At 72.5% G+C, this 55,503-nt stretch carries 51 protein-coding genes, 3 tRNA genes and 2 pseudogenes (1 of these 56 only partly in view); 28 read left to right on the top strand and 28 right to left on the bottom strand.

Going from position 1 to position 55,503, the window contains the following annotated elements; translation table 11 throughout:
- Positions 1–719 carry the 3' portion of a potassium channel family protein gene (locus AC061S_RS27150; RefSeq protein ID WP_478688503.1) on the top strand. The gene continues 112 nt to the left of window position 1, outside the view, so the window shows 719 of its 831 coding nt (coding positions 113–831); its start codon lies off the left edge, out of view; it ends in the stop codon at positions 717–719.
- Here the strand turns inward: AC061S_RS27150 and AC061S_RS27145 are convergent.
- Positions 700–1,206, bottom strand: a complete 507-nt coding sequence (locus AC061S_RS27145) for a peptidase inhibitor family I36 protein (RefSeq protein ID WP_478688502.1) — start codon at positions 1,204–1,206, stop codon at positions 700–702. The two genes, AC061S_RS27150 and AC061S_RS27145, sit on opposite strands and share 20 nt — an antisense overlap.
- A 263-nt stretch (positions 1,207–1,469) precedes the next feature.
- Positions 1,470–1,637, bottom strand: a pseudogene (locus tag AC061S_RS27140) (MFS transporter); the annotation flags it as partial.
- 164 nt (positions 1,638–1,801) lie between these two features.
- Here AC061S_RS27140 and AC061S_RS27135 point away from each other — a divergent pair.
- From AC061S_RS27135 to AC061S_RS27120, 4 genes and pseudogenes are all read left to right on the top strand, one after another.
- Positions 1,802–3,035, top strand: a pseudogene (locus AC061S_RS27135) (RNA-guided endonuclease InsQ/TnpB family protein).
- An 83-nt stretch (positions 3,036–3,118) separates the two neighbouring features.
- Entirely contained in the window at positions 3,119–3,778 is a 660-nt protein-coding gene (locus tag AC061S_RS27130) for a TetR/AcrR family transcriptional regulator (protein ID WP_478688521.1), read from the top strand.
- Between the two features lie 248 nt (positions 3,779–4,026).
- Positions 4,027–5,178 carry an alpha/beta hydrolase gene (locus AC061S_RS27125; protein ID WP_478688520.1) on the top strand — a complete coding sequence of 384 codons (1,152 nt, stop codon included), beginning with the start codon at positions 4,027–4,029 and terminating at the stop codon, positions 5,176–5,178.
- A 74-nt stretch (positions 5,179–5,252) separates the two neighbouring features.
- Positions 5,253–6,107, top strand: coding sequence for a DUF4429 domain-containing protein (locus AC061S_RS27120; protein ID WP_478688501.1), 855 nt, complete (start codon positions 5,253–5,255; stop codon positions 6,105–6,107).
- Between the two features lie 84 nt (positions 6,108–6,191).
- On the opposite strand, the gene AC061S_RS27115 is transcribed toward AC061S_RS27120, so the two are convergent.
- Together AC061S_RS27115 and AC061S_RS27110 are read right to left on the bottom strand one after the other, a co-directional pair.
- Complete coding sequence (locus tag AC061S_RS27115; RefSeq protein ID WP_478688500.1) at positions 6,192–7,244, bottom strand: aldo/keto reductase; 1,053 nt, start codon at positions 7,242–7,244, stop codon at positions 6,192–6,194.
- Entirely contained in the window at positions 7,241–7,657 is a 417-nt protein-coding gene (locus AC061S_RS27110) for a MerR family transcriptional regulator (protein WP_478688499.1), read from the bottom strand. Before AC061S_RS27110 ends, AC061S_RS27115 begins: the two co-directional genes overlap by 4 nt.
- Positions 7,658–7,717: 60 nt before the next feature.
- Here AC061S_RS27110 and AC061S_RS27105 point away from each other — a divergent pair, with 60 nt between their 5' ends.
- A complete protein-coding gene (locus AC061S_RS27105; protein ID WP_478688519.1) occupies positions 7,718–8,536 on the top strand; it encodes a serine hydrolase domain-containing protein in 819 nt (272 codons plus the stop codon).
- A 32-nt stretch (positions 8,537–8,568) separates the two neighbouring features.
- On the opposite strand, the gene AC061S_RS27100 is transcribed toward AC061S_RS27105, so the two are convergent.
- On the bottom strand, positions 8,569–9,231 hold the full coding sequence (locus AC061S_RS27100) for a pirin family protein (protein WP_478688498.1): 663 nt from the start codon (positions 9,229–9,231) through the stop codon (positions 8,569–8,571).
- A gap of 81 nt (positions 9,232–9,312) precedes the next feature.
- Here AC061S_RS27100 and AC061S_RS27095 point away from each other — a divergent pair, with 81 nt between their 5' ends.
- From AC061S_RS27095 to fabF, 5 genes are all read left to right on the top strand, one after another.
- Complete coding sequence (locus AC061S_RS27095) at positions 9,313–10,530, top strand: PucR family transcriptional regulator (RefSeq protein WP_250745570.1); 1,218 nt, start codon at positions 9,313–9,315, stop codon at positions 10,528–10,530.
- 89 nt (positions 10,531–10,619) lie between these two features.
- Positions 10,620–11,552 carry an ACP S-malonyltransferase gene (locus AC061S_RS27090; RefSeq protein WP_478688497.1) on the top strand — a complete coding sequence of 311 codons (933 nt, stop codon included), beginning with the start codon at positions 10,620–10,622 and terminating at the stop codon, positions 11,550–11,552.
- 20 nt (positions 11,553–11,572) lie between these two features.
- Positions 11,573–12,577 carry a beta-ketoacyl-ACP synthase 3 gene (locus AC061S_RS27085; RefSeq protein WP_478688496.1) on the top strand — a complete coding sequence of 335 codons (1,005 nt, stop codon included), beginning with the start codon at positions 11,573–11,575 and terminating at the stop codon, positions 12,575–12,577.
- 62 nt (positions 12,578–12,639) lie between these two features.
- Positions 12,640–12,888, top strand: coding sequence for an acyl carrier protein (locus AC061S_RS27080; protein WP_243329395.1), 249 nt, complete (start codon positions 12,640–12,642; stop codon positions 12,886–12,888).
- A gap of 76 nt (positions 12,889–12,964) precedes the next feature.
- Complete coding sequence (gene fabF / locus AC061S_RS27075) at positions 12,965–14,230, top strand: beta-ketoacyl-ACP synthase II (RefSeq protein ID WP_478688495.1); 1,266 nt, start codon at positions 12,965–12,967, stop codon at positions 14,228–14,230.
- 58 nt (positions 14,231–14,288) lie between these two features.
- Here the strand turns inward: fabF and AC061S_RS27070 are convergent, their stop codons facing one another.
- The gene (locus AC061S_RS27070) at positions 14,289–14,783 is read right to left on the bottom strand and encodes a DUF3145 domain-containing protein (RefSeq protein WP_243329390.1); all 495 of its coding nucleotides are present in this window, start codon (positions 14,781–14,783) and stop codon (positions 14,289–14,291) included.
- Positions 14,784–15,032: 249 nt separating this feature from the next.
- Between AC061S_RS27070 and AC061S_RS27065 the strand changes: the two genes are divergently transcribed.
- Positions 15,033–15,938 carry an SGNH/GDSL hydrolase family protein gene (locus tag AC061S_RS27065; protein ID WP_478688494.1) on the top strand — a complete coding sequence of 302 codons (906 nt, stop codon included), beginning with the start codon at positions 15,033–15,035 and terminating at the stop codon, positions 15,936–15,938.
- Positions 15,939–16,040: 102 nt separating this feature from the next.
- On the opposite strand, the gene AC061S_RS27060 is transcribed toward AC061S_RS27065, so the two are convergent.
- On the bottom strand, positions 16,041–18,515 hold the full coding sequence (locus AC061S_RS27060) for a beta-glucosidase (RefSeq protein ID WP_478688493.1): 2,475 nt from the start codon (positions 18,513–18,515) through the stop codon (positions 16,041–16,043).
- Between the two features lie 170 nt (positions 18,516–18,685).
- Here AC061S_RS27060 and AC061S_RS27055 point away from each other — a divergent pair, with 170 nt between their 5' ends.
- Together AC061S_RS27055 and AC061S_RS27050 are read left to right on the top strand one after the other, a co-directional pair.
- The gene (locus AC061S_RS27055; protein ID WP_478688492.1) at positions 18,686–19,261 is read left to right on the top strand and encodes a TetR/AcrR family transcriptional regulator; all 576 of its coding nucleotides are present in this window, start codon (positions 18,686–18,688) and stop codon (positions 19,259–19,261) included.
- Between the two features lie 37 nt (positions 19,262–19,298).
- Positions 19,299–20,108, top strand: coding sequence for a carbon-nitrogen hydrolase family protein (locus AC061S_RS27050; protein WP_478688491.1), 810 nt, complete (start codon positions 19,299–19,301; stop codon positions 20,106–20,108).
- 47 nt (positions 20,109–20,155) lie between these two features.
- Here AC061S_RS27050 and AC061S_RS27045 read toward each other — a convergent pair whose 3' ends face one another.
- The 3 genes from AC061S_RS27045 to AC061S_RS27035 form a co-directional block, all read right to left on the bottom strand.
- The gene (locus tag AC061S_RS27045) at positions 20,156–21,808 is read right to left on the bottom strand and encodes a DUF2142 domain-containing protein (protein WP_478688490.1); all 1,653 of its coding nucleotides are present in this window, start codon (positions 21,806–21,808) and stop codon (positions 20,156–20,158) included.
- A gap of 13 nt (positions 21,809–21,821) precedes the next feature.
- Positions 21,822–23,399, bottom strand: a complete 1,578-nt coding sequence (locus tag AC061S_RS27040) for a hypothetical protein (protein WP_478688489.1) — start codon at positions 23,397–23,399, stop codon at positions 21,822–21,824.
- A gap of 269 nt (positions 23,400–23,668) precedes the next feature.
- Positions 23,669–24,058 carry a winged helix-turn-helix transcriptional regulator gene (locus AC061S_RS27035; RefSeq protein WP_478688488.1) on the bottom strand — a complete coding sequence of 130 codons (390 nt, stop codon included), beginning with the start codon at positions 24,056–24,058 and terminating at the stop codon, positions 23,669–23,671.
- A gap of 97 nt (positions 24,059–24,155) precedes the next feature.
- On the opposite strand from AC061S_RS27035, the gene AC061S_RS27030 reads away from it, so the two are divergent.
- Positions 24,156–25,043, top strand: coding sequence for an NAD(P)-dependent oxidoreductase (locus AC061S_RS27030; protein WP_478688487.1), 888 nt, complete (start codon positions 24,156–24,158; stop codon positions 25,041–25,043).
- Here AC061S_RS27030 and AC061S_RS27025 read toward each other — a convergent pair.
- The 3 genes from AC061S_RS27025 to AC061S_RS27015 all read right to left on the bottom strand — a co-directional run bounded on the left by AC061S_RS27025 (position 25,033) and on the right by AC061S_RS27015 (position 27,535).
- Positions 25,033–25,914, bottom strand: coding sequence for an EI24 domain-containing protein (locus AC061S_RS27025; protein ID WP_478688486.1), 882 nt, complete (start codon positions 25,912–25,914; stop codon positions 25,033–25,035). The genes AC061S_RS27030 and AC061S_RS27025 overlap by 11 nt on opposite strands.
- A 109-nt stretch (positions 25,915–26,023) precedes the next feature.
- On the bottom strand, positions 26,024–26,446 hold the full coding sequence (locus AC061S_RS27020) for an organic hydroperoxide resistance protein (RefSeq protein WP_266909067.1): 423 nt from the start codon (positions 26,444–26,446) through the stop codon (positions 26,024–26,026).
- A 66-nt stretch (positions 26,447–26,512) separates the two neighbouring features.
- Positions 26,513–27,535 (bottom strand): NADP-dependent oxidoreductase, encoded by a 1,023-nt coding sequence (locus tag AC061S_RS27015; protein ID WP_478688485.1) that lies wholly within the window; start codon positions 27,533–27,535, stop codon positions 26,513–26,515.
- A 103-nt stretch (positions 27,536–27,638) separates the two neighbouring features.
- Between AC061S_RS27015 and AC061S_RS27010 the strand changes: the two genes are divergently transcribed.
- Positions 27,639–28,061, top strand: coding sequence for a MarR family winged helix-turn-helix transcriptional regulator (locus AC061S_RS27010; RefSeq protein ID WP_478688484.1), 423 nt, complete (start codon positions 27,639–27,641; stop codon positions 28,059–28,061).
- 57 nt (positions 28,062–28,118) lie between these two features.
- On the opposite strand, the gene AC061S_RS27005 is transcribed toward AC061S_RS27010, so the two are convergent.
- On the bottom strand, positions 28,119–28,871 hold the full coding sequence (locus AC061S_RS27005) for an SCO2400 family protein (RefSeq protein WP_478688483.1): 753 nt from the start codon (positions 28,869–28,871) through the stop codon (positions 28,119–28,121).
- A gap of 79 nt (positions 28,872–28,950) precedes the next feature.
- Here AC061S_RS27005 and AC061S_RS27000 point away from each other — a divergent pair, with 79 nt between their 5' ends.
- Positions 28,951–29,547 carry an RNA-binding protein gene (locus tag AC061S_RS27000; RefSeq protein WP_478688482.1) on the top strand — a complete coding sequence of 199 codons (597 nt, stop codon included), beginning with the start codon at positions 28,951–28,953 and terminating at the stop codon, positions 29,545–29,547.
- Here AC061S_RS27000 and AC061S_RS26995 read toward each other — a convergent pair.
- The 3 genes from AC061S_RS26995 to AC061S_RS26985 all read right to left on the bottom strand — a co-directional run bounded on the left by AC061S_RS26995 (position 29,544) and on the right by AC061S_RS26985 (position 31,445).
- Positions 29,544–29,750: a hypothetical protein gene (locus tag AC061S_RS26995; protein ID WP_478688481.1), complete on the bottom strand. Its 207-nt coding sequence runs from the start codon at positions 29,748–29,750 to the stop codon at positions 29,544–29,546. The two genes, AC061S_RS27000 and AC061S_RS26995, sit on opposite strands and share 4 nt — an antisense overlap.
- Before the next feature lie 66 nt (positions 29,751–29,816).
- Positions 29,817–30,989: an RNA-guided endonuclease InsQ/TnpB family protein gene (locus tag AC061S_RS26990; protein ID WP_478688480.1), complete on the bottom strand. Its 1,173-nt coding sequence runs from the start codon at positions 30,987–30,989 to the stop codon at positions 29,817–29,819.
- A gap of 156 nt (positions 30,990–31,145) precedes the next feature.
- Positions 31,146–31,445 (bottom strand): esterase/lipase family protein, encoded by a 300-nt coding sequence (locus AC061S_RS26985; protein WP_478688479.1) that lies wholly within the window; start codon positions 31,443–31,445, stop codon positions 31,146–31,148.
- A gap of 242 nt (positions 31,446–31,687) precedes the next feature.
- Here AC061S_RS26985 and AC061S_RS26980 point away from each other — a divergent pair, with 242 nt between their 5' ends.
- The 4 genes from AC061S_RS26980 to AC061S_RS26965 all read left to right on the top strand — a co-directional run bounded on the left by AC061S_RS26980 (position 31,688) and on the right by AC061S_RS26965 (position 36,674).
- Positions 31,688–32,725, top strand: a complete 1,038-nt coding sequence (locus tag AC061S_RS26980) for a rod shape-determining protein (protein ID WP_478688478.1) — start codon at positions 31,688–31,690, stop codon at positions 32,723–32,725.
- On the top strand, positions 32,722–34,317 hold the full coding sequence (locus tag AC061S_RS26975; RefSeq protein ID WP_478688477.1) for a sensor histidine kinase: 1,596 nt from the start codon (positions 32,722–32,724) through the stop codon (positions 34,315–34,317). The genes AC061S_RS26980 and AC061S_RS26975 overlap by 4 nt, the downstream gene beginning before the upstream one ends.
- A gap of 265 nt (positions 34,318–34,582) precedes the next feature.
- Positions 34,583–35,935, top strand: coding sequence for a carboxyl transferase domain-containing protein (locus AC061S_RS26970; protein WP_478688476.1), 1,353 nt, complete (start codon positions 34,583–34,585; stop codon positions 35,933–35,935).
- A gap of 142 nt (positions 35,936–36,077) precedes the next feature.
- A complete protein-coding gene (locus tag AC061S_RS26965; RefSeq protein ID WP_478688475.1) occupies positions 36,078–36,674 on the top strand; it encodes a TIGR04222 domain-containing membrane protein in 597 nt (198 codons plus the stop codon).
- Positions 36,675–36,765: 91 nt separating this feature from the next.
- Here AC061S_RS26965 and AC061S_RS26960 read toward each other — a convergent pair whose 3' ends face one another.
- Complete coding sequence (locus AC061S_RS26960) at positions 36,766–37,878, bottom strand: esterase-like activity of phytase family protein (protein ID WP_478688474.1); 1,113 nt, start codon at positions 37,876–37,878, stop codon at positions 36,766–36,768.
- 133 nt (positions 37,879–38,011) lie between these two features.
- Positions 38,012–38,848, bottom strand: a complete 837-nt coding sequence (locus AC061S_RS26955; protein WP_478688473.1) for a helix-turn-helix domain-containing protein — start codon at positions 38,846–38,848, stop codon at positions 38,012–38,014.
- Between the two features lie 49 nt (positions 38,849–38,897).
- Here AC061S_RS26955 and AC061S_RS26950 point away from each other — a divergent pair, with 49 nt between their 5' ends.
- Positions 38,898–39,296 carry a cupin domain-containing protein gene (locus AC061S_RS26950; protein WP_478688472.1) on the top strand — a complete coding sequence of 133 codons (399 nt, stop codon included), beginning with the start codon at positions 38,898–38,900 and terminating at the stop codon, positions 39,294–39,296.
- A gap of 55 nt (positions 39,297–39,351) precedes the next feature.
- Here AC061S_RS26950 and AC061S_RS26945 read toward each other — a convergent pair whose 3' ends face one another.
- A complete protein-coding gene (locus AC061S_RS26945; protein ID WP_478688471.1) occupies positions 39,352–40,623 on the bottom strand; it encodes an MFS transporter in 1,272 nt (423 codons plus the stop codon).
- A 268-nt stretch (positions 40,624–40,891) separates the two neighbouring features.
- Between AC061S_RS26945 and AC061S_RS26940 the strand changes: the two genes are divergently transcribed.
- The gene (locus AC061S_RS26940; RefSeq protein ID WP_478688470.1) at positions 40,892–42,061 is read left to right on the top strand and encodes a carboxylate-amine ligase; all 1,170 of its coding nucleotides are present in this window, start codon (positions 40,892–40,894) and stop codon (positions 42,059–42,061) included.
- A 107-nt stretch (positions 42,062–42,168) separates the two neighbouring features.
- On the opposite strand, the gene AC061S_RS26935 is transcribed toward AC061S_RS26940, so the two are convergent.
- The 3 genes from AC061S_RS26935 to AC061S_RS26925 form a co-directional block, all read right to left on the bottom strand.
- Positions 42,169–42,242, bottom strand: a tRNA-Ile gene (locus AC061S_RS26935).
- Positions 42,243–42,431: 189 nt separating this feature from the next.
- Positions 42,432–42,504: transfer RNA gene (locus AC061S_RS26930), tRNA-Asn, on the bottom strand.
- 5 nt (positions 42,505–42,509) lie between these two features.
- Positions 42,510–42,582 (bottom strand) — tRNA-Asn (locus tag AC061S_RS26925).
- A gap of 146 nt (positions 42,583–42,728) precedes the next feature.
- Between AC061S_RS26925 and AC061S_RS26920 the strand changes: the two genes are divergently transcribed.
- Together AC061S_RS26920 and AC061S_RS26915 are read left to right on the top strand one after the other, a co-directional pair.
- The gene (locus tag AC061S_RS26920) at positions 42,729–43,037 is read left to right on the top strand and encodes a YtxH domain-containing protein (protein WP_478688469.1); all 309 of its coding nucleotides are present in this window, start codon (positions 42,729–42,731) and stop codon (positions 43,035–43,037) included.
- Positions 43,038–43,187: 150 nt separating this feature from the next.
- Positions 43,188–44,627: an FGGY family carbohydrate kinase gene (locus tag AC061S_RS26915; protein WP_478688468.1), complete on the top strand. Its 1,440-nt coding sequence runs from the start codon at positions 43,188–43,190 to the stop codon at positions 44,625–44,627.
- A gap of 39 nt (positions 44,628–44,666) precedes the next feature.
- On the opposite strand, the gene AC061S_RS26910 is transcribed toward AC061S_RS26915, so the two are convergent.
- Positions 44,667–45,032 carry a cupin domain-containing protein gene (locus AC061S_RS26910; RefSeq protein ID WP_478688467.1) on the bottom strand — a complete coding sequence of 122 codons (366 nt, stop codon included), beginning with the start codon at positions 45,030–45,032 and terminating at the stop codon, positions 44,667–44,669.
- A 216-nt stretch (positions 45,033–45,248) separates the two neighbouring features.
- Between AC061S_RS26910 and AC061S_RS26905 the strand changes: the two genes are divergently transcribed.
- Together AC061S_RS26905 and AC061S_RS26900 are read left to right on the top strand one after the other, a co-directional pair.
- Positions 45,249–46,982, top strand: coding sequence for an ABC transporter ATP-binding protein (locus AC061S_RS26905; RefSeq protein WP_478688466.1), 1,734 nt, complete (start codon positions 45,249–45,251; stop codon positions 46,980–46,982).
- On the top strand, positions 46,979–48,904 hold the full coding sequence (locus AC061S_RS26900; RefSeq protein ID WP_478688465.1) for an ABC transporter ATP-binding protein: 1,926 nt from the start codon (positions 46,979–46,981) through the stop codon (positions 48,902–48,904). The genes AC061S_RS26905 and AC061S_RS26900 overlap by 4 nt, the downstream gene beginning before the upstream one ends.
- 114 nt (positions 48,905–49,018) lie before the next feature.
- Here AC061S_RS26900 and AC061S_RS26895 read toward each other — a convergent pair whose 3' ends face one another.
- On the bottom strand, positions 49,019–50,158 hold the full coding sequence (locus AC061S_RS26895; protein WP_478688464.1) for an RNA polymerase sigma factor: 1,140 nt from the start codon (positions 50,156–50,158) through the stop codon (positions 49,019–49,021).
- A gap of 97 nt (positions 50,159–50,255) precedes the next feature.
- Between AC061S_RS26895 and AC061S_RS26890 the strand changes: the two genes are divergently transcribed.
- Entirely contained in the window at positions 50,256–51,005 is a 750-nt protein-coding gene (locus tag AC061S_RS26890; RefSeq protein ID WP_478688463.1) for a hypothetical protein, read from the top strand.
- A 174-nt stretch (positions 51,006–51,179) separates the two neighbouring features.
- Here AC061S_RS26890 and AC061S_RS26885 read toward each other — a convergent pair whose 3' ends face one another.
- The 3 genes from AC061S_RS26885 to AC061S_RS26875 form a co-directional block, all read right to left on the bottom strand.
- Positions 51,180–53,300, bottom strand: a complete 2,121-nt coding sequence (locus tag AC061S_RS26885; RefSeq protein WP_478688462.1) for a molybdopterin oxidoreductase family protein — start codon at positions 53,298–53,300, stop codon at positions 51,180–51,182.
- A gap of 197 nt (positions 53,301–53,497) precedes the next feature.
- Positions 53,498–54,319 carry a glucose 1-dehydrogenase gene (locus tag AC061S_RS26880; RefSeq protein WP_478688461.1) on the bottom strand — a complete coding sequence of 274 codons (822 nt, stop codon included), beginning with the start codon at positions 54,317–54,319 and terminating at the stop codon, positions 53,498–53,500.
- A gap of 15 nt (positions 54,320–54,334) precedes the next feature.
- Complete coding sequence (locus tag AC061S_RS26875) at positions 54,335–54,949, bottom strand: SanA/YdcF family protein (RefSeq protein WP_478688518.1); 615 nt, start codon at positions 54,947–54,949, stop codon at positions 54,335–54,337.
- Positions 54,950–55,503 lie beyond the last annotated feature (554 nt).

The following is a 55,503-nucleotide window of genomic DNA, read 5'->3' as shown; positions in this document are numbered from 1 at the left end:
CGAGCCCGGCGGTGCACCGTGCCTGCAGGCACGCCGAGTGGGTGGTGTGGGCCGCCTTCGCCGCCGACTACCTGGTGCGGCTGGGCCTGGCGCATTCGAAGAGGGCCTTCGTACGGACCCACTGGCTGGACCTGGCGGCGGTACTGCTGCCGCTGGTCCAGCCGCTGCGGCTGCTGCGGGTGGTCTCCACCCTGTTGCTGATGGGCCGGCGGGCGCGGATGGCCCCGCAGATCCGGCTCACCACGTACGTGGCGGGCTCGGTGGTCGGGCTGCTGATGTTCGGCTCGCTCGCGGTGCTGAGCGTGGAGCGGGAGGCCCCCGACGGCAACATCAAGAACCTCGGGGACGCCCTGTGGTGGTCGGTGACCACGATGACGACGGTCGGGTACGGGGACCACTCCCCCACCACCGGACTCGGACGGCTGCTGGCGGTGGGGCTGATGCTGTCCGGGATCGCGCTGCTGGGTGTGGTGACCGCCAACATCGCGGCCTGGTTCATCTCCCGCTTCGAGCGCGACGACCAGGTGGAGCGCGCCCAGACGGCGGCGATCTCCGAACTGACGGCGGAGGTACGGGCGCTGCGCGGCGAGGTCGCCCGGCTCGGCGGGATCCCGCAGCCCGCCGGGCCCGCCCGGGAGCCCGGCCCGGGCGCGGGCATCGGCGCCCAGGGCGGGCCGGTCCAGGCGGGCGGCGGGGCCGTCAGCGCTCCCACACCTTGAACGCCCTGACCTGGTAGGGCGACTGGGGCAGCCACACGCCGTCGCCCGGGTAGGTCTGGAACTCGCCGGTCTCGGCGCACTCGGCCGACTGGTAGGTGGTGACCGGGCGGCCGGTCCGGTTCGTGAGGGACTGCGCGGTGGTCCCGGCGGGCAGGGCGGTACAGCTGTTGATGTCGAGGGTGCTGAGCTCGTGCGTGGTGCGGGCGCCCTTGAACTCGGGCTTCGCCCACAGGCACAGCTGCCCGGTGGCGCACGCCCCGAGCGCCGGCGGCCCGGCGGCCCGCCCCCGAGCCCGCCCGGAACCCCGGGCCGCAGCGGGAGCATCAGCCGGGGTCGGGGCCTGCGCCTGGGCCTGCGCCGGTGTGCGGCCCGGGGCGCGGCCGGCCGCGTGGGCGGATTCCGCGGTGCCCGGGATCAGCAGGGTGGCGGCGAGCACCGTGGCCGTGGCGGCGGTGCGCCCGGAGAAAGTGGTGTTCCACGTACGCATGACGGGTCAACTCCTGGTGGACGTACGGGCCCCGGACCGTTTCCGAAGGCTCCGTCGACACCACGCTGACCTGCGCGGACGTCCCGGCGGAAGGGGCCGCGAGCGGGTCCACCCGGATAGGCGACAGCCCCGCCGGAACCGTCCGACGGGGCTGTCGCGGCCCTGGAGTTGACGCCTCCGCGGGCTCCACGACCGCCGCGGCCGCCCGGCCGGCGGCACAGAACCAGCGGGGCACTGTGTCCGGTCGGGCGGCCGGGGCGGGGCTAGATGTGGGCCGCGCCCGCCCCCGCCGCCGCGTTCGCGCCGCGCTTCGTGAAGCCGGCCACGACCGCGGCGAGTACTGCGACCACGCCCGCGACGGTGAAGGCCGTGCTCATCCCTGACACGAACGTGTCGTGCGCGACCCCCGTGATGGGCTGCGCAAGCTGTTCCGAGGCGCTGGGCGGGACCCGGGGCGACCGCCTCAGCCGCGCCCCCAACGACCGGGGTGTTCCCTGGGCAGTTCCGCGACGATCCTCGGATCGACTGGTCACTCATTCGGGTAGGGCGTAGACGTTCGGAGGACCGGTGAGAGCCGCGGTTCTACGTTGGTGTGGTGACGGCATCGGGGGCAGCGACAGCGGGGGAAGCCGGGTGTGCCCGGTTCACCTACCGGCTTCGCGTGTCGTCCACTGCGCTTGCCGCGCTGGTGGCGGAGTGGGACCGGTGCCGGTGGATCTGGAACGAGTGCGTGGCCAAGTCGAAGCAGGTCCACGCCGCAAACCAGGTCCACCTTGAGGGCGTGGAGAAGCGGACGTGTGGTCCGGCGGAGCTCGACCGGATGCTGACCGAGGCCCGTGCCCACACTTTGTGGTTGCGGGAGGGAGCGAGTGTTCCACAGCAGCAGTTGGTACGGGATTTCGGGAAGTCCCGGGCGAAGGCGCAGAAGGACATCAAGGGCCGGGTGCCGGTGCGGCAGCGGGCCGGTATGCCTCGCTGGAAGAGGAAACGCGATACGGATCCGAGCCTGAACTACACGAAGCGCGGCTTCCGGCTCAAGGGCGGCCGTCTGCATGTAGCAGGCGGGATCGCTGACGGTGGTGTGGTCACGAGATCTTCCTGCCGATCCGTCGTCGGTACGGGTCTACCGGGACCGTCTCGGCCATTGGTACTGCTCGTTCGTCGTCCCCGTCCCTACCGAGCACCTGCCCGCGACTGGCACGGTGATCGGGATCGACTGGGGCGTCACGGAGACCGCTACGACCACCAGTGACGCCCATGATCTCCAGCACCCGGAACACGGCCGGCAGGCCGCCGCGAGGCTGGCCCGGTACCAGCGGATGATGGCCCGCCGCCGCGCGCCCAAGGGCAAGAAGCAGTCCAAGGGCTACCGGGAGGCCCGGCGGCAGGCCGCGAAGCTCCACAAGAAGATCAGCAGGCAGCGGCAGGACACCGCCCGCAAGTGGGCCAAAAGTGTGGTCCGCGATCACGACGCCCTAGCCGTCGAGGATTTCAGCTCGAAGTTCCTCGCCAAGTCCAGCATGGCGAGGAAGGCTGCTGACGCCGCCATCGGGGCCACCAAAGCGGCTCTGGTCGAGATGGGCCGTAAGCACGGCCGTGCCGTGCACCTGGTACATCCCGCGTACACGACTATGGACTGCGCGCAGTGCGGAGCGAGAGCCAAGCACGCACTGCCGCTGGGAGTACGCACCTACACCTGCACCGCCTGCGGAGCCGTGTCCCCACGGGACAAGAACTCCGCACGCGTGATGCTCGTCCGGGCAGGTCTGAACCCGGCCGGCGCTGAGAGCAGAAGACCCGACGAACCGCTGGTTCGTAAGGCAGCTTGAGCCGGAAATCCCCACCCAGCCCCCAGGGGAGAGAATCCACGTCCCTGGGGAGGGGAGCATTCAAAGGTACCCTGACCGCCGTGATGACCGATCAGCGGCCCGCGCCCGCACCGGCCGCCGGACTGCGCGAGCGCAAGAAACAGCGCACGCGCGACGCACTGCTGCGCGCGGCCCTCCTCCTCTTCATCGCCCAGGGGTACGAGGAGACGACCGTCGACGAGATCACCGACGCCGTCGACGTCTCCCAGCGCACCTTCTTCCGGTACTTCGCCAACAAGGAAGAAGTCGCCTTCGCCGTCCAGGACCTGGTCGAATCGCACTTCGTCGCGGCGCTGCGCTCCCGGCCGCCCGCCGAGGGCCCCTTCGAGGCGATGCGCTCGGCCGTGCTCGCCGCCTGGGACACCGTCGACGAGGCCATTTCGGACCTGGTTCCGCTCGACCTGTACATGCGCAGCTACCGGCTGATCGAGTCCACCCCGGCCCTGCTCGCCGTGCACCTGCGCCGCTCCACCGAGCTGGAGGAGCAGATCGCCCGGCTGATAGCCGAGCGCGAGGGCCTGGACGTGGACACCGACCCGCGCCCGCGGGTGGCCGTCGCCGCGTTCACGGGCGTGATGCGCGTCACCGGCCGGCTCTGGGGGCAGGGCGAGGACACCAGCGTGGCCACCATCCGGCGGATGACCGAGGTCTACCTCGACCAGATCGGCCCGGCACTGGCCGCCGACTGGCGCCGACCCGCCTGACCGGCGCGGTCGCCTCCCGGCCGGGCGCAGGTCCCGTACGGGCACGGGCGCCCGCGCCCGCGGGTCCCGTACGGGCGTACCCGCCGGCGGGGCGTCCCACGGTCGGCGGTGACTCCCGTCACCCGGCGCGCAGGCAGCCGCCGAGGTCTCCTAGGCTGGGCGCAGTGAACCTGCCCGGCCCCGCCCACGCCCACTCCGCCGACGCCCCCGCGCGCCCGGCCGCCCTGCGCGCCCTGCTCGCGCTGGCGGTGGTCTTCCTGATGCTGACGACCACGGGCTGGACGGCCGTCTACCGGCCCGCGAGCGGCCCGTCCCCGCGCGAGGCCGCGCTCGCCTCCTGGTCCGGGGCCCGCTTCGAAGGCCGGGCCCTGCCCGCCGCCGATGCCCCGGCGTCGGTGGTGGCACGTTTCTTCGCGAGCCTCGACGGCGCCCAGCGCGCCCGGCTCGCCGAGGGGCACCCGCTGGTGGTCGGCAATCTCGACGGCGCGCCGCCGACCGTCCGCTACCGGGCCAACCGGATGGCCCTGCAGCAGGCCGCGCGGGTCGAGGAGACCCGTGCGCACGACATCGCGCTGGCCCCCGCCGACCGCGCCACCGCCGCCCGGCGCGCCCACCGCTTCGCGTCCCTCGCCGAGCCCGGCCGGCAGATCCTCGTCTTCGACCCCACCGGCGGCGCCCTCGCCGCCGAGGTCTTCGGCGACCTCGGCGAGGCCCGCCGGATCTCGGTGATCGTCCCCGGGGTCGACACCGACGCGCTCACCTTCGAGCGCACCGAGCGCCGGCTGACCGCCCCCGTCGGCATGGCGGAGTCCCTGTACGAGGCCGAGCGGGCGGCCGCCCCGGGCGGCCGGACCGCGGTCATCGCCTGGGCCGGCTACACGGCCCCGACCGGTGTCGGCATGGACGCGGTGACCGGCCGGCTGGCCGTGGACGGCGCGGCCCGGCTGCGCTCGCTGACCTCCGCGCTGCCCGGGCAGGCGAGCGTGGCGCTGTTCTGCCACAGCTACGGATCGGTGGTGTGCGGGGTTGCCGCGCACGAACTGCCGCGCCGGGTCACGGACATCGTGGTGGCGGGCAGCCCCGGGATGCGCGCGGAGAACGCCGCCGAGCTGGGCACCTCGGCGCGGGTGTGGGCGATGCGGGACGCCGGTGACTGGATCGCCGACGTGCCCCACCTGGAGTTCGGGGGTCTGGGCCACGGCGCGGATCCGGTCTCCGAGGAGTTCGGCGCACGGGTCCTGTCGGCGGCCGGAGCCAAGAGCCACACCGGCTACTTCGAGCCAGGGACCGAATCCCTGGACAACTTCGCCCGTATCGGAACCGGTGCGTTCGGTTCCACGGTGTGCGCCGCCGGGGACGACACCTGCCGGCGCGGAACATCCGGGCCGGACGGTTCCTGACCCGCCCGGCCGACCCGAAATCGGACCTCACAGCAGGGGGACGCACGGGGGTGCGTCCCTTTACGATGTGCCGCATGGGTGACGTACTGGCCGGAAACCATGCCGTCTGGGAGTTCGACCGCACCACGAACTCGCTCATCATCCGCTTCGCACGGGGGTTGCGAACGCCCAGACTCTGGCACGCCCTGGGGGAACGCCGGATTCCCCTCGAAGCGTTGTCCGGGGTGGGCCTGACCGTGGGACGGCGGGACGCCCTGGTGCTGCACGCCCGCGTACGGGCCGGAGCGGATCCGCTGATGGAGGCCGCGGCCGGGCAGTTGCGGGAAGCCTGCGATCCGTACCGGCTGGTGCTGCCGGGTGGCGGCGCCGGCGCCGGGCGGGTGGCGGCCTTCGCCGAGACCCTGCGCGAGCGGCTGGGGCCGGCCGGGCCGGCCGAGCGGTTCCTGGTCTCCGCCCCGGAGCCGCCGGCCACGCTGAAGGCGTACGACGCCCGGCTCGCCTTCGACGGCGGGTCCGTCACCTTCCACTGGTCGCGGACCGGGGCCACCAGCGCCAAGTGGAAGGCGGGCGACCAGCGGTATCCGCTGGCCGCCCTGGCCGGGCTGGTCTGGCACTCCCCGGAACGGTCCGGCGGGCACCTGCGGCTGTTGCCCCGCGAGGGCCCCGGTGATCCCCGGCCGGACCACGATCTCGCCTCCGCGGTCTTCGGCGTGGGGTACGGAGCCGTGCACGAGTCGCTGCCGTTCGCGGCGGCGGTGCTCACCGCTCTGCGGGCGCGGGCGCCGGTCGCCTCCGGCGCGGTGGGGGCTCGTGTGCCCGGGCCCCGGGAGTGGGAGCGGATCCAGCACCTCGCCGAGCTGCACAGTGCGGGGCTGCTCACGGATGCGGAGTACCGGGCCCTGCGGGACCGCTTCACGGCCGGAGCCTGACCCTGCGGGGCGTCGGCCGGCCCTGCGGGGCTGTCCCCTACCCTCCCTTCCACCGTTCGAGGCTGGATTTGGCTGACGCCCGTCCTACCCCTCGCGGGCCGCCGAGGTGGCGCTCATGTCGGCGTAGCGGTCGCCCGCCACCCGGGCTGCGATCGGGTCCAGGAGGGACAGTTCGGCGGTCGTCAGCGTGATGCGGGTCGCCGCCGTGTTCTCCGTGAGGCGGGAGGGCTTGCGGGTGCCCGGGATCGGGACGACCGTCAGGCCGTGCACCGCCGCCCGCTGGTGCACCCACGCCAGGGCGATCTGGGCCGGCGTGGCCCCGCGGGCCGCCGCGATCTCCCGTACCGGCGCCAGCAGCGCCCCGTTGGCCTTCGCGTTGTCCCCCGTGAAACGGGGCTGGTACTGCCGGAAGTCACCGGCCGTCAGCTCCGCCGACGCGTCCGCGAACGCGCCGGTCAGGAAGCCGCGCCCGAGCGGGGAGTACGGCACGACGGCCACGCCCAGCTCCGCCGCCGCGCCCACCGCGCTGCGCTCCACGTCCCGGCTGAACAGCGACCACTCCGACTGGAGCGCCGCGATCGGGTGCACCGCGTGCGCCTCGCGCAGCTCGGCGCCGGTCACCTCGCTGAGCCCGAGGTGGCGCACCTTGCCCTCCCGCACCAACTCCGCCATCGCGCCCACCGATTCGGCGAGCGGCACGGCCGGATCGCGCCGGTGCATGTAGTAGAGGTCGATCACCTCGGTGCCCAGCCTGCGCAGACTGTCCTCCACCGCGCCGCGGACGTACGCGCGGTCGTTGCGGACCCCCCGGTACACCGGGTCGTCCGTCCGCTCGATGGCGAACTTCGTGGCGAGGGTGATCCGGTCGCGGTGCGCGGCCACGAACGGCGAGAGGAACTCCTCGTTGGCGCCCCGCCCGTAGACGTCGGCGGTGTCGAAGAGGGTGACCCCGGCGGCCAGCGCCGCGTCCAGGGTCCGCCGGGCGGCCGCCTCGTCCGTGTCCCCGTAGAACTCGCTCATGCCCATGCAGCCGAGCCCCTGGACGCCCACCAGCGGGCCGCCCCGGCCCAGTTCGACCTGCTCGATCCCCACCGTCTCGATCCCCACCGTCTCGATCCTCACCGTGTTCCCGGTCATGTCCGGTCTGCCTCTCCCGCGACGGTCGCGCACATCGCATACGTATCGATCTTGTAGTCCAGCACTGCGAGCGCGTCCGTCAGCTCCGTGATCCGCGTCCGCACCTCGTCGCGCGTCCGCTCCAGCAGTGCGCGCCGGTCGGCGGCGGTGTGCGGGCCCTCACGGACGAGTTCGGCGTACCGGACCATGTCCGCCACCGACATTCCCGTGGTGCGCAACTTGCCGACGAAGGCCAGCCAGTCGAGGTCCTTGTCGGTGAAGCGCCGCTGACCCGAGTGGGAGCGGTCCACGTGCGGCATGAGGCCGATCCGCTCGTACCAGCGCAAGGTGTGCTGGGTCAGACCGGTCCGGGCCTCGACCTCGCTGATCGTGTACCGCGTCCGTGTCTGCAGTGGGCTCTCGGTCGGGCTCATGGCTCCACGCTAAATCCTTGGAGTGCACTCCAAGCAAGTACCCTCGGCCGCATGGAGAGCTTGCAGAGTCTGCGCATCATCGAGAGCTGGCCGGTCCCGACCGCCGCCGCGGCCGTCGTCGACGCCGACGGGACGGTGCTCGCCGCCCACGGACCGGTGGACCACCGCTTCCCGCTGGCCTCCGTCACCAAGCCGCTCGCCGCGTACGCCGCCCTCGTCGCCTACGAGGAGGGCGCGATCGAGCTGGACGAGCCGGCCGGGCCCGAGGGCTCCACCGTGCGCCACCTGCTCGCCCACACCAGTGGCCTGGCCTTCGACGAGCACCGGGTGACGGCCCCTCCCGGGCAGCGCCGGCTGTACTCGAACGCCGGTTTCGAGGAGCTCGGCGACCACATCGCGAAGGCCACCGGCATCCCCTTCGCCGCGTACCTGGCGGAGGCCGTCTTCGAGCCGCTGGGCATGGCGTCGAGCAGCCTGGAGGGCTCGCCCGCCAAGGACGGCGTCTCCACCGTCTCCGACCTCGTGCGCTTCGCCGCCGAACTCCAGCAGCCCCGGTTGCTGGACGTCCGTACCGTCGCCGAGGCCACCTCCGTGGTCCACCCCGGCCTCAAGGGCGTCCTGCCCGGCTACGGCCACCAGTCCCCCAACGACTGGGGGCTCGGCATGGAGATCCGCGACGGGAAGGCCCCGCACTGGACGGGCGCCGGTTCCTCGCCGCGCACCTTCGGGCACTTCGGGCAGTCCGGGACCTTCCTGTGGGTGGACCCGGACGCCCGCGCCGCCTGCGTGGCGCTGACGGACCGCGCCTTCGGGCCGTGGGCCGTGGAGGCCTGGCCCCCGTTCACCGACGCGGTGCTCGCGGAGCTCAGGACCCGCTGAGGCCCCTGCGGCCACCCCCTACGGGGCCCCTCCTACGAGAACTCCCAGATCAGCACCTCGGCCGGGGATCCGGCGACCAGCTCCAGCTCCGGCTCGCCGGTGATCCGCGCCGAGTCCCCGGGGCTGAGCTCGTCGCCATCCACGCCGTCCAGCCGCAGGTCTCCCCGTACGACGTGCAGGTACACCCGCCCTGCGGCCGGTACGGCGACCCGCTCGCCCGCGCCCGGACGCCGTACGTGCAGGACGGCCCCGGCCGCGGGCACGGCGTAGGGCGTGCTGTCGGCGATCCCCCTGACCAGCGTGTACGAGGGCTCCCCGGCCGGATCGGCGGGGGCCAGCCACATCTGGACGAAGCACAGCGGCCCGGGTCCGTCGTTGCGTTCCACGTGCCGGGTGCCGGACGCCGCGCCGAGGTGCTGTACGTCACCGGGCCGCACCAGGGTTTCGGCGCCCGTGGCGTCCCGGTGGGTGAGCTCGCCCTCGGCCACCCAGGTCACGATCTCGGTGTGGCTGTGGGGGTGTTCGTCGAAGCCCGCGCCGGCGGCGAGGCTCTCCTCGTTGCACGCCAGGACCGGGCCGAACCGCAGGTTCTCGGGGTCGTAGTGCGGGCCGAAGGAGAAGGCGTGCCGGGTGGTGATCCCGGAGTGGGGTTCCCCGCCCGCGTACCGGTCGGAGCCTCGGCGTACATCAATCATGGGGGCCACCGTAGCCCCCGGGGCGCGGCCCGGGATGAGACCGGACTCCGCGCAGCGGTCCCGATAAGGCAGTCTTGTCACGTGCCCCAACCCGAACGTGAGCATTCACCCGCGGTCCACCCCGCGCATCCGGCTCCGCCCCATCCGCACTCGGCGACGCTGCGACGGCTGGAGAAGTCCTCCGGCCGGCTCGCCGCCAACGCCATCGCGCGCATGGACGAGACGCTGTCGTGGTACCGGGCGATGCCGCCGGAGAACCGGTCCTGGATCGGCCTGGTCGCCCAGGCCGGTATCGCCGCGTTCACCGAGTGGTTCCGGCATCCGGAGACCCCGCAGGCGATCTCCACCGACGTCTTCGGAACGGCTCCGCGCGAGCTGACCCGGGCGATCACCCTGCGCCAGACCGTCGAGATGGTGCGCACCACGATCGAGGTCATGGAGACCGCGATCGACGAGGTAGCGGCGCCCGGCGACGAGTCGATCCTGCGCGAGGCCCTGCTCGTGTACGCCCGGGAGATCGCCTTCGCGACCGCCCAGGTGTACGCCCAGGCCGCCGAGGCGCGCGGTGCCTGGGACGCCCGGCTGGAGTCCCTGGTGGTCAACGCGGTGCTGTCCGGGGAGGCCGACGAGGGTGCGCTGTCCCGGGCCGCGGCCCTCGGCTGGAACTCCCCCGAGCACGTGTGCGTGGTGCTGGGCACGGCTCCGGAGGGCGACAGCGAGCTGACCGTCGAGGCGATCCGACGGGCCGCCCGCCACCACAAGCTGCAGGTGCTCACCGGTGTGCTGGGCGACCGGCTCGTGGTCATCGCGGGTGGCAGCGACAACCCGATGCAGGTGGCGAAGTCGCTGATCGGGCCGTTCGCGGCGGGTGCGGTGGTCGCCGGACCGGTGGTCCCGGACCTGCTGAACGCCACGAAATCGGCACAGGCCGCCGCGGCCGGACTCAAGGCCTGTACGGCCTGGCAGGACGCTCCGAGGCCGGTCCTCGCGGACGATCTCCTGCCCGAACGCGCGATCGCCTCCGACCCTTCGGCCCGCGAGCAGTTGGTGGAGGAGATCTACAGACCGCTCGAAGAGGCCGGATCGGCCCTCCTGGAAACGCTGAGCGTCTACCTGGAGCAGGCGAGCAGCCTGGAAGGCGCGGCTCGGATGCTGTTCGTGCACCCGAACACCGTGCGCTACCGGCTGCGACGTGTGACAGACGTCACCGGCTGGTCGCCCTCGGATGTCCGCTCCGCGTTCACGCTGCGGATCGCCCTGATCCTCGGGCGTCTGGCCGACGGCGATCCTCAGTCCTAAGCTTTTGTCGGACATCAACAATTACCCCGATGGTTCTTCGTCCCTGTCCCCACGGGCGGCGCGGACCGAACACAAGAGAGAGTGTGAGGGTGCTCGTACTCGTCGCTCCCGGCCAAGGCGCACAGACGCCCGGCTTCCTGACTCCCTGGCTCGAACTGCCCGGCGCCGCTGACCGCGTCGCCGGCTGGTCGGACGCCATCGGGCTCGACCTTGCCCACTACGGCACGAAGGCCGACGCGGACGAGATCCGCGACACGGCCGTCGCACAGCCCCTGCTGGTGGCCGCCGGCCTGCTCGCCGCGGCCGAGCTGACCGCCGTCCCCGCGATCGGCCCCACCGCCTTCGGCGCCGTGGCGGGCCACAGCGTCGGCGAGATCACCGCCGCCGCGTACGCCGGAGTCCTGTCCGACACGGACGCGCTGTCCTTCGTACGCACCCGCGGGCTCGCCATGGCCGAGGCCGCGGGGATCACCGCGACGGGCATGGCCGCCGTCCTCGGCGGGGACCCGGACGTGGTCGTCGCGCACCTGGAGAAGCTGGGTCTGACCCCGGCGAACGTGAACGGCGCGGGCCAGATCGTGGCCGCGGGGACCATGGAGCAGATCGCGGCCCTGGAGGCCGAGAAGCCCGAGGGTTCCATGAAGGTCGTCGCCCTCAAGGTCGCGGGCGCCTTCCACACGCACCACATGGCTCCGGCGGTCGCCGGTCTGGAGAAGGCCGCGGCGGCCCTCTCCCCGGCCGACCCGGCGCTGACGTACGTATCGAACAAGGACGGTCAGGTCGTGACCACGGGCGCCGATGTCGTCGCCCGGCTGGTGGGCCAGGTGGCCAATCCGGTCCGCTGGGACCTGTGCATGGAGACGTTCGCCGCGCTGGGCGTCACCGGGATCGTAGAGCTGTCCCCCGGTGGCACCCTGACGGGTCTGGCCAAGCGCGCGCTGAAGGGCGTACCGAGCGTGGCCCTGAAGACCCCGGACGATCTCGAAAAGGCCGCGGCGCTCGTCTCCGAGCACGCGGCCTGAGAGAAGGAGCCCACCTCAGCATGTCGAAGATCAAGCCTGCCAAGGGCTCCCCGTACGCCCGCATCCTCGGTGTCGGCGGCTACCGTCCGATCCGTGTGGTGCCGAACGAGGTCATCCTCGAAACCATCGACTCCTCCGACGAGTGGATCCGCTCCCGTTCCGGTATCGCGACGCGGCACTGGGCCTCGCCGCAGGAGACCGTCGCCGCGATGTCGGTGGAGGCCTCGGGCAAGGCCCTGGCCGCCTCCGGGATCGCTCCGGAGAAGATCGGCGCCGTGATCGTCTCGACGGTGTCGCACTTCAAGCAGACCCCGGCCGTGGCGACCGAGATCGCGCACCGCATCGGCGCGGGCAAGCCCGCCGCCTTCGACATCTCCGCGGGCTGCGCCGGCTTCGGCTACGGCCTGACCCTGGCCAAGGGGCTGGTCGTCGAGGGCTCGGCCGAGTACGTGCTGGTCATCGGCGTGGAGCGGCTCTCGGACCTGACCGACCTGGAGGACCGCGCGACGGCCTTCCTCTTCGGTGACGGCGCGGGCGCCGTGGTCGTCGGCCCCTCGGACGAGCCGGCCATCGGCCCCACCGTGTGGGGTTCGGAGGGCGACAAGTCGGAGACCATCAAGCAGACCGTGCCGTGGGACGAGTACCTCGGCAGGGACGGCGGCGAAAAGTTTCCCGCCATCACGCAGGAGGGCCAGGCGGTCTTCCGCTGGGCCGTCTTCGAGATGGCGAAGGTGGCCCAGCAGGCGCTCGACGCAGCCGGGATCACCGCTGATGACCTGGACGTCTTCATTCCGCACCAGGCGAACATGCGGATCATCGACTCGATGGTGAAGACTCTGAAGCTGCCGGAGCACGTCACGGTCGCCCGTGACATCGAAACCACCGGCAACACCTCGGCCGCCTCGATCCCGCTCGCAATGGAGCGGCTCCTGGCGACCGGTGCGGCGAAGAGCGGCGACACCGCGCTCGTCATCGGCTTCGGGGCGGGGCTCGTCTACGCCGCAACGGTCGTTACCCTCCCCTAGGGCCCGGGATCCACATCCCGGACTCCGTTTGACCCCCAGCTAGCTATAGAAGGAGCGCCAACATGGCCTTCACCCAGGAAGAAATCGTCGAAGGTCTCGCGGAGATCGTCAACGAGATCGCCGGCATCCCGACCGAGGACGTCCAGCTCGAGAAGTCCTTCACCGACGACCTGGACGTCGACTCGCTGTCCATGGTCGAGGTCGTCGTCGCCGCCGAAGAGCGCTTCGAGGTGAAGATCCCGGACGAGGACGTCAAGGGTCTCAAGACCGTCGGCGACGCCGCGAGCTACATCCTCAAGCACCAGGCCTGAGCCTGACGAGCGTTTGTCGCCACCCCGCGGTGGCGCCGTGACAATTCACCCCCTGAAACGTGGAGAAAGAATTCCTGTGAGCCCGACCAATCGCACCGTGGTCGTCACCGGTATCGGCGCAACCACTCCGCTGGGTGGCGACAGCGCTTCGACCTGGGAAGGTCTGCTTGCCGGCCGTTCCGGCGTAAAGCCTCTCGAAGGTGAGCGCTTCGCCGAACTCCCGGTCCGCATCGCCGCCACCGCCGCCGTGGACCCGAGTGAGGTCCTTCCCCGGCCGCTGGCCCGCAAGCTGGACCGCTCGGCCCAGTTCGCGATCATCGCGGCCCGCGAGGCGTGGACCGACGCCGGTTACACCGCCCCGGCGGGCGAGGACGCGTCGATCGCGCCCGAGCGCCTGGGCACCGTCATCGCCTCCGGCATCGGCGGCGTGACCACCCTGCTCGACCAGTACGACGTACTGAAGGAAAAGGGCGTGCGCCGGGTCTCCCCGCACACCGTCCCCATGCTCATGCCCAACGGCCCGTCGGCCAACGTCGGCCTGGAGGTCAACGCCCGCGCGGGTGTGCACACTCCGGTCAGCGCCTGCGCCTCCGGCGCCGAGGCCATCGGCTACGCCGTCGAGATGATCCGCACCGGCCGTGCCGACGTGGTCGTCGCGGGCGGCACCGAGGCGGCGATCCACCCGCTGCCGATCGCTGCGTTCGCCAACATGATGGCGATGTCCAAGAACAACGAGAACCCGACCACGGCCTCCCGTCCGTACGACAAGGCCCGCGACGGCTTCGTCCTCGGCGAGGGCGCGGGCGTCGTGGTCCTGGAGTCCGCCGAGCACGCCGCCGCGCGCGGCGCCCGGGTCTACTGCGAGGTGCTGGGCCAGGGCCTGTCCGCGGACAGCCACCACATCGCGCAGCCGGAGCCGACCGGCCGCGGTGTCGCGGCGGCCGTGCAGAACCTGCTCGACAACACGGGTCTCGACCCGGCCGAGCTGGTCCACCTGAACGCGCACGCCACGTCCACCCCGCAGGGTGACACGGCCGAGCTGAAGGCCCTGCGCAAGGTGCTGGGCGACGACCTCGACCACATCGCGATCTCGGCGACGAAGTCGATGACCGGTCACCTCCTCGGTGGCGCCGGCGGCATCGAGACCGTGGCCACGGTGCTGGCGCTGTACCACCGCCTCGCCCCGCCGACGATCAACCTCGACGACATCGACGACGACATCGACGCGGACATCGTGCGCGGCGAGCCCCGCAAGCTCCCGGCGGAGGGGCCGATCTCCGCGATCAACAACTCCTTCGGCTTCGGCGGCCACAACGTGACCCTCGCCTTCCGAAGCGTCTGAGTTCCCACGCACGAAGGGCCCCGCTCGGCATCTGCCGGGCGGGGCCTTCTGCGTGTGCTCAGACCACCTGGTGGAGCCAGCGGACCGGGGCGCCCTCGCCCGCGTAGCGGAAGGGTTCGAGCTCGTCGTCCCAGGGTTTGCCGAGCAGTTTGGCGATCTCCGCCTCCAGGTCCGTCTCCCCGTGCGCGGACCGGGCGAGGGCGGCGCGCAGCCGGTCCTCGGGGATCAGGATGTCGCCGTGCATGCCGGTGACGGCGTGGAAGATGCCCAGGTGCGGGGTGGAGCTGTAGCGCTCGCCCTCGGCGGTCGGACAGGGTTCCGCGGTCACTTCGAAGCGGAGCAGGTGCCAGCCGCGCAGCGCGGAGGCGAGTTTCGAGGCGGTGCCCGCCTCGGCCTGCCAGGAGAACTCGGCTCTCCAGGTGCCCGGGGAGGCGGGCTGACGGATCCAGTCGAGGTTCACCCGCACCCCGAGCACCCCCGCAACAGCCCATTCCACGTGCGGGCAAAGCGCGCGCGGTGCGGAGTGCACGTACAGGACTCCACGTGTCGTCACCGGGACCTCCAGTGTGGGACGAGGTCGGGAATAAACTCCAGAAAACGGACAGTATGTGACGTGATGTAATGTAACGGAAATTATTTGACATTGCGTTGCGGGACTTGCGGCCGAAACGCCACGGGAAAAAGCTACCGTGCGCCGGGGGTCATGGTGTGACGTACGGTCGCTCCGAGGCCCGTAAACACAGAGCATTCACTCAGCAGGACGCCGCCGAATGACGCGGGGCGACGAGGAGGGACCTTCCGCATGCGCACCACCGCCCCACGCCGCCGCGCGCGTCGGACTTCCGCGGGCGCGGGCGCGGCGGCCGCCCTGCTGTTCGTGGCGGCGGGTGCGCTGACCGGGTGTTCGGCGGACGCGGCGAAGACCGGGGGCGAACTCGGAGCGCAGGCTGCCCCGCGATGGAACACCGCGCCGGCCTCGGTCGCCGCCGTGGGCGACTCCATCACGGCCGGTTTCGACGCCTGTTCGGTGCTGGCCGACTGTCCGGAGGCCTCCTGGGCCACGGGTGACGACCCGGAGGTGCGCTCGCTGGCCGCCCGGCTGCTCGGCGAGGCCGAGGCGCCCGCGCGGAGCTGGAACTACGCGGTTACCGGCTCCCGGATGGCGGACCTGCCGGCACAGCTCGCGTCGGCGGCCGCGCACAAGCCGGGCCTGGTCACGGTGATGGTGGGCTCGAACGACGCCTGCCGGCCCTCGGCTTCGTCGATGACTCCGGTGGCCGCCTTCCGCTCCGGCTTCGAGGAGGCGCTGGCCGGCCTGCGGGCGGCCTCGCCGGCCTCGCAGGTGTACGTCTCCAGCGTCCCGGACCTCCAGCGGCTGTGGCAGCAGGGCAAGGACGACCCGATGGTGCGCCAGGTGTGGAAGCTGGGCATCTGTCAGTCGATGCTCGCCGATCCGACCTCGGCGGCCGCCGGTGCGACGGCCCGGCGGGAGCAGGTGCGGGCGCGCGTGGTCGAGTACAACGAGGCGCTGCGCGAGGTCTGCGCGAAGGACGAGCTGTGCCGCTACGACGGCGGAGCGGTGTTCCAGTACCCCTTCTCGGCGGAGCAGTTGAGCCGCTGGGACTGGTTCCATCCGGGCAAGGACGGGCAGGCGCGGCTCGCGGAACTGGCGCACCGACAGGTGACCTCCGCCGAGCCTCCGCGTTGACGCGGGAGAGGGATCGGACCGGGGGCGGGTGTCAGGGCCCGCCCCCGGTCCGGCTTGTGTGAACCACCACGACTGTCGATCAGTACGGGTGATTTCCGGCCATTACAGGTCGAGGGCCGCCGTCAGCCGCGTGTCGCCGTGCGAGCGGCTCGCGCGGACCTCGTAGGCGCCGCCGATCCGCTGCCAGGAGCGGGAGGGCTGGTCCCAGATCTCGAAGGCGCGCTCCGGCAGCGGGATCTCCACGTCGACGCTCTCGCCGGGGCCGGCGGTCACGCTCGCGAAGCCCGCCAGCCAGCTCGCCGGGCGCTCGACGCTGTCCGCGACGGGCGCCAGGTAGACCTGTACGGTCTCGCGGCCCGGCCGGGTGCCGGTGTTGGTTACGCGGACCTTGGCCTGCGTGGGGGTGGCCTCCAGGGACTCGTAGGCCCAGTCCGTGTAGCCGAGGCCGTGCCCGAAGGGGAAGGCCGGGGCGATCCCGTGCTTCTCGTAGGCGCGGTAGCCGATGAAGAGCCCCTCGGTGTACTCCAGGCGCCCCTCGGCGGGGGTGACGTCGGTGACGGGCGCGTCGGCGAACTCGGCGGGCCAGGTGGTGGGCAGCCGACCGCCCGGCTCGGCCTCGCCGAGGAGTACGTCGGCCAGCGCGGCCCCGCCCTCCTGCCCGGGGAACCAGGTCAGCAGGACGGCGGCGACCTCGTCGCGCCACGGGAGTTCCACCGGGGAGCCCGCGTTGACGACGACCACGGTGTTCGGGTTGACGGCGGCGACGGCGCGCACCAGGTCGTTCTGGCGGCCCGGGAGGGTGAGGTCCTTGCGGTCGAAGCCCTCGGACTCCACCCGCTCGGTGGTGGCGACGACCACGACGGCGGCGTCGGCGGCGCGCGCGGCCTCCACGGCCTCGGCGATGAGCTCGTCGGCGGAGCGCTGCGGGCCGAGGTGGAGGAAGGAGAACATGATCGCCTTGAGCGGCAGGGTCGTCATGTCGGGCACCTGGTAGGTCAGCGAGACCTCGACGGCTTCGCCCTCGGTGAGCGTGAGGCGGGTCCGCACCTGGGGAGCGCCGAAGAACGCCTCGAAGGGGTCGGCCTCGTCGCCCATCGGCTGGACCCCGTCGAAGCGGGTCTCGCCGCCGACGGCGAGGGTGAAGGCGCCGAGTCCGCGGGTGCCGAAGGCGTGCTCGCCGCTCTCGCGCGGCACGAACGTACCGGTGACCTCGATGCTCGCCATCGTCTCGTACGTGACGCCGTCGGGCAGGTCGTCGCCGATCCACTGGACCTGGCCGGTGGGCAGCGAGCCGGTGCCGAGGACCGCGCCGGAGGCGTCCCGGCAGACCGCGCGGAGCTCGAAGCCCTTGTCGGCGGGGGTCAGTTCGTCGCTGGGGTCGGCGCCGACGGTGAAGGTCAGAGCCCCGTCGGGCAGGGCTTCGGTGAGTCCGTCCAGCGGGGAGACGATCCGCTCCGGGAAGACGGTGGCGCTGCCGCCGCCGAGGACGCGGGCGTCACGGGCGGCGGCGCCGCTGAGGGCGACGGTGCGGCCGGGGGCGGTGTCGAGCGGGAGCACGCGCTTCCCGGCGTTCGCAGCTCCGTCGGCGACTGCCTCGTTGCGTACGAGGACGAAGCCGCGGGCGGCCAGCTCGCGGGCCAGCGCCTGGCCGTCGACGGGGGCCGGGACCTCGCCGACCGCGGCGGGGGCGCCCTCCAGGATGCCGACGCGGGCGGCGAGGCGCAGGACGTTGCGGACGGCGTCGTCGACGGCGGACTCGGGGACCTCGCCGGCGCGGACGGCCTCGGCGAGCGGAGCTCCGTAGACGGTGACGGGACCGGGCATGGCCACGTCCATGCCGCCGAGGATGTCGCCGGTGGTGGAGCGGGCGGCCATCCAGTCCGAGACGTTGAAGCCGTCGAAGCCCCATTCGCCGCGCAGGACCTCGTTGACGAGGTACCGGTGCTCGGTCATGGTCGTGCCGTTGACCCGGTTGTAGGCGGTCATGATGCCCCACGGGTGGGCGTTGGCGACGATGGCCTCGAAGGGGGCCAGGTACAGCTCGCGCAGCGGGCGCGGGGCGATGACGCTGTCGACGGTGAACCGCTCGGTCTCCGCGTCGTTGCCGACGAAGTGCTTGACGGTGGTGCCGACGCCGCCGTCCTGGACGCCGTTCACGTAGCCGCTGCCGACCGCGCCGGTCAGGAACGGGTCCTCGGAGTAGCACTCGAAGTGCCGGCCGCCGAGCGGGGAGCGGTGCAGGTTGACGGTGGGCGCGAGGAGCACGTGGACGCCCTTGCGGCGGGCCTCCTGGGCGAGGAGGCGGCCGGCCCGGCGGGCGAGCTCGGGGTCCCACGCGGCGGCGAGCGCGGTCGGGGAGGGCAGGGCGATCGACGGGTCGTCGGCGGTCCATCGCACGCCGCGCACCCCGATGGGGCCGTCGGACATGACCAGGGACTTCAGTCCGATCTCGGGGACGGCGGGCAGGGACCACATGTCCTGGCCGGCCAGCAGCCGGGCCTTGGTGTCGAGGTCCAGCTTGCCCAGGGCCGTCTCTACGGCGTCGTTGCGGACCTGATCGGCATCGGTCACGGCCATGCCTCCTCGTTGAGTGCGGGTGCGCTGCGCGGTGCTGTGCGGTGCGGCGCTGTGCGGTGACCCCATGGTGGACCCGTTACCTGTAGAGCGGTAGGGTTCGTAATCTATTCGTAATCTTGAGATGCCGTACGGTCCTGCTGGCAGGTGTGGACGGAAGGGGTGGCGGGGCGATGGTCAGGGCCAGGAGTGAGGAACGGCGCGCGGAGATCGTCCGCGCGGCCCTCGAAGTGATCGCCGAGCGCGGCTACCGGGCCGCGGCCCTGGGCACGGTCGCCGAGCGCGTGGGCCTGACCCAGCAGGGACTGCTGCACTACTTCCCGACCAAGGAGGCGCTCCTGGTCGCGGTCCTGGAGGAGCGCGACCGCTGGGACACCGGCGGCGGCGCCCGCGCGCTGGCCGACGCCTGGCGCCCGGACCTGCTGGCCTCGCTGGTGGAGTACAACGCCATGCGACCCGGCATCGTGCAGACCTTCTCGGCGCTGCTCGGCGAGAGCGTCACCGACGGCCACCCGGCGCGGGAGTTCTTCGCCGAGCGGTACGCGCAGGTGCGCTCCGCGATGGCCGCGGTCCTGCGCGCGGAGTTCGGCGAGCGGCTCCCCTCGGGCCTCACCCCCGAGCAGGCGGCCCCGCTGCTGGCCGCCGTGATGGACGGGCTCCAGTACCAGTGGCTGCTGGCCCCGGAAGCCGTGGACATGCCCGGCGTCTTCCGCGCCTTCCTGGACCTGGTCCAGGGGCCCCGGGGCTGACCGCGGGGCCGACGGCGGGGCTGGCATGCTGGGGCGGGTGAAGATCGCTGCCGCGCAGTTGAGCTGCGTCCCCGCCGACGTGTCCGCCAACGCCGTACGGGCGGCCGGCCTCGCCGTGCGGGCCCGGGAGGAGGGCGCCGGGCTGGTGGTGTTCCCCGAGTTCACCCTGACCGGCTACGAACTGGCCGCGCTAGCCTCCGACCCCGGCCTGTGGCTGGCCGACGCCGAGGACCCGCGGCTGGACCCCGTCCGCTCCACCGGCATCGCCACCGCCGTCAACGTCGCGCTGCGCGTGGACGGCCCCCGGCCCGTCATCGCGACCCTGGTCCACGACGCGGACGGCGCGCACGTGACCACGTACGCCAAGCAGCACCTGTTCCGGCAGGAGCAGGAGGTCTTCGCCGCGGGGACGGTCCCGGGCCGCTTCGAGCTCGGCGGGCTCCGCTTCTCTCTGGGGATCTGCTTCGACAACCACTTCGCGGACGTGCCCGGTGCGGGCGCCGCCGCCGGCTGCCGGGTCCACCTGGCGAGCTCGCTCTACGGCACGGGCGACGGCATCGCCGAGCGGGCGGCGGTCCACCCGGGGATCGCCCGGGACTTCGGGATGTACGTGGCCCTCGCCAACCACGTCGGACCCGCCGGGCCGTGGACGGGCTGCGGGGGCGCGGCCGTATGGGCGCCGGGCGGGACCCTGCTGGCCGAGGCGGACGCGCACACGCCGTCGGTCGCCGTGGCGGAGGTACCGGCGCGGCTCCCCGTCCAGGGCGCCGTCGCGGGCACCGTCGAGGGCACCGGCCGGAACCGGGCGGACGAGCAGGGCGCGCGGACGACGCAGGCCCCGGCCTGACGGGGCGTCCGAGGACGCGCCGCCGGGCCGGGGCCTGGGCCGGGGAATCAGCTGGCCTGGGTCACCCGTGAGTGGCGCCGGGCTTCGGGGCCGGGCTCCGGACGGGCTCCGGACAGCACCTCCGGGCCCTGCGGCCCGTCGGTTCCGGGCAGCGGGTCGGCCGGCGTGCGCGCGGGGGTCGTGTCGGGCACGCGGTCCCGCATCAGCCCCGGCACCACGAGGGCGAACGCCGCCACCGTGTAGAAGCCGGTCCAGAACACCCAGCCGCCCGGCGGGGCCCAGTGCGCGGCGTACGGGATCACGGGGCCGCTGATCCCGACGGCGAAGCGCCGCAGGGTCCAGTAGAACGCCGCCGCGTTGGCCAGCGCGAGCAGGGGCAGGGAGTAGCCGACCAGCCTGCGCAGCGGGAAGCCCTTTTCCGGCATCCGGCGCGCGATGATCAGCACCGCCATCAGCGGCAGGCCGACGGCGAACGGCAGCAGGTAGCGGCCCTGCCAGACCAGGCCGATCTTCGACGCCTGCGAGGTCTGCCCGACCACCGGCACGACCACGATGGCGATCACCATGGCGATCAGCGCCAGCGCTTCGCGCTTGCGGCCGTACATCAGCCCCAGCACGGTGATCACCGCGATCACGCCGAGCCAGACGTACCAGGTGACGACCGGCGCCGGGGTGTCCAGCCAGCCGAAGTAGCCGAGCATCTGCTGGATGTACATCTCGGTGGCCCCGAGGGTCCGGCGGGCCGCCTCCGTCGTGGTGAGGTACTTGGGGATCTTTATGACGGAGTTGTCGGGGTGCGTGGCCGCCCACGCGAGCGCGCCGACCGTGGCGAGGCCGAGCAGCCCCGTCCAGAGCCACATCGCCTTGCGGCGGAGCACCGAGCGCAGCACGCCGCTCTCGGCCAGCAGCAGGCCGAAGCAGACCGCGCCCGCGAACCAGATCAGTCCGAGCGGCCGGATGTTGATCAGCACCAGGCCGCCGACGCCGACCCTGGCGAGCCTGCGGTTCAGCAGCCGCGGATCGGGCGACATGAGGATCGACAGCAGGCCCGTCCACACCAGGATTCCGGCGGCGATCTCACCGCCGCTGGGGTTGACCATGCCGGCCATGAACAGGGCCATGGGCGTCGCCGCCGTGAAGACGCCGAGCAGGGCGAGCGAACGCCCGCGCCGCCACTCGGAGGCCGTCACCACGGCGCTGGCCAGCAGCAGGGAGCAGAACAGCGCCGACATCAGGCGCATGAGGTAGAGCCCCTTGGCGCCCTCCACGAGCAGGCTGGGCCAGCCGGTCAGCATGTAGTACGCCGGGTGGTAGCGGCCGGCGGCGGTGGGGACCTCGACGATGCTGTCGGAGTCGCCGAGCGCGGGCGCGCAGGACGCGGGGGTGCCCGCGCGCCAGGAGTAGCACTCGTGGTGCTTCGGGAGTTCCGAGTACCACTCCGGGAGCTGCACGCCGGTCTCGGCGAAATCGCCCTTGATGCCCGCGACCATGTGCGGAACCATCACCTCGGAGCCGTTGATCTGCCCGCGGGCGACGGCCGCCGCCCGGATGAAGTGGGCGTGCTCGTCGGGGGATCCGCCCAGCGGTGTGGCCGCGGACCAGCCGGCCGCGATGGTGAAGAAGAGGACGAAGCTGACGGCCCAGAGCCTCTTGGGGGTCCGGGCCGACCAGTCGGCCAGCCGCGTCAATGCGGAGATCATGTCGTCCTCGTGATCATCGGATGTATGTCAGCCAAGTCTGATCGCCGTCCTTGGAGCACTTGTGCTCGGGGGCGAATTGGGGGCACTTCCCGTTCAACTGCCGAATCGTGTGCGATACGTACGGCAGGATCCGGTAGGTCCCGTCCTGGGCCGGCATGTACCGGTCGGCCATCGAGGACGACACCGTTCCGAGCAGGAGCAGCAGGGCGCACAGGGTTCCGATGACGGCCCCCTCCCGGCCCGGCAAGCCCCGGCCCCGTACGGCCGCGCCCTCGCCATTGTCCAATGTGCGTCGTTCTGCCAGCCGCTGCGACACCAGGTGCGCGACGAGTGCGGCCAAGATCAACCCGCAGTAGAGGAGCTGGTTGTTGGTGCGGGTGTAGAGCTGGACGGTCTGCGTCTCGTACATGTGCGAGGCGATGTACATCCGCATCAGCCAGGCGGAGAGGAACATCGCGGTGATCGTGACCACCATCGGCTTGCGCAGTCCCAGCCAGATCGCGATGCCGAGACAGATGAAGGTCACGAGGGCGAACAGGCCCACCCCGCCGAACTCGCCCGGCGGCGGCCAGTCGCCGACCTTGCCCGGCATGTCCGTGCGCCACATCAGGTAGTAGGCCGGGTCGGTGAAGGTGTCGAAGCGGAAGTTGAAGTCCTTGGTCTCCTGGCCCTCGGTCAGCATGACGACCAGGTACCGCCCGGCCACCGCCATGAAGGCCGCCAGGGTGGTTCCCAGGAACGCGGCACCCTTGGCCCGGCCGGTCTTCCACGGGAAGTACAGGGCGGCGGCGAAGAACACGCCGGCCGCGCTCCACAGGAACCAGCCGGAGTATGTGAGGAAGAGCACACCGATCAGCGCGCCGAACCCGGCGGCCTTGAGCAGCAGCGGCCGCCAGCTCTCGGTGCCGCTGCGGCGCAGCGCCACCACCAGGGCCACCAGGACCGGTACCAGCACCACGAGGACCGTCTGGGCGTACGGCTTGTACGCGTCGATCAGCGCGAAGGCCGGTACGACGCCGAAGGCCAGCGCCCGGAGCGGGCTCAGCAGCAGCCGCCAGGCGAAGTAGACGAACGGCCCGAAGAAGGCGGCTCCGAGGATCTGGAGGTCCTTGAAGGCGTAGGCGGTGTTGCCGCCGTGGAACCACTCGGCGTAGTACCCGAGGGTGTAGAGCGGTGCGGGGGGGTAGACCGGGGAGCCCGACGGCTGCCCGTTGGCGACCGCGTGGGCCCACTCGACGATCCGGCCGCTGTCCCCGTTGAGGCCGAACATCGGCCACGGCGTGCCGTGGAGCGCGACCACCGCTCCCGCCGCGACGAAACCACTGGCCAGACCCGCGAGGGCGGCCGCGGAGATCCGGGTGGCCAGGTTGAAGTGGCGGCCACCGCGCAGCCGCATCGCGAGCACGACCGCGGCGATGAACACCAGACCGAGCAGGGCGAACCGGAACTGGATCGCGGCCAGGCCGCTGACCTGCGCGATGCGGTCCAGGGGGTCGAGCTGGAAGCCCACGGCCATCAGCGGGAGCGCGAGCGCGCCGGCGAAGGCGACGACCGCTTCCAGGAGCAACAGGGCGCCCCGGGAGCGCAGCACTCCACGCGCGGGACCCGAAACGGGCCGGGCGCGCGTGGCAGGTCCACTCGCGGGACCCGAGCGCACAGGCTCCAGCCCCTCGGTACTGACTGTCACGTGAAAGATGTCCCTACTGCTGGTCGGTGCACAGCGACTGCCTGGTCGGTGCGCAGCGCTGTGGCCGGTCGTCTCTCAGCAAGGCACTGCCCGGCTCGGACCCCGACGACCGGTGCTCCGGACAGGACGCGGGCTCTAGGACGGTGGGGGACAGCTTTGAATCTTGCCGCCGGTCATCCTATCGGGTTGGCACAGGAGCACCGCGGAGTCGCGGGAGCCACCGGGGTCCGGGCGGCGTCGGGGAGCAGGTGCTTCGCGCCCCACGCGCCGAGGGCCTCCAGGGCCCCGTTCAGCTCGTGGCCGAGCGGGGTCAGGGAGTACTCCACGCGCGGCGGGACCTCCTCGTAGACCTCGCGGTGGACGATGCCGTCCGCCTCCAGCTCGCGCAGCTGGGCCGCGAGCACCTTCTCCGAGACCCCCGGGACCAGGCGGCGCAGTTCACCGAAGCGGCGCGGGCACTGTTCCAGCTCCCACAGGACCGACACCTTCCACTTGCCGTCGATCACGGACATCGCCGCGGCGATCCCGCAGTGATCCGCGCCCGGCCTCTGTGCAGATGCCATCACGCACCCCTCCCCACCTGTTCGCTCACCTCGGGGTAACCACCCACTCCGAAGTGCGTACTTGAGCACCTGACGGCCCTCCACCAGGCTAAACGGCATGACCGACACCAGCACGAAGACCCCGCTCACCCTCCTCGGACTCGGCTCGATGGGCACCGCCCTCGCCCGCACCTGGCTCGCCGCCGGGCACCCCCTCACCGTCTGGAACCGCACCCCCGCCAAGGCCGAGGCCCTCGCGGCCGAAGGCGCCGTCGTCGCCGCGAGCCCCGCCGAGGCGGTGGCCGCGAACGGCCTGGTCGTGCTCTGCCTGCTGGACCACGACAGCGTCGGTTCGGCCCTGGAGGGCCTGGACCTCACCGGAAAGGACCTGGTCGACCTGACCACCGGCACGCCCGCCGACGCCCGCGCCCGGGCCGCGTGGGCCCAGGAGCGCGGGGCCCGGTTCCTCGACGGCGGCATCATGGCCACCCCGTCGATGATCGGCGTCCCCGCGGCCGGCGGGTACGTCTTCTACAGCGGCTCCCCCGACCTGCTCGAGGAGCACCGGAGCGCGCTGGAGGTCCCGGCCGGCGCCCGCTTCGTCGGCTCCGACCCCGGCCACGCGGCCCTGCACGACGTGGCCCTGCTGAGCGCGATGACCGGGCTCTTCGCCGGGATCTCGCACGCCTACGCGCTGATCGAGGGCGAGGACGTCTCCCCCAAGGACCTGGCTCCGCTGCTGACCGAGTGGCTGGGGGCGATGGGCTTCTTCGCGGGCGCCGCCGCCGAGCGGCTGGTCTCCGGGGACTTCACCACGGGCGTCGAATCGAACCTGGCCATGCAGGTCACGGCGAGCGCCACCTATCTGCGGACCGCCGCGGAGCAGGGGGTCAGCCCCGAGCTGATCAGTCCGTACCTGGACCTGATGCGGGAACGCCTGGCGGCCGATCCGGCGGCCCACGCCGGCGAGGACACCGCCGGGGCGATCACCCTGCTCAGGCGCTGAGCTGCTTGCCCTGGCGGTGACCTTGGCCCTGACCTTGGCCCTGGCTGTGGCCCTGGCCTTGGCCCTGGCTGTGGCCCTGGCTGTGGCCAGGGTCCTGGCCCTGCTCCTGTCCTTGCGCCTGCCCCTGCTCCGCGTCCTCGCCCACCAGGTCCCGGACCATGAGCGTCGCCCCGGCCACCGCGCCCGGCATCAGGAACACGGCGACCAGCGGCACCAGGAAGGACACGACGAGCGGCACCCCGAAGCCGAGCGCCAGCATCCGCCGCCCGCGCAGCAGCGCGAGCTGCTCGGTGAGCTGCACCCGGCGGCGCATCAGGGCGACGGAGGTGAGCTCCTGGGCGAGGAAGAAGCCGGAGACGCAGAAGCCGAGGACCGGGACCACGGTCTGCCCGATCACCGGGACGAAGCCCAGCGCGAAGAGCAGGATCCCGAAGAGCAGCACCCGGCCCAGGATCCGCAGGCTGTCCCGGGCGGAGATCCACAGCTCCTGCGGGAGCGTGAGCCCCGACTCCGGGACCTCGCCGCCCTCGGTGCGGTCGACCTGCTCCGAGAGGGACTCGTAGAACGGCTGGCCCACGAGCAGGGTCACGGCGGTGAAGGTGATCACCGCGAGGAAGAGCCCGAGGGAGAAGACCAGGGCCGTCAGGAAGCCGCGGAAGAGCCCGAGCCACGGGGAGGACCAGCCGTCGGCGAAGGGGGTCGCCCAGGCGGTCAGGTCGTCGGCGCCGTAGCCGAGGCCGACGAGCGCGCCGGCGTACAGCACCAGGGAGACGAGCCCGGGCAGCAGCCCGAAGCCCAACCACCGTCCGTGGCGCAGTACCCATCGCTGTCCGGCCAGCAGATAGCCGAATCCCCCCGCAAGATCACGCATGGATCCAGTCTAGGCCGTCTCTGGCGGGGGGACGCCGGGCATGACGAAGGCCGCACCCCGGTGCCTGGGTGCGGCCTTCGACGAACGAACCGGTTGAGCGGGTCGCAGATCAGACCGCGAGCTCGACCGTGATGTTGCCGCGGGTGGCCTTGGAGTACGGGCAGACCTGGTGGGCCTTCTCGATGAGGTCCTTGGCGGTGGCGGCATCCACGTTCGGGATGGAGGCCGAGATCTTGACGATGATGCCGAAGCCGTCGTCGTTCTTGCCGATGCCGACCTCGGCGGTGACGGTGGAGCCGGTGATGTCGGCGTTCTCGTTGCGGGCGACGACGCCGAGCGCACCCTGGAAGCAGGCGCTGTAGCCGGCGGCGAACAGCTGCTCGGGGTTGGTGCCCTCGCCGCTGCCACCGAGCTCCTTCGGCGGGTTCACGACGACCTCGAGGCGACCGTCGTTGGTGGCGACGCGACCGTCACGGCCGTTCTCGGCGGTGGCAACAGCGGTGTACGCGACGTCGGACTGCTGGATCGACATGTAAGGAAATCCTCCTGGTAAATCGCCGGGACTCGCGCCCACGCGTCACGGCGGTGTGGAGTGAGCCTAACCGGTGAAAGAAACGATCATCTTTCCGGTGTTGTCACCGCGCAGCATTCCGAGGAAGGCGTCGGTGGCGTTCTCCACGCCCCGGACGACCGTCTCGTCGGCGACGAGCTGCCCGGAACGCAGCCAGCCGGCCACGTCCTGGACGAACTGGGGCTGCAGTCCCGCGTGGTCTCCGACCAGCACGCCCTGCAGGCGCAGCCGCTTGCCGATGACGAGGGCGAGGTTGCGCGGGCCGGGCACGGGCTCGGTGGCGTTGTACTGGGCGATCGCCCCGCACAGGGTGGCCCGGCCGTGGACGTTCAGGGAGGAGATGGCGGCCTCCAGGTGGTCCCCGCCGACGTTGTCGAAGTAGACGTCGATGCCCTCGGGCGCGGCCTCCTTGAGCTGCCCGGCGACGGGGCCGCTCTTGTAGTTGAAGGCGGCGTCGAAACCGTACTTCTCCGTGAGGAGCGTCACCTTCTCGTCGGAGCCGGCGGAGCCGATCACCCGGGAGGCGCCCTTGATCTTCGCGAACTGGCCGACGAGGCTGCCGACCGCTCCGGCGGCGCCGGAGACGAAGACGGAGTCGCCCTCCTTGAAGGAGGCGACCTCGAAGAGCCCGGCGTAGGCGGTCAGGCCCGGCATGCCGAGGACGCCGAGGTAGGCGGAGAGGGGGGCGAGCGAGGCGTCCACCGGGGTGGCGTGCTTGGCGTCCACGTCCGCGTACTCGCGCCAGCCCAGACCGTGCAGCACGTGGTCGCCGACCGCGAAGCGCTCGTCCGCCGAGGCCACGACCTCGCCGACCGCGCCGCCGTCCATGGGCTTGTCGAGCTGGAAGGGCGGGATGTACGACCTCACGTCGTTCATCCGGCCGCGCATGTACGGGTCCACGGACATGTGGAGGTTGCGCACCAGAATCCGGCCGGCGGCGGGCTCGGCGTCGACCGGCACCTCGCGCAGGGCGAAGTCCTCGGCTACGGGCCAGCCCTGCGGGCGGCGGACGAGGTGCCACTCACGGCTGACGGCGGGGATCTCGGACATGCGTCACTCCTGGATGGGGGAAGAAGTGCAAAATGCTTCAGGACGTGAAACAACCATGCGCCTGGATATTTCACGTTGTCAAGTAAATGGGTACGCTGGATCCATGCCCAGCCGTCGCGCAGATCCCCTGACCCTCGAAGTCGTCGAGCTCATCGGCGACGTCGTGACCCGCTACCACCAGGAGTACGAGCACGCGGCCTCCAGCCACCAGCTCACCGGCGCCCAGGCCCGCGTCCTGAACCTGCTCTCCATGGAGCCGATGCCGATGCGCAAGATCGCGCAGAAGCTGCGGTGCGAGCCGTCGAACATCACCGGCATCGTGGACCGCCTGGAGACCCGCGGCCTGGTCGAGCGCCGCCCCGACCCGGCCGACCGCCGGGTGAAGCTGGCCGCGCCCACCGAGGACGGCCTGCAGACGGCCGACCGGCTGCGCGAGTCGCTGGACTTCGCCCGGGAGCCGCTGGCCGGTCTCTCCACGGCCGAGCGCGCGGTCCTGCGTGACCTGCTGCGGCGGATGCTGGGCTGAGCCCGCGGACGGCCTGCGGGCCTTCCGCGGGCCCGCAGACGCCGGGGCCTCAGACCCTCAGCAGAAGAACCACCAGCAGTCGCGGGTGGGCGTCGGCGTCGGTGACGGGGGCAGGGACGGGGACTTCCCGGGGGGCTTCCCCTTGGGCCCCTTCGAGCTCTCGCTGGGAGTCGCGGAGCCACTGGAACCCGATGTGGCCGGAGCGGCGGACGCCGGAGTCCGGGAGGCGCTCCGCGACGGCCCCGCGCCGGAGGAGGAGCCCGACGCCCCCGCGCTGGAGGCCCCGGCACTCCGGCCGGTGCCGCCCGTCTTCGTACCCCCGGCCGCGGCCTTCGCGGTGCCGGCGGCCGGCCCCTTCGCCGAAGCCGTCCCCGAGGGCACGGCCGGATCCTCCGTCAGGCCCGGGAGCGGAGCCGGCTCCGCCGGACCCGCGTCGTCGGTCAGCACCACCGTCGCCGCCCGGTCGGTGCGCTCCCCGTCGGCCGCCAGCCGGGCCAGGCCCAGGGTGCCTCCGGCGGCGAGCATCAGCCCGAGCCCCACGGTGAGCGCGGTCCGGCGGCGCCGGCGGTGCCCGGCACGGCGGCCGGCGGCTCGGCGCTGACCGCGGCCCTGCCCACGTTCCCCGGACAGCACGACGAGGGAGTCGGCGTACACGTCGGCGAGCGCGGCCGGGTCGCTTCCGAACCCGGCGGCGGAACCGGGGGCGGGCGCGGCGGGCGCGGCGGATATCAGGTACTCGGCCGGGGTCCCGCATCCAGCGCACGCCAGCGCGCCGTTGAGGTACCTGCGGCAGGCGATGCAATAGTCCATGGCGCCCCGCAGGCTACGCGTTCGATCACAACGGCCGGATACCGGGATCGTGAGGATTCTGTGTGGAAGGGTGGAGTCCATGACGAGGACGCCGGGGACACCGCCCCTCACCCCGGGCCCCTTCGGCCCCGCCGGCTTCCAACTGGTGCTGCTCCGCCGGATGGCGGACTTCCAGCCGGAACTGGCGGACGAGGCCCGCCGACGGCTCGGCGCCTCCCTCGCCGAGCAGCGGGAGGCCAACAAGCGCTGGCAGGCCATGGTCCGCTCGCCGCGGTCCCGGGGCGCCCTGGCCCGCTACCGCTCGGTGCTCGGCCCGCCCGAGGCCGTTTCCTCCCGCACGATCGGCGATCTGACGTGCGAGGCCCAGCTGTGGCCGGTGCCGCTCTGGCCCGGCCTGCGCTTCGAGGTGCTCGCCGCGCCGGACGGGGCGGTCTGGAACGAGTGGCTGGTCCGGGCCCCGGGCGCGCCCGGTCCCGTACTGGAGTCGCCGCAGGACCTGCTGCCCTGGTCGGCGACGGTCGACGAGGTGGCGCGGGCCTTCGCCCCCGTCCGCCCGATGGAGGGGACCGCGCCGACGCGGTGGCGGCTGGCGTTCACCGCGTCGGGGCGGGCCTGCGTCGCGGAGTTCACGTACGGCCTGCTCCAGGACGTGTCCGTGGAGGGGGCTGGGCGCTAGGAGCGCAGGAAGGCCCGTACGCCCGCCGAGGTGGGGTCGTCCCCGAGCAGGTCGTTGTGCTTGAGGCAGCCGACCGGGGTGTTCGTCGCCCCGGTGAGCGGGACGCTGTCGTCGGGGTTGACGACCTCGTCGCAGTGGGACCAGAAGGTGGCGTACCGCACCGCGCCGGGGGTCTCGTCGCCGGAGTTCAGGTTCTTCACCACTTGACGATCCTCGCCCCCATGAACGGGGGCGATTCCCTTCAGCTCGCGTGAGCGGGCTTCGGGGCTTCACGCATCCGCCTCCGGCCGGTGGCCGGGACTCGCACCGCTCTGGTGCTGCGCGTGCTGTTGATGACAGTGCGGGCACGCGAACAGCCGGCCGCATCCCTTACGGGATTCGGGATCGACCCGGCGACACTTGGCGCAGGTCTGAGAGGTGTGGAACGGCGGCACGGCGACAAGCACGGACCCGTACATCAGGGTCTTGTACTCAAGCTGGCGCCGCCGTTCGCCCGGGGTGTTGTCGAGGATCGACCGGTTCAGCCCAGCCTTCGCCCGAACCTTCCTCCCCGGTGTTTCGGTGGTGCCCTTGACGGAGGCGGTCATGTTCTTCACACGCAGATCCTCGATACCGATCAGGCCGTGGCTTTTGGCGAGGTCGGTGGTGAGCTTGTGCGTGAACTCCTGGCGTCGATGGGCCCGCCGAGTGGTGAGCTTCGCGATATGGGCGATCGTCGTCCGCAGGCGGCGGCTGCACTTCCCGCCTTGGTGCTTCTTCGCGTAGGTGAGCTGGCGTGCCTTGCGCTGCTCCAGTACTTTGAGCCGCTTCTCCTCGCTGGCGGACAGCGTCGGCGGCAGGAGGCGGGGATTGGTCTCGGTCGAGACGAACGCAGACGCGGCAACGCCGAAGTCCACCCCGCAGGACGGTTTCCCATTCGGTACGGCCGGCTTGCGGCCGGTATGGACGCCGAAAGAGATGTGCCAGCCATTGCCGTCCCGGGACACGGTGGCGTTACGGATCGCGCCGCCGACGGCGCAAGAGAGGCGGAACCGCAGCCAGCCGAGTTTCGGCAGGCGTAGCTCGGCCCAATGACGGTTCAGCTTGCGGACCTCGACCGCCTGCCCCGGGAACGGAATCGACAAGCGGTGCCCACGCTTCTTCCTGGCTGGAAACCGGGCCGGGTGGTTGGGGTCCCAGAAATTGTCGTAGGCCCTGTCGAGGCTGCGCAGGATCTGCTGCCCGGCCTGTGCGGGCAGGTCACCCGACCAATCCAGCTCCGCACGGGCGGCCGTCAGCTGCTTGCACTGCTCGACCGAGCGCAGGCTGTACGTCCGCTGCTCCCACAAGTACACGCGCTGTTCCAGAGCCACATTCCACAGAGCACGCACCGTATGACCCCACCCGGTCAGGATCTGCTCCTGGACCTCAGTGGGGTAGGCCCGATAAAAAAGGACAGACATTGCCCTGTCCCGAGCGGTGCCGCTGGCTCTTCGTGACGCCATACCGACACAAAATGTTCACCGACGCGCATACAGCAGAACCGTCCGCCCCAGCCCTCACGTCAGAGCACTTCTCAGAATCACTTCACCACCGGGCTGAAGCCCGATGCACCGCGATTAATCCCGGTAGCCGAAGGAGAAGAGCTCGGAGTCGGCGTATCCCTCGGCGCGCAGGTCCTCGCGCAGGGAGCCCCAGACGCCGGGGTCGGCGTTGTAGCCGTGTACGAAGACCACCGGATCGCGCGCGACGGCCGGGCCGGAGGCCCGGGTCTGGGCGAGACCGGCCGGCGCGCCGGCCGCCGCGCCGGAAGCGGCGCCTGAAGGCGGGCCGGAGGCCTGGGCCGGGAGCGCGGGCGCCGCGAGCAGCGCCAGGCAGAGCGTCAGCAGCGCGAGCAGTCCCTGGCGGACCGTCAGCATCGAGTCCCCTTTACCTTGTTACGCACGAGTAGCACGATCGGTGCGGGCGTGGTCGCGCCTGGCGCCGCAGAATTCCACCCCCGTGCAGCACTCACCGGCACCCCTCGCGACCCTCCCGTATCGCACGACACCCCCCGCCCGGAGCATCAAATCGGGCAATACGAGTAATTCACCCGAGAAGATACGAAGTGTGACCGGCACCCGCCGGTCTTCTTGCGTCAGCGCTCTCGGGAGGATCTGCCGTGACCGTCAGTCTTGAGCAGTTGCGCCGCTGCCACGTGGCCGTCGACCTCGGAGCGGCCAGGACCCGCGTCTACGTCAAGGGCCTCGGCCTGGTCGTGGACGAGCCCAGTGTCGCCGCCGTGAACACGCGGACCGGCGCACTCATCGCCGTCGGCACCTTCGCCGAGCGGATGACCGGCCGCACGCCCGACTACATCCGGGTCGTCCGCCCGGTCTCCGGCGGCACCGTCGTCGACATCGAGATGGCCCAGCGCATGCTGCGCCACCTCCTCGGCGAGAAGCTGCGGCGCGCCCTGCGCCGCAAGCCCCGGCTGCGGGCCGCCGCCTGCACCCCGCACGACGCCGACCCGCTCGCCCAGCGCGCGGCGGTGGAGACGATGGTCGGACTCGGAGCCCGGCGCGTCGAACTCGTCGACACCCTGATCGCGGCGGCCGTCGGCTGCGGACTGCCCGTGGAGCAGCCGACCGCGACGATGATCATGGTGTGCGGGGCCGCCGCCACCCAGATCGCCGTCCTCTCCCTCGGCTCGATCGTCACCGCCCAGCGGATCCCCGTCGGTGGCGAGGCCATCGACCACGCCGTCGTCCAGCACCTGCGCCACGCGCACGAGCTGATGCTGCCCAGCCAGGCCGTCCGTCCGCTCCAACTGGCCCTGCACGGCAACGGCATCACCGCCGAGGGCCCGGCCTCCACCCTCATCCACGGCCGCGACGTGTCCACCGGACTGGCCCGCTCCGTCAACGTGGACACCGCGGCCGTCCGCGACGCCATCTACACCCCGCTGACCGCCGTGCTCGACGGCATCGGCAAGGTGCTGCGCGACTGCCCGCCGGACCTGGTGGCCGATCTGACGGACCGAGGGATCATGATGGTGGGTGGCAGCGCCCTGCTGCCGGGCCTGGACCAGATGCTCCGCGACGCGACCGGGATGCCCGTGGCCATCGCCGAACGGCCGGACGTCTGCGCGGTACTGGGCCTCGGCATGATGATCGAAGGGAAGATCTCCCCCATGGTTCTGAACCCCCTGGCCGAATGACGCACGCCGAGTCGTCCCCGGCGGCCCCCGGGGACGGGAGGGACCTGGCCGCCCGCCAGGTCGCCAGCCTGCCCGTCCTCCTGGAGGCGGTCCTCAACGTCGGCTCCGAACTCGAACTGCGGACCACCCTCCAGCACATCGTGGATTCGGCCACCGAGCTGTGTGCGGCACGGTACGGAGCGCTCGGGGTCGTCGACCCCGAGCGCGTCCGGCTGACCGAGCTGTTCACCTCCGGCCTGACCGAGGCGGAGAAGACCGCGATCGGCCGGCTGCCGGACGGCCGTTCCGGCCTGCTCGGCGCCCTGATCGCCGATCCGCGCCCGCTGATGCTGGATGACCTGAACCAGGACCCCCGCGCGGCGGGCTTCCCGCCGGGCCACCCCTCGATGAAGGGCTTCCTCGGCGTCCCGATCCGGGTCCACACCGAGGTCTTCGGCAACCTCTACCTCACCGACAAGCAGGGCGGCGGCCCGTTCACGGACGAGGACGTCGCGCTGCTGCGCGTCCTGGCCTCGCAGGCGGGGATAGCGATCGGCAACGCCCGGCTGTACGAGACCGCGCGCCGCCGGGAGCGCTGGATCGAGGGCGCCGCCGCCGTGACCACCACCCTGCTGGCGGGCCGGCCGGCGGCGGACGCGCTGATGTGCGTGGCCGAACGGGCCCGGCTGCTGGCCGACGCCGCGGCCGGCGTCGTCCTCCAGCCGACGCCCGAGGGCGGCATGGAGATCGTGGCCGCCTCGACGCACGGGGACCCCGGGGACCTGGTGGGCACGGCCATCGCGCCGGGCTCGGCCGTCCTGGAACAGCTCCTGGGCGGTGAGCCGGTGTTCATAGAGGACTCGGCGACGGACCCCCGGATGACCACCCACGTACGGGAGCGCTTCGGTCCCAGCATGATGCTGCCTCTCCAGAGCGGCGGCCAGCTCATCGGGACGCTCGCCCTGCCGCGGGTCCGCGGCGGCCCCGCGTACGACGCCGTCGACCGGCTGCTGGCCTCGCAGTTCGCCTCCCAGGCCGCCCTGGCCCTGGTCCTGGCGGACGCGCAGCACGACCGCGAGCAGCTGGCCGTCTACGAGGACCGGGACCGCATCGCCCGCGACCTCCACGACCTCGTGGTCCAGCGGCTGTTCGCGACGGAGATGATGCTGGAGAGCACCCGGCGGCGTTCCGACAAGGCACCCACCGGGGACACGGTCGGCGAGGAACTGAGCCGGGCCGTGGACGAGCTCGACTCCACCATCCAGGAGGTCCGCACGGCCATCTTCGCCCTCCAGCAGCCGCCGACGGACGCCCCGACCACCTTCCGCGGCCGGGTCCTGCGGGAGACCGGCGGAGCCGCGGTCCTGCTGGGCTTCCAGCCGTCCGTGCACTTCGCCGGCACGGTGGACGCGCTGCTGCCGGATCCGGTCGCGGGCGACCTCCTCGCCGCCCTGCGCGGCGCACTGGCCGCGGCACACCGCCGCGCGGAGGTCACCACCATCGACGTCGAAGTCGACGCGGTCCCCACCCGGGTCCGCCTCACCGTCTCCGACGACGGCCGCACGGAATCAGGCACCCGGGGCACCACCCTCACCTGGGAAGCCCCCCTCTGACCCCGACGGGCGGCGGCCGGGGCGGCCCTGCGGGCGGCCGTCCCCTACCCGCCCTTCCACCGTTCCCCGGGGGCCAGCCCCCGGAACCCCCGCTCCTCAAACGCCGGAGGGGCTGGGTACATCCAGCCCCTCCGGCGTTTGAGGAGCGGGGTCTGGGGCGGAGCCCCAGGGAACGGTGGAAGGGCGGGTCGGGGACTTCGCCCCGCAGGGCCACCCACCCGCACCGCGCGAGCCTCGCACCAGGCCGCGGCCGTACGCTGACCGCGTGACGACCCGCCCCTCGGCCCGCGCCGCCATCGCCTCCGCCACCGACCCCGGCAGCTTCACCGAACTCCCCACCCCACCGGGGGACTCCGCCCCCGACGGCCCCCTCGGCTGGGCCGGCTACGACGACTCCCGCGCCCGCGCCACCGCGCGGACCGGCGAGGACGAGTCCGTCGTCACCGGTACCGCCCGCATCGGCGGCCGCGAAGCCACCGTGATCTCCTTCGAGTTCGGCTTCCTCGGCGGGTCCCTGGGCCACCGCACCGGCGACCGCCTGGAGGCGGCCTACACCCACGCCCGCACCCACCGCCTCCCCCTGGTCTCCCTCATCGCCACGGGCGGCTCCCGCATGCAGGAGGGCATGCTCGCGCTGACCCAACTGCAGCGCGTGGCGCGCCAGTCCGCTCTCACCCGCGCCGCCGGCCTCCCCCAGCTCGCCGTGCTGCGCGACCCCACCACCGGCGGCGGCTGGGCCACCCTGGGAGCGGGGGCCGACGTGATCCTCGCGCTGCCCGGGGCGCAGGTCGGGTTCGCCGGGTCCCGGGTGCGGCCGCCGGACGCGGATCCGGCCGCCTACACCGCCGAGGGGCAGTACGCCGCCGGGCACGTGGACGCCGTCGTTCCCGCCGCGGAGCTCTCCGCGACCCTGGCGGCCTGGCTCCGGGTGCTCGCCGCGCCCCGCTCCGCCGAGCCCGTGGAACCCCCCGCCGCGCTGGCCGGCGTAGCGCTGCCGCCCACGGGATGGGACGCCGTCCGGCAGGCCCGTGACCCCGGCCGGCCGCGCGCGGGGCGGTACCTGGACGCGTACTTCGAGCTCCGCCTCCCCCTCTCGGGCGACCGGGCGGGCGGCACCGACCCCGGGATGCTGTGCGGGTTCGGGCTCCGCGAGGGCCGGGCCGTGGCCTACGCCGCCCAGTGCGGCACCGCCACGCGCCCGGCCGGGTACCGTACGGCGGCCCGCGTCGTCCGGCTCGCGGACCGGCTCGGGATCCCGGTGCTCACCCTCGTGGACACCCCCGGCGCGGCCAACGACGCCGCCGCCGAGCACGCGGGCGCGGGCGCGGCCATCGCCGACGCCTTCGCGGCGCTCGCCTCGGCCGGGGTGCCCGTCACCACCCTCCTCATCGGCGAGGGCGGCTCGGGCGGCGCGCTCGCCCTGGCGGCGCCGGGGAACACGTGGGTCACCCCGGACAGCTACTTCTCGGTGATCGCCCCCGAACTGGCGGCGGCCATCCTCAAGCGCCCCCCGGAGTCGGCCCCGGCGACGGCGGACCAACTGCGCGTCCGCCCCCAGGACCTGGTCGCCCTGGGGGTCGCCCGCGGCATCGTCTCCCCCGCGAAAGGGACGGACTAGGCGCGCATCGCGCCGGGTGCCGTTCCTCCACCAGGAAGCTCAAGTGTTGCTCTGAGATGGCAGGACAAGGGTTGGGCGCCCTGCCGGCCGGTGACACTGCCGGCAGACGAGGTGCGTCGCAACGGGTGGGGGCGGGTCTGGTATGCGGTGGGTGTTCCGGCGGTTCGCAAGGGGCTCGGACGAGATGCGGGCTCTGCACATGTACGACGTCGCGTTCCTGGCGGGCGGGGCCCGGCGGGTGGCGGACAGCGTGGTCATGGCGCTGAACGGGCGCGGGCTGCTCGTGGTGCACGCCTCGCGGGTGCGTGCTGTGGGTGGGCAGCCGCCCGGGCATGCGGCCGAGCGCGCGGCGATCGAATTCTGCGGGCGCAGCAAGAGCATCGACGCCCTGCGCGCCGCCCTGCAACGCTCCCCGGAGGTCGAGGAGATCGGCCGTCGGCTGGCCTCATGGGGTCTGGTGGCGGGCGCGCGTCGCCGGGTGACCCGTGCGGGCAGGCGACGACTGCAGGCGGCCGGGCGCGACGCGAGCGTGCCGGAGTACGTCCTCCGCGGGGCCACCGCCCTCCCGCAGGGAACTGCGCGACGCCGGGTTGGCGGCGCGCGGTCGGTTCCCTCCGGTCTCGGCCGGACTCTGAGGCGCATGGGCAAGGCCCTGGACGGCGACTCCGGTTCCGCCCCGGATACGGGCACACACTCCGGCGGCGGTAGCAGTTGCGGCGGCGGGGGAGGTGGCGAGTGAGGTCCTGTCCGGCGGGTCCCTCGGATCACCCCGCCCGACGCCCACGACGACGGGCCGGCGGCCCGGCAGTCGGCTGATCGCCCGACAGGACCTAGCGTCCCCAGCTCCGCGCCGGGAGCTTCACGTCCATCCGGTACAGCCGGGTGATCTCCTGCGGGAACTCGTTGTCGTCGCTGACCAGCAGCAGCCGCACCCGTCCGAACCCGGCACGCCCGTCGTCATCGGTGACCACCATGCCCTCGACGTTGTCGACCAGCGGGTGGTTCTGCGGCAGCTTGGACGGCGCGCCCAGCGTCGGGCAGCCGTCGAGGTCCCCGATCGGCGTCTTGCTCGCGGTCCGCAGACCGGGACCGTCCGCCAGCGCCGCCACCTTCGAGGTGTCCGTGGCGCCCAGCGGGTCGGCGGCGTACAGCCGCACCGTGATCTTGAACTGCTGTGTGAAGCCGCGCTCCAGCACGATCAGCCGGCCGTCGCGCGTCGGCGCGAGCTCCACCAGCCCGTGCCCGGCGTCCACCGGGTACGCGTACTGCCGGCCCAGGACGAACTCCCCGTCCCGGCCCCGGCGTTCCCAGGTCTGGATCCGCTGGAGCGTCCGCCCCTCGGCGTCCTTGCCGTCGCCGGCCAGTACGCCCTCGACTCCGGCGACGAGGGTGTGTCCGCCGGGCAGCAGGGTCAGCGATTCGAAGGTCTGGTTGACGGTGGCCCGGCCCGCGGGTGCGAGCTCGAACCCGTCCGGGATCGGCAGCGAGCCCAGCACCTCACCGGTGCGGGCGTACCGCCGGATCGCCGGGGCCGTCTCGTCCGTCACCAGGTAGGTGCCGTCGCGGTCGACGACGATCCCCTCGGAGTCGACGGCCTTGCCCGCGCCGTCGGTCAGCGGCAGCCGCGCGGCGGCCGTGGCCGTCGGGGTGTCGCCGCGGCCCACGTTCAGCTTGTACAGGACCGACTTGTCGGAGATGGCGGCGATGCTGCCGTCCCGGTCCACCGCGAGCCCGGAGAGCCCGCCGACCAGCTTCCCGTCGATGAGGGTCTTGTCGAGGGAGTCCGAGTAGCCCGCGACCGAGAGGTACGGCGAGCAGGAGCGGTCCGCCTCCGGCGCCCCGGGGGTCGCGTGGGTCGCGTGCGCCGCGAGGGCCTGCGGAACGAGGGCTCCGGAGAGCGCGGCGGTGGCCACGGCGGTGGTGACGAGCGTACGAAGGCGCATGAAGGCCTTCCTCCTGGATCAAAGGGGAGGTGCGAGGCGGGGGGTGGCAGTCAACTTCCTAACTGTCATATGGCTAACCGAAAGAAAACGGAAGACCCGGCAACGCGATGGCAACGAACCCGCCAACTTCCCTTCACATCCGGCCGGATCGGGCGAACCGCGCCGGACTGGTCCCCACGTGCCGCCCGAAGTGCCGTGTCAGGTGCGCCTGGTCGTAGAAGCCCGCCGCCACCGCGGCCTCGGCCGGCCGCATCCCCGCCAGCAGCAGCCGCCGCGCCTTCGCGACCCGCAGCCCGGTGAGGTAGGCGTGCGGAGGGAGCCCGAACGCCTGCCGGAAGCTGCGGATCAGGTGGGTGGGATGGGCGTGTCCCAGAAGCGCGGAAGCCTCCTCCAGGGTGATCCCGCCGAGGACCCGCGCGTCGAGGAGCTCGCGCAGTCGTACGGCCGTATCCGGGCCCGGAGCCCCGTACGGGACCACTCGGCGGCCCTCCAGCCACGTGCGCAGCCGCTCCTGGACGAAGGCCAGCCGCGACTGCGCCTCCAGCTGCTCGACCGCGCCGGCCGGCAACTCCCGCGCGCCCAGCGCGCGGTGCAGTGCGTGGACCCGGTCGCGCAGGGCGGCGTCGAGCAGCAGCGGCGCGTCGACGGCGGCGCCGGTCAGCGACTGCGGGAGCACGGACGCGTCGAGGTACAGCACACGCTTCTGGAACCCCGCCTCCGTGACGGTCCGCCCGTCGTGGACCACGCCGGGCGGCAGCAGGGCCACCGCGTCCGAGCCGCCGACGCCGTGCCGTTCGCGGTCGAGCCCGAAGTCGACGCGGCCGCCGTCGAGGATCATCAGCGTCCAGGTGTCGTGGACGTGGGCGGGATAGGCGTGGTCGGTGAACCGGGCGTGGAACACCTCGGCGATGCCCGGCACCGGCGGCTGCCAGGCGGAGACCGTACTGCGCGGGCGTATCGCGGCTGACATGTCAGGAATGTACAAGACCGGCCGGTGCGCGCCCCGGCAGTCTGCCCGTATGACGACACCCGAGAGCACGCACGAGAACGGCCGCCCGGCGGCGGCCGTGGTGAACATCGCGGAGAAGCTGGCCGGTTTCACCGAGCAGTGGGCCCCGCACCGGATCGCCCGGGTCAACGACTACGAGGTCAAGATCGCCAAGATCCAGGGCGAGTTCATCTGGCACACCCACGAGGACACCGACGAGCTCTTCCTCGTCGTCAGCGGCACCCTGACGATCCGGCTGCGCGCCGGGGACGTCGTACTGAACCCCGGGGAGATCTACGTGGTCCCGCGCGGGGTCGAGCACTGCCCGTGGGCCGACGGGGAGACGGCGATCCTGCTGTTCGAGCCCGCCGGCACCGCCAACACCGGCGGGGAGGTCAGCGACCGCACCCGCGAGCCGGTGGACGCGTAGGCCGTCTCTTCCGGATCGTGCCGGACCGGCGCGCGGCCCCGCCCCGGGCTGCCCCTCAGGCCTGCGGCGACCGCGCGTCGTACCGGGCGAACCCCCGCCACCGCGCGGCCAGCAGCGCCAGTACGAGGACGCAGCCGAGCCCGCCGCCCGTGATCGCGACGGCCGGGGAGGTCAGTTCGGCGGTGGCCCCGGCGAGGAAGTCCCCGAGCCGGGGCCCGCCGGCGACGACCACGATGAAGACGCCCTGGAGGCGGCCCCGCATCTCGTCCGGGGTCGCGGCCTGGAGCATGGTGGTGCGAAACACCATCGAGATGCTGTCCGCGCACCCGGCCAGGGCCAGGAAGAGCAGCCCGAGCCAGAGGTTCCGGGTCAGCCCGAACACGGCGATGGCCAGCCCCCACCCGGCGACGGAGAGCAGGATCGCCACCCCGTGCCGGCGGATCCGCCCCTGCCAGCCGGAGAGCAGCCCCCCGAGCAGCGCCCCGACGGCGGGGGCGGCGACGAGCAGCCCGACCGTCTTGGCGTCGCCGCCGTACCAGAGCACGGCGATGGCCGGGAACAGCGCCTTCGGCTGGGCCAGGACCATGGCGGCCAGGTCGGAGAAGAAGGTCATCCGGATGTTCGGCCTGGTCCCCAGGAAGCGCAGGCCGTCGAGCACGGAGGCCCGCCCGGTGCCGCCCGCCTTCCGCTCGGGCCGCATCGACGGCAGCCGCCACATCGCGTAGAGGGCGGCGCCGAAGGTGAGGGCGTCGATCAGGTACGCGGCCTGGTAGCCCCACCAGCCGACGATGAGCCCGCCCAGCGCCGGGCCGGCCGTCATCCCGAAGGTCATGACCACGGAGTTCAGCGCGTTGGCGGCCGGGAGCTGCTCGGCGGGCAGCAGCCGCGGGATCATCGCGGACCGGGCGGGCCCGTTGAGCGCCCCGCAGACGGACTGGAGCGCGACGACGGAGTACAGCAGCCAGACCCGGTGGTAGTCCATGAGCGCGGCGCCGGCCAGGGCCAAGGACAGGGCGGTCAGGCCGAGCGCGCTGGCGAGTCCGAGCGTGCGGCGGTCGACGGTGTCGGCGACGGCCCCGCCGTAGAGCCCGAAGACGACGAGCGGGACGAGCGAGCAGAGCCCGACCAGTCCGACGGAGAAGCTGGAGCCGGTGATCTCGTAGACCTGGAGCGAGATGGCCAGGGCCGTCATCGCCTGGCCCAGCCAGGAGACGATCCCGCCGATCCACAGGCGCCGGAAGTCCGGGGAGGTCCGCAGCGGGGTGAGGTCGGCCCATATACGGCGCCGGGGGCGGATGGACGGGGGTGGTGCGGTCGTACGAGTCACAACGGATGATAAGCCGCCCTTGCCCGGAGACCGGTCGATGCCCGGTCGGTGGCCGGTCGATGCCCGGTCGATGCCCGGTCTGTGCCCGGTCGGGCGGACTCCGCCTTTCCGCACGCGCACCATTCGCCCCACCCGGAACCCGGGCCCCGCGGCGGAGCATTATTGCTGCTAACTCGCCACTATCACCGGACATTTGACCGAATAGACGTGCGCTCCTCGCCTGGAGTTCAGCTCATGATGAAAAGACTCGTATGTCCAGGGAGGCGCAGTGATCGAACCTGGCACCAGCACCACGAGCACCGGAACCACGCAGACAGAGGCACCGCGCGCGAGCGATCCGGTCTTCCCCCTCACCCTGGGCGTCGAGGAGGAATTCCTCCTCGTCGACGCCCGCACCCTGCGGGTGGTCCCGGCCGCCCCGCTCGTCCTGTCCACCGCCGCGGGGCTCCCCCACGAGCTGCACCCCGAGGGCACCCGCTACCAGGTGGAGATCTCCACCCCCGTCGCCGACTCGGCCGCGATCCTGCGCAGCGAGCTCGGCGGCCTGCGGCGCACCCTCGCGCGGGCCGCCCGCGCACACGGCTGCCGGCTGCTGGCCGCGCCCTCGCCGGTGCTCGCCGTGGAGGGCCCGCTCCACCTGACCGACGACGAGCCGCGCCAGCGCGAGCAGGCCCGGCGCTTCGGCGCGCTCACCGACACCCTCGTCAGCTGCGGCCGGCACATCCACATCGGCACCCTCGACGTGGACACGGCGGTGGCCGTCTCCAACCGGGTCCGGCCCTGGCTGCCCACACTGATCGCACTGGCGGCCAACTCCCCCTTCTGGGGCGGCCGCGACACCGGCCACGCCAGTTGGCGGGCGATGGCCTGGGCGGGCTGGCCGTCGGCGGGCCTGCCCCCGCACTTCACCTCGACGGCCCACTTCCGGCGCTCCGTGCAGACCCTGCTCGGCTCCGGGGCGGCCCTCGACACCAAGATGGTCTATTGGGACCTCCGGCCCTCGGGGAACTGGCCGACGCTCGAACTCCGGGCCCCCGACATGTCCCCGGACATCGATTCGGCCATCCTCCAGGCCGAACTGGCCCGCGCCCTCGTCGCGACGGCCCTGCGCGAGGTCGCCGAGCAGCGGCCCGACCCGCCCGTACGGGACGACGTACTGCGCCTCGCGCGCTGGCGGGCGGCCCACGACGGCCTGGAGGGCTTCGGGCTGGACCCGTACACGGGCGTCGAACTCCCGGCGGCGGACCTGGCGGAGGCCCTGCTCGACCTGGTGGCCCCCGAACTGGCCGCGTCCGGCGACCTCGACCACGCGGCGAGAACCATGGCCGGCCTCCTGCGCGACGGCTCGGGCGCCCACCGCCAGCGCACGGCCTTCGCCCGCCGCGGCGATCTGAAGGACGTCCTGCGCCACCTGGCCGACGAGACGGAGGCCTTCTGACCCCGCCGGAAACCTGACGGAACGGAACGCGCCGGAACCCACTGGCAACCCGCCCCAGGAAACGCCAAAGCCGCAGGCGAGATCGTTTCTTCACCTGCGGCTCGCAGTGGGGCGGGTGGGACTCGAACCCACGGCCGACGGATTATGAGTCCGCTGCTCTAACCGGCTGAGCTACCGCCCCTTCACGGCGTGGCGCGTACATGTGTGCGCGCCGTCTGCCGCAGCATAGCCGCTCATACGATCTCCTGCCTCGGATGCCTCGCATGATCGGCTTCGCCTGCCCAGAGAGACCGCGCCGGGCCCTGCGCGGTTGCGCGCGGAGGGTAGAAAAAAAGAAAAAGGACCCACCCGGGGTCCTCATTCCTTCTTGCTCCCCCGACTGGACTCGAACCAGTAACCTGCCGATTAACAGTCGGCTGCTCTGCCAATTGAGCTACAGGGGACCGCGCTCCCCCGACTGGACTCGAACCAGTAACCTGCCGATTAACAGTCGGCTGCTCTGCCAATTGAGCTACAGGGGATTGCTGCGTTGCACCGAACAGCCCACCTCCGGCCTTGGCCAGGGGGCGAGCGCCCGTTGCGAGTCATAGATTAGCGCAAGCAGGGGGGTGCTCCGCCAATCGGTATCGCCAGCGGGCCGGGCACCACACGACGAAGGGTGGCAGGCATGCGGTACAAGGTCACGTTCGCGGTCGGGCTGGCCCTCGGGTACGTGCTCGGGACCCGGGCCGGACGCGAGCGGTATGAACAGTTGAAGAAGTCCGCGCGAGAGTTCGCGCAGAACCCCGCGGTCCGCAACGCCGCCGAGAGCGCTGGTCAGAGCGGCCGGGAGTTCGCGGGCAAGGCCTTCGCCGCGGTGAGCGACAAGGTGGGCGACGCGGTGCCGGACGCCCTCGCCGGGCGGGTACGGGGCCTGCGGGCACGGGTCGGCGGCGGTGGCGCGGGCGAGGACGACTGGGGCACCAGCAACACCTGACCGGCCCACCCGGAGCGAGGGCCCCCGGGCGGGGCCCCTCCCCCGGGGTCCCGCCCGGTCCCGTGCGCGGGCTCCCGCCGGAGGCGCCGGCCCGGTCCCGCGCACGCCGGGGCGGTCGAGCCCGTCCCCGCGTGCGGCAGAATCCTCCGTATGGGGATAGTCGCCGGGCTGGACAGCTCTTCCGCGTTCACACGCATCGTCGTCTGTGACACCGAGACGGGCGCCGTGCTGCGCCAGGGGTACGCCCCTCATCCGCAGCCCACCGGCGAGGCGGTGCCGCACGAGACCGATCCGCAGGCCTGGCTGCTCTCGCTCGGCGAGGCCGCCGGCGGCGGGCTCCTCGAAGGGGTGCAGGCCATCGGCGTCTCCGCGCAGCAGCACGGGCTGCTGCCGCTGGACGCACAGGGCGGCCTCGTCCGTCCCGCCCTGATCGGGAACGACAAGCGCGGCCAGGTCGCCGCCGCCGAGCTGATCGAGTCCTTCGGCGGCCGCCAGGCCTGGGCCGAGGCCGTCGGCTCCGTCCCCCATTCGGCGCAGCCCGTCGCGAAGCTCGCCTGGCTGGCCCGGACCGAGCCCGAGGCGGCCCGGCGGGTGGCCGTGCTGATGTCCCCGCACGACTGGCTGGTGTGGCAGCTGCTGGGCCGCCCGGCCCGGCGGACCACCGACCGCGGCGGCGCCTCCGGTACCGGCTACTGGTCGGCGGCCACCGGCGCCTACCGCCCCGACCTCGTCGAGCTCGCGCTGGGGCACCGGGCACTGCTGCCCGAGGTGCTCGGCCCGGCCGAAGCCGCCGGGACCACGCCCGAGGGGCTGCTGATCTCCGCCGGCACCGGCGAGACCATGGCGGCCGCGCTCGGGCTGGGCATGGGACCCGGCGACGCCGTGGTCTCGCTGGGCGCGTCCGGATCGGTGATGGCGGTGCACCACGAGGCGCTGTCGGAGCCGGGCGGGCTGATCACCTCCCTCGCGGACGCCACCGGGCTGCACCTGCCGGTGGTGAACACCCTGAACGCCGTACGGGCCCTGCGCGGCACGGCCGAGCTGCTGGGCACCGATCTGGAGGGGCTGAGCGAGCTCGCGCTGAAGTCGACCCCGGGCGCGCACGGACTCGTACTCCTGCCGTACCTGGAGGGTGAGCGGACGCCGAACCTGCCGCACACCGCCGGGACCCTGTCGGGGCTGCGCCGGGACTCCATGAAGCCGGAGCACCTCGCGCGGGCCGCCTTCGAGGGCATGCTGTGCGGGCTGGTGGACGCGCTCGACGTGCTGCGCAGCCGCGGCGTGGAGATCCGCCGGGTGTTCCTGCTCGGCGCCGCCGCCGAGCTGCCGGCCGTGCAGGCCTTCGCGCCGGGGCTGTTCGGCACGCAGGTCCTCGTACCGGCGCCGGCGGACTACGCGGCCCTGGGCGCGGCCCGGCAGGCCGCGTGGGCGCTCGGCCTGGCGCAGGGCGGCGCGGCCGCGAACACCCCGCCGGTGTGGCCGGCGCCCGCGGCGCAGCTGTTCGAGCCGGATGAGGGGTACCCGGCCTGGCAGGGCGTGCGCCAGCAGTACATCGCGACCCGGGACCAGATCCACCCGGGGGCGTTCTAGCGCCGTGGCCGGGATGGTCCACCGGGGCGCCCCGGTGGATCAGCCCAGCTGCGCCTTCACGTGGTCGACCACTTTCCGGAACTCCTCCGTCGGCGAGAAGTCGAGGTACTCGGTGTCCTCGAGGGCCACCGGAGCGTGTCCGGGCGCCCAGTAGCAAGCCTCCCCGGCCGAGTAGACCTTGTCGCCGTCCTTCGTGTGCATCTTGATCCGACCCTTGAGCACGTAGGCGTAGTGCGGGCACGTGCACAGGTCGTCCGGCAGCCCCTTGAACGCCGGGGTCATGTCCACACCCTTGTCGAAGCGTCCGAACGCGACGGTGAAGCCCCCGCCGATCTCCTGCAGGCGCAGCTCGGCACCGTTGCCCTCGAAGGCGATGGGCGTCTGCTCCCGTGTGGTTCCCGTCATGGTTCCTCCACAGCCGTTCCGTCCCGAGAGTCCCCTCGTCTCCCATGCTCCTCCCGGTGCCCGCGGTCGGCGCGGCCGGTGGGGCCCGGGGCCCAGGACTCGCGGGGGAGGGCGCCTACTCCTTTTGACCGGCCTTTACGAAAAGCGGTGGGTTCCGGCCTCCGGTTGGCAGAAGATGGAGCGAACCCCCTCGATCATGCCGACCGGAGCCTGCGCGTGCTCATACGACTTCTGCGGACCCGCCTGGGTCCGTACCGGAAACCGATCGCCGTGCTGGTCCTGCTGCAACTGCTGCAGACCAGCGCGAGCCTCTACCTGCCCACGCTGAACGCCGACATCATTGACAACGGTGTCGTGAACGGCGACACCGGCTACATCCTGCGTTTCGGCGCGCTGATGCTCGGCGTCTCGCTGGTCCAGCTCGTCTGCAACGTCGGCGCCGTCTACTACGGGGCCCGCACCGCCGCGGCCTTCGGCCGGGACGTCCGGGCCGGCGTCTTCGACCGCGTGCAGAGCTTCTCCGCGCGGGAGCTCGGCCAGTTCGGCGCCCCGTCGCTGATCACCCGTACGACGAACGACGTGCAGCAGATCCAGATGCTCGTGCTGATGACCTTCACCCTGATGGTCTCCGCGCCGATCATGTGCGTCGGCGGCATCTTCATGGCGCTGTCGCTGGACGTGAAGCTGTCGGGCGTACTGCTCGCCGTGGTCCCGATCCTCGGCCTGTCGGTCGGCGCGATCGTGCTGAAGACCCGCCCGCTGTTCCGTGCGATGCAGACCCGGCTGGACACGGTCAACCGGGTCCTGCGCGAGCAGATCACCGGCAACCGGGTGATCCGCGCCTTCATCCGCGACGACTACGAGAAGGAACGCTTCCGTGAGGCCAACGCCGACCTCACCGGCGTCTCGCTGGCGGCCGGCAAGCTGCTCGCGCTGATGTTCCCGACCGTGATCGTGGTCGTGAACATCTCCAGCGTCGCCGTCGTCTGGTTCGGCGCGATGCGCATCGACGCCGGCGGGATGGAGATCGGCCAGCTGACGGCCTTCCTCGCCTACCTGATGCAGATCGTCATGTCCGTGATGATGGCCACCTTCATGTTCATGATGGTGCCGCGCGCCGAGGTCTGCGCCGAGCGCGTCCAGGAGGTCCTGGACACCGCCTCCAGCGTGGTCCCGCCCGCCGACCCGGTCCGCAAGCTGCTCCAGCGCGGCCGCCTGGAACTGCGCGGCGCCGACTTCCGCTACCCGGGTGCCGAGGCCCCCGTGCTGCGCGGGGTCGACCTGGTGGCCCGCCCCGGCGAGACCACCGCGGTGATCGGCTCCACCGGCAGCGGCAAGTCCACGCTGCTGGGGCTGATCCCCCGGCTGTTCGACGCGACCGGCGGCGACGTGCTCGTCGACGGCGAGGACGTACGGCGCCTCGACCCGGACCTGCTCGCCAAGACGGTCGGCATGGTGCCGCAGAAGCCGTACCTCTTCTCCGGGACGGTCGCCAGCAACCTGCGCTACGGGCGCCCCGACGCCACCGACGAGGAGCTCTGGCACGCGCTGGAGGTCGCGCAGGCCAAGGGCTTCGTGTCCGAGCTGGAGGGCGGGCTCGACGCGCCGGTCACCCAGGGCGGCACCAACGTCTCCGGCGGCCAGCGCCAGCGGCTCGCGATCGCGCGCACGCTCGTGCAGCGCCCGGAGATCTATCTGTTCGACGACTCCTTCTCGGCCCTGGACTACGCCACGGACGCGGCGCTGCGCTCCGCGCTCGCCCGCGAGACCGAGGAGGCGACCGTGGTCATCGTCGCCCAGCGGGTCTCCACGATCCGTGACGCGGACCGGATCATCGTGCTCGACGAGGGGCAGGTGGTGGGCGAGGGGCGCCACCACGAGCTGATGGCCGGCAATGAGACCTACCGGGAGATCGTGCTCTCCCAGCTGACGGAAGCGGAGGCGGCGTGAGCGGGCCCGGAGGACGGATGATGACGGGACCGCCGACGACGCGGTCCATGGACTTCAAGGGGTCGGGCAAGCGGCTGCTGGCCGCGCTGGCGCGCGACCGGGCCAAGCTGTGGGGCATGATCCTCGCGGTCGTCGGCAGCGTCGCCGCGTCGGTGACCGGGCCGAAGATCCTCGGCGAGGCCACCGACCTGGTGTTCGCGGGGATCGTCGGCCGGGACATGGATCCGGGCCTCACCAAGCAGCAGGCGCTGGACCAGATGCGCGCCAAGGGGCAGGGCGGGATGGCGGACATGCTGTCCGGCACCGACTTCACCCCGGGCAAGAGCATCGACTTCGGCGCGGTCGGGGCGGTGGCGCTGTGGGCGCTGGCCGTCTTCACGGTCGCCGGTCTGCTGATGCTGGTCGCCACCAGGCTGTCGAACCACATCATGAACGGCACCGTGTACCGGATGCGCGAGGAGCTCCAGGCGAAGCTGTCGCGGCTGCCGCTGTCGTACTTCGACCAGCAGAAGCGCGGCGAGGTGCTCAGCCGGGCCACGAACGACATCGACAACATCGGGCAGACGATCCAACAGACGATGGGGCAGCTGCTGAACTCGATCCTGACGATCATCGGCGTGCTGGCGATGATGTTCTGGATCTCGCCGCTGCTGGCGCTGGTCGCCCTGGTGACCATCCCGGTGTCCGCGTACGTGGCCGCGAAGATCGGCAAGAAGTCGCAGCCGCAGTTCGTGGCGCAGTGGAAGTCCACCGGCGCGCTGAACGCGCACGTCGAGGAGATGTACTCGGGCCACACCCTGGTCAAGGTCTTCGGCCGGCAGAAGGAGTCCGCGGCCCTGTTCGCCGAGCAGAACGAGGCGCTGTACCGGGCCTCCTTCAAGGCGCAGCTGGTCAGCGGGATCATGCAGCCGGTGATGCTGTTCATCTCGAACATCAACTACGTGCTCGTCGCGGTGGTCGGCGGCCTGCGGGTGGCCTCGGGCACCCTGTCGATCGGTGACGTCCAGGCCTTCATCCAGTACACGCGCCAGTTCTCGATGCCGCTCACGCAGGTCGCCTCCATGGCGAACCTGGTGCAGTCCGGCGTCGCCTCCGCGGAGCGGGTCTACGAGCTGCTGGACGCGCCGGAGCAGGAGCGGGACGCGGACGTTCCGGAGCGTCCGGAGACCCTGCGCGGGCAGGTCACCTTCGACAAGGTCGCCTTCCGCTACGAGCCGGACAAGCCGCTGATCGAGAACCTCTCGCTGAGCGTGGACCCCGGGCACACGGTCGCGATCGTCGGCCCGACCGGCGCCGGAAAGACCACGCTGGTCAACCTGCTGATGCGGTTCTACGAGGTCACGGGCGGGGAGATCGCCCTCGACGGGGTGGACATCGCGAAGATGACCCGCGAGGAACTGCGCGGCGGCATCGGCATGGTGCTCCAGGACACCTGGCTGTTCGGCGGCACCATCGCGGAGAACATCGCCTACGGGGCCACCCGCGAGGTCACGCGCGCCGAGGTCGAGGAGGCCGCGCGGGCGGCCCACGCCGACCGGTTCATCCGCACCCTGCCCGAGGGCTACGACACGGTGCTGGACGACGAGGGCGCCGGCGTCAGCGCGGGCGAGAAGCAACTGATCACCATCGCGCGGGCGTTCCTGTCCGACCCGGTGATCCTGGTGCTCGACGAGGCGACGAGTTCGGTGGACACCCGTACCGAGGTGCTGATCCAGAAGGCGATGGCGCGGCTCGCGCACGGCCGTACGTCCTTCGTGATCGCGCACCGGCTGTCCACGATCCGCGACGCGGACCTGATCCTGGTGATGGAGAGCGGCTCGATCGTGGAACAGGGCACGCACGAGGAGCTGCTGCTCTCGCGCGGCGCGTACGCGCGGCTGTACGCGGCGCAGTTCGCGCAGGCGGTGGCCGAGGTCGACTAGGCCGTCTCTTTCGGATCTTGCCGGCCAGGCAAGATCCGAAAGAGACGGCCTAGCGCGGCCGGTACCGGCAGGGGCGCCCTTCGGGGCGCCCCTTTCCGTCGGTCCGGACCCGCGTCAGTCCAGATAGCCGCGCAGCTGGTCCGCGAAGGCGTGGTCGCGCAGCTTGTTGAGGGTCTTGGACTCGATCTGCCGGATCCGCTCACGGGTCACCCCGAAGATCCGTCCGATCTCCTCCAGGGTGCGCGGCCGCCCGTCGGCGAGGCCGTAGCGGAGCTGGACGACTTTGCGCTCCCGCTCCCCGAGGGTGGAGAGCACCGCTTCCAGGTGCTCGCGGAGCAGGAAGAACGCGGCCGATTCGACCGGTGAGGCGGCGTCCCCGTCCTCGATGAGGTCGCCGAGCGCGACGTCGTCCTCCTCGCCCACGGGCGCGTGCAGCGAGACCGGTTCCTGCGCGAGGCGCAGCACCTCCAGGACCCGCTCGGGGGTCAACTCCAGGTGGACGGCGACCTCTTCGGCGGTGGGTTCGTAGCCCCGCTCCTGGAGCATGCGGCGCTGGACGCGTACGACGCGGTTGATCAGTTCGACCACGTGGACGGGGACCCGGATGGTGCGGGCCTGGTCGGCCAGGGCCCGGGACATGGCCTGGCGGATCCACCAGGTGGCGTAGGTGGAGAACTTGTAGCCGCGGGCGTAGTCGAACTTCTCGACGGCGCGGATCAGTCCGAGGTTCCCCTCCTGGACCAGGTCGAGCATGGTGAGCCCGCGGCCGACGTAGCGCTTGGCGACGGAGACGACGAGGCGCAGGTTCGACTCGATGAGGCGGCGTTTGGCCATGCGGCCCATGACGACGAGCTTGTCGAGGTCGAGCGTGAGCTGCAGATCGAGCGGGACTCCGCTGCCGAGCTTCTCCTCCGCGAACAGGCCCGCTTCCACGCGCCGCGCGAGCTCGACCTCCTCGACGGCGGTGAGCAGCGGGATCCTGCCTATCTCGCGCAGGTACTGCCGGAAGAGGTCGGCGGACGGTCCCGCTCCGCCGGAGCCTTCCGCCGGGCGCTTGCGCGGCGGGGGCACCTTCGCCATGAGCTCCGGAACCTCGGGCTCTTCGGCCTCCTCCTCGTGCACGGCGTCGGCCTCCGCCTCGGGCTCGGGCCCTTCGGCCGCGGGCACTCCGGCGGGCGGGCTGACGGTGACGGTCAAGCTCTGGGTCTGCACGGGGGCGACCTCCACAGGGCTCCGAGGACGGGTGCACCGCACCTCAGTGTGGGGTACGACACATCGCTGCCACGAGGGGCGTGCGACCACTTTCTGGGTCCGGCGCGTGACCCATGGTTACCCCCGGACCAGAACCCCGATGCGGATCGGACGCATGTACGAGGAGGGCGGGCTCCCCGGCTCCGACGGGTGGGGGAGCCGGACGGGTGCGATGCTGAACAGCACGATCACCGGTCCAGTCCCCCTGGAGGTGTCCGTGCCGCACTCGAACCCGCCTCCGGGGTGGCATCCCCGGGACAGCCACCCGCCGGCCGGGCCCCTGAGGCCCCCGCCCGCTCCGCCGAAGCGGCGCAGGACCGCGCTGATCGTGGTCCTCGGACTGCTCGCCGTGCTGATCGTGACGGCCCTGACCAGCCTGCTGATCACCACCGTCAATCCGGGCGGCAACGGTACGAAGGACCGGGACGGGGAGACTCCCCCGGCCGCGACACCCGTCACCATGGCGTCCCGGTCGCAGGCGCCCCCGTCCGGAGCCCCCAGCTCCCCGGCGCCCAGCTCCCCGGCGCCCAACTCCCCGGCGGCCGAGCCGTGGACCGACCCCGACCGCGGGCCCGTCCACGACGTGAAGATCGACTCGTGCGGGGTGGACCCCACCACGCGCTGGCCCTCCGCCGGGCTGACCATCACCAACAGCGGCGAGCGGACCAGCACGTACATCGCGAGCGTCGAGTTCCTCGGCCCCACCGGGACCCGGCTGGCGGAGGGCGCGGGCATCAGCAACAGCCTCGCGCCCGGGCAGCGGGCGGAAGTGCAGGCCGCAGCCCTCGCCCAGCTGACGGAGGACGAGATCACGTGCAAGGTGATCAAGGTGGACCGGATCGCGCCCTGAGGCGGGCCGGCGCCTAGTGCTGTGGCCGGAAAGGTTTGCCGGGTCGCGGTGTCCGGTGCGGTGCATCGCAAGGCGGAGGACCGCGACTCGTACTGGACGTACCGTCGTGGTCCGACAACGCGGCGAGGTGCCGTGCCGGGCGCCGTGACACGGTGAACCTTTCCGGTCACAGCACTAGGCCGGTTCCACCCGGACCGCGCAGACCTTGAACTCCGGCATCCGGGACACCGGGTCCAGCGCCGGGTTGGTCAGGGTGTTGGCGCGGCCCTCGCCGGGCCAGTGGAAGGGCATGAAGACGGTGTCCGCGCGGATGGTGTCCGTGATGCGGGCCGGGGCGACCGCGCGGCCGCGGCGGGAGGTGACCGCGAGGGGGGCTCCGTCGACCGCGCCGATGCGGGCCGCGAGGCGGGGGTGGAGTTCCACGAAGGGGCCGGGGGCGGCTTCGTTGAGCTCGTCCACCCGGCGGGTCTGCGCGCCCGACTGGTACTGGGCGACGACCCGGCCGGTGGTGAGGAGGAGCGGGTACTCGGCGTCCGGAACCTCGGCGGCGTCGCGGTGGGTGACGGGCACGAAGCGGGCCCGGCCGTCCTCGGTGGCGAAGCGGTCCAGGAAGAGGCGGGGGGTGCCGGGGTGGGGCTCGGCGGCGGAGCCGGGCTCCGCCGTCCGCGAGGGGGCCGGGCAGGGCCAGAAGACGCCTTGTTCCGCCTCGATGCGGGCGTACGTGATGCCCGAGTAGTCCGCCGGGCCGCCCTCCGAGGCGCGGCGCAGCTCCTCGAAGACCTCCTCGGCGTCGGTCGGGAAGGCCTTGGGCATGCCCAGCCGGGTGGCCAGGCCGTGCAGCACCTCCAGGTCGGAGCGGACCCCCGGCGGCGGGGTGAGGGCCCGGCGCCGGAGCAGGACGCGGCCCTCCAGGTTGGTGGTGGTGCCGGTCTCCTCCGCCCACTGGGTGACGGGGAGCACCACGTCCGCCAGGGCCGCCGTCTCGGACAGGACCACGTCGGCGACGGCCAGGAAGTCCAGGGAGCGGATGCGCTCCTCCACGTGGGCGGCGCGGGGGGCCGAGACCACCGGGTTGGAGCCCATCAGGAGGAGGGCCTTGACGTCCGAGCCCAGCGCGTCGAGGAGTTCGTACGCGCTGCGGCCCGGGCCGGGAAGGGCGTCGGGGTCGACGCCCCAGACCCCGGCGACGTGGGCCCGCGCCGCCGGGTCGGTCAGCTTGCGGTAGCCGGGGAGCTGGTCGGCCTTCTGGCCGTGCTCGCGGCCGCCCTGGCCGTTGCCCTGGCCTGTGAGGCAGCCGTAGCCGGAGAGCGGGCGGCCGGCCCGGCCGGTGGCGAGGCAGAGGTTGATCCAGGCTCCGACGGTGTCGGTGCCCTTGGAGTGCTGCTCGGGGCCGCGTGCGGTGAGCACCATCGCGGAGGCGGGGGCGCAGAACATGGCCACCGCCTCGCGGAGCTTCGGCACGGGCACGCCCGTGATGCGCTCCACCAGCTCCGGCCAGTGCGCCATCGCGCCGGCCCGGGCCTCCTCCCAGCCCGTGGTGCGCTCGGCGATGAACTCCTCGTCGGTGTGCCCGCCCGCCACCACCAGGTGCAGCAGGCCGAGCGCGAGCGCCAGGTCCGTGCCGGGGCGCGGGGCCAGGTGCAGGTCGGCCTGTTCGGCGGTGCGCGTGCGGCGCGGGTCCACCACGATCAGCGTGCCGCCGTTCTCGCGGAGTTCCCGGAAGAAGCGGAGCGCGGGCGGCATGGTGTCGGCGGGGTTGGAACCGACGAGGATGACGCAGCCGGTCCGGGGGATGTCCTCCAGCGGGAAGGGCAGCCCCCGGTCGAGCCCGAAGGCCCGCTGGTGCGCGGCGGCGGCCGAGGACATGCAGAACCGGCCGTTGTAGTCGATCTGCGAGGTCCCCAGCGCGATGCGGGCGAACTTCCCGAGGGCGTACGCCTTCTCGTTGGTCAGCCCGCCGCCGCCGAACACCCCGACCGCGTCGGCCCCGTACGACCGCCGCGTGCGGGCCAGGCCCTCGGCGACGGCGTCGAGGGCCTCCTCCCAGGTGGCCGGCTCCAGCCGCCCGGCGTGGGTGCGGACGAGCGGCTCGGTGAGGCGCACCCGGGAGGAGAGCACGGCGGGGGCGGTGCGGCCCTTGCCGCACAGCGCGCCCCGGTTCACGGGGAAGTCGGCACGCTCCTCCACCAGCACGCCCGCGCCGCCGGGCTCGGGGCGGAGGTTCATGCCGCACTGCAGCGCGCAGTACGGGCAGTGCGTGGCGGTGGCGGCGGTGGCGGCGTCCGGCGTGTGCATGGAGCCCAGCGTGCGTCGGCGGTGTTACGCGGACCGCCGCCCCGCGTTACAAGCCGGGGTGCTCTGCCTCAGCGCCGCCCGGCGGCTCCGGTGAGGCCCCGCGCATCGGGGGCGGTCAGGGCCTCCCCGTACACGATCCGGCCGTCGGGGCCCCGGCGGCGGGCACCCGTATATCCCCCGGGGCTCCGGGGCCGGGGTCACTGACCGGTCAGGTACTTCACCGTGAGGCCGGCCGTCCAGCCGCCGTCGACCGCAAGCTCGGCGCCCGTCATGTAGCCCGCGGCGTCCGAGAGGAGGAAGGCGACGGCGGCGGCGATCTCCTCGGGGAGGCCGACGCGGCCGAGGGGGGCGCCGGGGTAGTTGCCCTCGCCCGCCTGGATGCCGACCGGGGCCGTCATCGGGGTGAGCGTCATGCCGGGGTGCACGGAGTTGACCCGGATCCGGGATTCCGCGAGCTCCACCGCGCCGATCTTCGACAGTCCGCGCACGCCCCACTTGGAGGCTCCGTAGCCGGCGGTCAGGGCGAGGCCGGTGAGGCCGGCGGCGGAGGAGATGTTGACGATGGAGCCGCCGCCGTTCTCCCGCATCAGCGGGATCGCGGCCTTGATGCCGATGAAGACGCCGACCAGGTTGATCTCGACGACCTTGCGGAAGTGCTCGACGCTCTCGTGCTCCAGGAACTGGCCGGTGGCGATCCCTGCGTTGTTGACCAGCCCGTCGATGCGGCCGAACTCGGCGAGGGCGAAGGTGAGGGCCGCGTCCCAGTCGGATTCGCTGGTCACGTCGTGGCGCAGGAAGCGCGCCGCGTCGCCGAGCTTGGCCGCCGTCTCGGCGCCCTCGACCTCCAGGACGTCGGTGATCAGCACCTTGCCGCCGCCGTCCACGACGGCCTGCGCGGCCGCCGCGCCGAGGCCGCGGGCCCCACCGGTGATGACGACGACCTTGCCGCTCAGATCCACAACAGCCACGGTTCCACACCCCTGACGCACGAGACAGATCGGTATATGACTAATCGGCATACGCCGATCGCGGCGTCAGTCTGCCAGAGAGGCCAGCGCCCGCGACACCCCCTCCTCCTTCGGACCCAGGAACCGCGGCTCCGGCTCGAACACCGCGTCCAGCGCCGCCTTGCCCGCCGCGAAGACCTCGCGGGCCCCGCCGTAGTACCAGGTCGCGTCGTGCACGTCGGACACCCCGACCCCGTACGAGTCCACGCCCGCGGCCCGGCACAGCGCGACGGCCCGGCGGATGTGGAAGCCCTGGCTGATCAGTACCGCCCGGTGCACGCCGAAGACCTCCCGGGCCCGGACGCAGGAGTCCCACGAGTCGAAGCCGGCGTAGTCGCTGACGACGCGGGAGTCGGGCACCCCGTGGCCCGTCAGGTACGCGCGCATCGCGTCGGGCTCGTCGTAATCGGTCCGGCTGTTGTCGCCGGTGACCAGGACGACCTTGACCTTCCCCGCGCGGTAGAGCTCTACGGCGGCGTCGAGGCGCCGCGCGAGGTACGGGGTGGGCCGGCCGTTCCACAGCCCGGCGCCGAAGACCACCGCCACCTCGGCGGCGGGCGCGTCGGCGGTGGTCCGCAGCCGGGGCCCGGCGGACGCGTGCGTCCACGCCGAGGGCAGCAGGGCCAGCACGCAGACCGCCATGACCACCTGCACGGCCCGCCGCCGGGCCCGTACGCTCCGGGGCACCCCGATCCGTACGGCCTTCACCCGCTCCCACACCGCCCCCGGCAACCCTCGTACCACTGCGCGCCTCAATCGATCCCCCTGTTGGTATTGCCGGTTCTTGCCGGTGGTCCCGTCGTCTACGGACGCATGCGCGTCCCCGATGGTTTCCCGGCGGCTTCCCGGCGGCTTCCCGGCGGTCTCCGCAGGTCACCGCGGAGCCCGGCCGTTCCCCACCCCGGACCTCACGGCAGGCGCACGCAGGCGACGGCAGCCGCGCCGCCGGACAACAACGCGCAGCCGCGGGCCGCCCCTTCGGAGAACCCGCCCGCGCATCCCCCATCCGTCCCCGGCGCCCAGCCCCCGGCGCCCGGGCACGCCGCCGCCCCACCCCCGCCGTCCACCCCCCTGTGAGCAGGTGGAAAACACCCGTCACGCCCGCGCAACGCACCGGCAACCTGCCGCGCGCAGGATCGGTTCATGACGGAGCCGGCGCACCCTCCCGAGTCCCTTCCCCTCCCCCCGCTCCCGCC

It is taken from the genome of Streptomyces sp. CA189, from assembly GCF_056428985.1.
This window is presented reverse-complemented; position numbering and strand designations above follow the sequence as displayed.

What these genes read in the sequence shown, in the direction of transcription:
- AC061S_RS27145 (WP_478688502.1), bottom strand. Translation starts at nt 1,206, where the DNA reads ATGCGTACGTGGAACACCACTTTCTCCGGGCGCACCGCCGCCACGGCC.
- AC061S_RS27130 (WP_478688521.1), top strand. Translation starts at nt 3,119, where the DNA reads ATGACCGATCAGCGGCCCGCGCCCGCACCGGCCGCCGGACTGCGCGAG.
- AC061S_RS27120 (WP_478688501.1), top strand. Translation starts at nt 5,253, where the DNA reads ATGGGTGACGTACTGGCCGGAAACCATGCCGTCTGGGAGTTCGACCGC.
- AC061S_RS27115 (WP_478688500.1), bottom strand. Translation starts at nt 7,244, where the DNA reads ATGACCGGGAACACGGTGAGGATCGAGACGGTGGGGATCGAGACGGTG.
- AC061S_RS27110 (WP_478688499.1), bottom strand. Translation starts at nt 7,657, where the DNA reads ATGAGCCCGACCGAGAGCCCACTGCAGACACGGACGCGGTACACGATC.
- AC061S_RS27100 (WP_478688498.1), bottom strand. Translation starts at nt 9,231, where the DNA reads ATGATTGATGTACGCCGAGGCTCCGACCGGTACGCGGGCGGGGAACCC.
- AC061S_RS27085 (WP_478688496.1), top strand. Translation starts at nt 11,573, where the DNA reads ATGTCGAAGATCAAGCCTGCCAAGGGCTCCCCGTACGCCCGCATCCTC.
- AC061S_RS27080 (WP_243329395.1), top strand. Translation starts at nt 12,640, where the DNA reads ATGGCCTTCACCCAGGAAGAAATCGTCGAAGGTCTCGCGGAGATCGTC.
- AC061S_RS27065 (WP_478688494.1), top strand. Translation starts at nt 15,033, where the DNA reads ATGCGCACCACCGCCCCACGCCGCCGCGCGCGTCGGACTTCCGCGGGC.
- AC061S_RS27060 (WP_478688493.1), bottom strand. Translation starts at nt 18,515, where the DNA reads ATGGCCGTGACCGATGCCGATCAGGTCCGCAACGACGCCGTAGAGACG.
- AC061S_RS27055 (WP_478688492.1), top strand. Translation starts at nt 18,686, where the DNA reads ATGGTCAGGGCCAGGAGTGAGGAACGGCGCGCGGAGATCGTCCGCGCG.
- AC061S_RS27045 (WP_478688490.1), bottom strand. Translation starts at nt 21,808, where the DNA reads ATGATCTCCGCATTGACGCGGCTGGCCGACTGGTCGGCCCGGACCCCC.
- AC061S_RS27035 (WP_478688488.1), bottom strand. Translation starts at nt 24,058, where the DNA reads ATGGCATCTGCACAGAGGCCGGGCGCGGATCACTGCGGGATCGCCGCG.
- AC061S_RS27030 (WP_478688487.1), top strand. Translation starts at nt 24,156, where the DNA reads ATGACCGACACCAGCACGAAGACCCCGCTCACCCTCCTCGGACTCGGC.
- AC061S_RS27025 (WP_478688486.1), bottom strand. Translation starts at nt 25,914, where the DNA reads ATGCGTGATCTTGCGGGGGGATTCGGCTATCTGCTGGCCGGACAGCGA.
- AC061S_RS27020 (WP_266909067.1), bottom strand. Translation starts at nt 26,446, where the DNA reads ATGTCGATCCAGCAGTCCGACGTCGCGTACACCGCTGTTGCCACCGCC.
- AC061S_RS27015 (WP_478688485.1), bottom strand. Translation starts at nt 27,535, where the DNA reads ATGTCCGAGATCCCCGCCGTCAGCCGTGAGTGGCACCTCGTCCGCCGC.
- AC061S_RS27010 (WP_478688484.1), top strand. Translation starts at nt 27,639, where the DNA reads ATGCCCAGCCGTCGCGCAGATCCCCTGACCCTCGAAGTCGTCGAGCTC.
- AC061S_RS27005 (WP_478688483.1), bottom strand. Translation starts at nt 28,871, where the DNA reads ATGGACTATTGCATCGCCTGCCGCAGGTACCTCAACGGCGCGCTGGCG.
- AC061S_RS27000 (WP_478688482.1), top strand. Translation starts at nt 28,951, where the DNA reads ATGACGAGGACGCCGGGGACACCGCCCCTCACCCCGGGCCCCTTCGGC.
- AC061S_RS26990 (WP_478688480.1), bottom strand. Translation starts at nt 30,989, where the DNA reads ATGTCTGTCCTTTTTTATCGGGCCTACCCCACTGAGGTCCAGGAGCAG.
- AC061S_RS26985 (WP_478688479.1), bottom strand. Translation starts at nt 31,445, where the DNA reads ATGCTGACGGTCCGCCAGGGACTGCTCGCGCTGCTGACGCTCTGCCTG.
- AC061S_RS26975 (WP_478688477.1), top strand. Translation starts at nt 32,722, where the DNA reads ATGACGCACGCCGAGTCGTCCCCGGCGGCCCCCGGGGACGGGAGGGAC.
- AC061S_RS26965 (WP_478688475.1), top strand. Translation starts at nt 36,078, where the DNA reads ATGCGGTGGGTGTTCCGGCGGTTCGCAAGGGGCTCGGACGAGATGCGG.
- AC061S_RS26960 (WP_478688474.1), bottom strand. Translation starts at nt 37,878, where the DNA reads ATGCGCCTTCGTACGCTCGTCACCACCGCCGTGGCCACCGCCGCGCTC.
- AC061S_RS26955 (WP_478688473.1), bottom strand. Translation starts at nt 38,848, where the DNA reads ATGTCAGCCGCGATACGCCCGCGCAGTACGGTCTCCGCCTGGCAGCCG.
- AC061S_RS26950 (WP_478688472.1), top strand. Translation starts at nt 38,898, where the DNA reads ATGACGACACCCGAGAGCACGCACGAGAACGGCCGCCCGGCGGCGGCC.
- AC061S_RS26920 (WP_478688469.1), top strand. Translation starts at nt 42,729, where the DNA reads ATGCGGTACAAGGTCACGTTCGCGGTCGGGCTGGCCCTCGGGTACGTG.
- AC061S_RS26915 (WP_478688468.1), top strand. Translation starts at nt 43,188, where the DNA reads ATGGGGATAGTCGCCGGGCTGGACAGCTCTTCCGCGTTCACACGCATC.
- AC061S_RS26910 (WP_478688467.1), bottom strand. Translation starts at nt 45,032, where the DNA reads ATGACGGGAACCACACGGGAGCAGACGCCCATCGCCTTCGAGGGCAAC.
- AC061S_RS26890 (WP_478688463.1), top strand. Translation starts at nt 50,256, where the DNA reads ATGCGGATCGGACGCATGTACGAGGAGGGCGGGCTCCCCGGCTCCGAC.
- AC061S_RS26885 (WP_478688462.1), bottom strand. Translation starts at nt 53,300, where the DNA reads ATGCACACGCCGGACGCCGCCACCGCCGCCACCGCCACGCACTGCCCG.
- AC061S_RS26880 (WP_478688461.1), bottom strand. Translation starts at nt 54,319, where the DNA reads ATGCCGATTAGTCATATACCGATCTGTCTCGTGCGTCAGGGGTGTGGA.
- AC061S_RS26875 (WP_478688518.1), bottom strand. Translation starts at nt 54,949, where the DNA reads ATGGCGGTCTGCGTGCTGGCCCTGCTGCCCTCGGCGTGGACGCACGCG.